Here is a 56559-nt window from a genome sequence, read left to right on the forward strand (position 1 = left end):
TGTTTCAGATATTTCTGAAGGGCTGCTCAGTCCAGCCCGCCCACGTGGAGCGCCTTCGTCTCGAGATATTCTTCGATCCCGAGCTGGGATCCCTCGCGTCCGAGGCCCGACTGCTTGACGCCGCCGAAAGGCGCAACCTCGGCCGAGATCAGGCCGGTGTTCAGCCCGACCATGCCGAACTCGAGCGCCTCGGCAACACGCCAGGAGCGCTTGAGGTTTTCAGTGTAGAAATAGGCGGCAAGGCCGAACGGCGTGCCGTTGGCGATCGCAATGGCCTCGTCCTCGGTCTCGAACCGGAACAGCGGCGCGACCGGCCCGAAGGTCTCCTCTGAAGCGAGGAGCATCTCCGTCGTCGCGCCGCCGAGCACGACAGGGCGGGCATATTGCCGCCCTTCCGGCACCGACTCACTCTCCGCGATGAGCTTTGCGCCCTTGTTCAGGGCGTCCGTAACGTGCCGCTTGATCTTCTCGATCGCCGCGCCGTTGATCATCGGCCCGATTGCGACCCCCTCTTCCGTACCGGCACCGACTTTCATTTTCGCGACCCGGCTGGCGAGCTTCTGGGCGAAGGCGTCGTAGATGCCAGCTTGCACCAGGATGCGATTGCAGCAGACGCAGGTCTGCCCGCCATTGCGGAATTTCGACGCAATCGCCCCCTCGACCGCTCGGTCGATATCGGCATCGTCGAAGACGATGAACGGCGCGTTGCCACCGAGCTCGAGGCTCAGCCGCTTGATGTTGTCAGCAGCACCCTTCATCAACAAGGCACCGACGCGGGTCGATCCGGTAAACGAGATCTTGCGGACGGTTTCGTTGGCCATCAGTTCCTGGCCGATGTCCGCCGGCATGCCCGTCACGACATTGATCACGCCAGCTGGAATTCCAGCCCGCTCGGCCAAAACAGCGATGGCGAGAGCCGAAAAAGGCGTGAACTCGGAGGGCTTGATGACCACAGTGCACCCGGCGGCAAGCGCAGGCGCCACCTTGCGCGTGATCATCGCGTTCGGAAAATTCCAGGGCGTGATGATCCCGCACACGCCGACCGGCTCTTTTAGCACCAGGATGCGGCGATCTACGGTTGGCGCCGGAATTGTCGACCCATTGATGCGGCGGGCCTCCTCTGCGAACCATTTCACGAATGAGGCGCCATAGCGGATCTCTCCGAGCGATTCAGCAAGCGGCTTGCCCTGTTCCAGCGTGAGCAGCAGCGCCAAATCCTGCTCATGGCGTCGCATGAGCTCGTACCAACGCTCCAGCAGCGCAGCACGCTCCGCATGAGCCTTTGCCTTCCATTGCTTGAACGCAGCTGCCGCCGCCTCGATTGCTGTCCTGGTCTCGTCTCGACCCATATCGGGGATGGTGCCAAGCACTCGCTGGCTCGCAGGATCGATGACATCAACAACCGCTTTCGTGCTCGCATCCCGCCAATTGCCGCCGATCAGCGCTTGCTGGCGAAACAGATCCTTGTCCTTTAATGCAATCATGGGCTTGCTCCTTGGCTTTAGGCCGGCCTCATCATCACTGCCTGATCTGCGAGTGGCGAGACGAAGCCGTCTCATGCGAGCAGTACAGGACTGCACGCCGCATTTTTCATTGAGAATGAAGTGTCTGGCCGCGTTGAATCTGCTCAGACGCGGCGCCGGAGGTCGAAAATTCTGAGGGCCGCTTGATCGTGCTGCCCTCAGCATTGTCTCAGTCGTAATGGCAGACGTAGATCTTTCGCACGGTCTCGATCGTGCGCCAGATCCCAACAAAGCCAGGCTTCATGACAAAGCTGTCGCCGGCACGGTATCTTCTGATCTCACCACCCTTTTCCTCGATTTCGATCAGGCCCGAGAGAATGTGGCAGAACTCGAAGGTGGTGCCCTTGATGGAATGGGTCTCGCCCGGCGTCGCTTCCCAGACGCCGGTCAGCACCTTCTCGCCTTTCGAGGCGTCCTGCGCCCAGGTCTTGAAGGATGGATTGCCCGAAATGAGCCGCTCCGGGGCAGGCAATGCGTTCTTCGGTGTGAAGCCCGGATTGGTGTCGATGGTGACTAGAAGTGACATGGCGCTTTTCCTGTTAATAGCCGAGTGTTCGATCGACGAGGCCGATCGGATTTCGTCCAGCGCGGTGGCGCCGGATGTTCTCTATGACCGATTGTGCCGCCGTATGCGGTTGGGTCACGGACGCGATATGCGGCGTGATGATCACCTTCGGATGGGACCAAAGTGGATGATTTTCCGGCAGCGGCTCGGGATCGGTGACGTCGAGCATCGCTGCTGCCAAATGCCCGCTGTCCAGTGCCTCGATGAGCGCGCCCTGGTCAAGCTGCGGGCCGCGGCCGACATGCAGCAGCCTCGCTCCGACTGGCAAAAGCGAGAAAAGCCTTGCATTCAGGATGCCGCTTGTTTGCTCCGTCAGGGGGAGAAGGCAGACGAGGATATCTGTTCCTCGCAGGAAGTTGCCAAGCTGGTCGTCGCCATGGAAGCAGGCGACTCCCTCGACAGTTTTTTCGCTGCGGCTCCACGCGGCGATGGGAAACTGGAACGGCTTCAGGCGGTCGATTGCAGCCTGCGCCAGCATGCCAAGCCCGAGGAAGCCAATACGCCGATCGGTCGCCTGGGACGTTGCCAGCGCTTGCCAAAGGCCCCTTCTCTGCTGCCCTTGATAAGCCAGCATCTCGCGATGCAGCGTCAGCACGCCGAGGACGACGTATTCCTGCATCATGCGTATGATGCCATCCTCGACCATGCGCACGAGCTTCACCTGCTCGGGTATGGTTTCCGGCTTGAACTGGTCAACGCCAGCCCCGATGGAAAAAAGCACCTCCAGATTACAAAAACGCGAGACATCGTCTGGCACGTTCCAGGTCAGCAGGTACCGTATCTTTTCCGGGTCGATGGATTCGCTGCAATGGTAAAATTCCAGGTCAGGCAGCTCGCACGCAAAAGCCTTGCGGAAGACTGCCCCTCTGACAGCATCAGAATTGAATAGAAATGCCATCGATGCACGCCTCCGCCTCGCTCGGCATGTCGACGACGCCAGGAAGAGCGATTAGCCTTGCAAGACTTTCTTGGGGATTCCCGGCGATCCGCTCTGCCGGCACAGTTTCTTGCCGAACACCGAGAGGGTAGCTGCACGCCGGAGCTTTCCCTGCCGAATTACGTTGCAATACAGGCCGAAGATTTCGAAAAGAAAGCCCAAACAGGGGAAACCTGCTGGCTTTTCGTGCAATAGTGCGGCGAAATACGCCCGCTACCCCATTGTGGCGGAAGAGAAAAGGCGCGATGTGCGAGCGATTGGCACCCCGCGAAGGAATGGACGAGTCGAGATGGGACGAACGGTACGCGTGAAGTCCTTTGAGCTGGCCGCGAAGGACATCAACGACGTTGATGTGACGCTGCTCCACGCACTCTCGACCGGCGTTGGCTGGCCACACCGCCCCAAGGATTGGGATTTCTTGCGCCGCGCAGGTCACGGCATCGTAGCCGTCGATGGTATTGGACGCGTCTTCGGCAGCGCGATGTGGTTCCCATGTGACCGCGAATTCGCGACCATTGGCCTGGTGATCACATCGCCTCGGACCCAGGCTCAGGGGACTGGCCGCTGGCTCATGGAGCAGGTTTTCGAGCGGTGTCGCGACCGGAATTTGACCCTCAACTCGACCCACGCCGCCTATCACCTCTATCTGTCGCTGGGGTTCACGAAGGAAGCCACCGTGTATCAGTGGCAAGGTGAGGTCGCCTCACCAACTCCGCCGGTGCCGACCCTGGAGGGCGAATTGAGCTCGCTGTCCACGGCGAACATCGGAGAGATCGCGGCACTGGACGAACGCGCGTTTGGAGCCAGCCGTCAGAAGTTGCTTGCGTTGCTTTCTGAAGGTGCGTCAATCTGCGTCCTGCGCCGTGGCGGTGCGACCGTCGGTTATTCCATGAAGCGCGAATTCGGGCGCGGTCATGTGATTGGCCCGATCGTTGCCAGCAATGATTCTGACGCGATCCATCTTACGGCCGTGCATCTCAAGGATCTCGCCGGAAGGTTCGCCCGCGTGGATACGCGGGAGCAGACCGGTTTGTTTGCGGACTTCCTTCAACAGAGCCGCCTCGGGATGAACGACACAGTCACAACCATGTCCAAGGGACGGCGATTCCTGAACCGAAAGGAAAACGAGCCGTGGGTCTACGGATTGGCCGGTCACGCCTTGAGCTGAAGCTGTGAAGCATAGAAGCGTGTCCGGCGGAGCCTCTTGGCGACGTCGGACTGGTTCAGCAAACTCGACCTACTCAAGACACACCTCTCCACTCCCGCGGCGCATCACACCCGAGTTTTGCGCTGCTCTCGACGCCCCTTCATCGGAAAGGGCGCAGGGAAGACCGGGCGCCGGCTGGCACCCGCGGTCCGCTGTGCGCAAATTGCGCGAAGACAAGATGCACAGCGGCATACAGGGCAGCCTGGACATCCCGGCCTTCCCTGCGCAGTGGTTTGACGGCTTATGGCGCGCTCTCCCCGGGGAGCGATGCACTATTGCCCCCGTCGCCTTGCGGATGACTGATGCGCGCACCCGGTCGGGCCGCTTCACCACCGCAAGCCTTGACGCACAGACCCCGGGCGTCAGGACCACACGCTTTTGCCGTACGCGGACCGCACCGGTCGTGTGCGCGCTGCTCAACCGCTCACGGGCCAAACCCGCCCTGCGATTGCTGGCGCGCCGATGCACTCCACGTCCACCGCCACCCGGCCCGCGTATCGTGACGGTCGCGAACGCCCCTTATCCCTGGGCCAGGATGCCGACGCATATACGATATTTCCGAATTTCGGTCAAGCAGAATATCTTAGGACAATGGGACAGGCGGTCAGAAGGTGCTCCTGGCGGGAATTATCTGCCGGGCCCAGGAGCGTCTTCTTGGCCCGTCTGTCTCCACATCGTCATTGCGAGCGCAGCGAAGCAATCCAGGAATGCCTCCGCGGCGACACTCTGGATTGCTTCGCTGCGCTCGCAATGACGAGGAGGATTACGCGACCGGGGCCATTCGACTTCCCCGCGCCAATCCCTATATCCTGCGGAAACGATTTGACGCAGCGGACAGCTTCGATGGCCAGAACACGCACGAGGGGCACCGACGCCGACGACCTTCCCCGCTATTTCGTCTGGGTCCGGGGGCTCGAAGGGCCCGAGCCGCAGAAATGGACGGCGATGGATTTCGGCGTCGGCGATTGGAAGCGGCCACTCGTGCTGGCCTATCTGGAGCTGCCGGAAGACGAACGGCCGCTGTCGCTGTCGGTCCTGGCGCGGCGATATCCGCCGCCGCGAGTCGATCTTTCGTAAGCCGGATTGGCGGCGGCCGTCCGTCGGCCGGCAAAATCAGGCGCGACACATGGCAGTCCCATGACTTTCCCGCCCCCATGATTATGGGTGTCACCGCCTTCGCGCTGCGGTTAGACTTGCCTGGCGCCGCGGGGGACACGCGGGTCGCGGGACCATGGACATGACCGAACAGGGCGAGATGGGTGAAGCCATCACCATCCTCCTCGTCGAGGACGACGCTCCGACCTGCTGGCGGCTGCAGGATGCGCTGGCCAAGGCTGGTTACGAGGTGCGCAGCGCCGGTACGCTCGCGGAGGCGCGGCAGGCCCTCGCCGCCGGCGCGCCGCACGTGCTGCTGACGGATCTGCGGCTGCCCGACGGCCACGGCATCGAGCTGATCCGCGAGATGCGGCAGCGCTTTCCCGACACCGAGATCATGGTGATCTCCGCGCTCGGCGACGAGGAGAGCGTGATTTCCGCGATCACGGTCGGCGCCACCGGCTACCTGCTCAAGGACGCCTTCCCCACCGACATCGCCACCACCGTGCGCGACCTGGTCGCCGGACATTCGCCGATCTCGGCCTCGATCGCGCGCTTCATCGTGCGCAGGACACAAGGTGCCGCACAGAGTTCGGCGGAGCCGCCGCCCGGCCCCGCGCTCAACACGGCGAGGCTGACCCCGCGCGAGATCGACATTCTCTGGGGCATCGCCAAAGGCTTCAGCTATGCCGAGATCGCAAGCCATCTCGGCCTGTCCAAGCAGACCGTGCCCGGCCATATCAAGAACATCTATCGCAAGCTCGAAGTGCACACGCGCAGCGAGGCGGTGTTCGAGGCGGTGCAGCAGGGCCTGATCAAGCTGTGAGCGAGATCGCGGCCAAAGCACCCACGAAGGCACCTGCGAAGGCACCGACACGCCCGCGGCGCCGGCTGATCTTGTCGCGGCTCGTGCCCTATCTGCTGCTGCAGGCGTTGATCGTCATCGTCACGATCCTCGGGCTTCGGCTGCTGCAGCCGAGCGATCCCGAGGACTACGCGGTGAGCGATTTTTCGGCGCGGGAGGACGGCCTGACGCGCCCCGTGACGCTGCCGCATTTCACCTCGTCGCGCAACTCGCTGGCCGACCCGCCATTCTACACCGGCACTTTCACGTTCCGGAGCGGCGATGCGGCCTCGGCCTGGTCGGTGTACCTGCCGCGCTTCAGCAACGCGGTGGAGGTCGCCGTCAACGGCGTCGTCGTGCTCGACTCCCGACGCGACGCCAACGCCAACCGGCCCGACCGCAACACGCCGCAGATCGCAGCCATCCCCGCCTCGCTGCTGCGCGAGGGCGGAAACGAGATCACGGTGCGGCTGTTCGTATGGGGACCGCTCAAAGGCTTCCTCGACACCGTCTATGTCGGGCCGGATATCGCCTTGCGCCCGGCCTATGAGACACGCACGCTGCTGTTCGTCACGCTGCCGGTGATGTTCTCCGCCTGGCAGGCGATCCTGGCCGTCATCCTCGCGATCATGTGGCTGATGCGGCGCCACGAACCGGTCTATGGCGTGCTCGCAGCCGCGATGGTGCTCGGTGTGGTGCAGGCATTCGTGCCGCCGCCGGCGCCGCCGGCCACGGTCTCCCGGCTCACCGCGGTGCTGCTCGCGTCCGCACCGATCGAGAGCGCGCTGATCGTCGTGTTCGGCGTGCTGTTCTTCGGCTGGCGCTGGCCGCGCTACGGCACGCTGCTGTTCGTGCCCGGCGTCCTCGTGTTCGTGGTCGGGCTGATCGGGGGCCCGCCGCTGCCGCGGATCCTGTTCCTGGTGCTCGGCATTCCCACCGTCGGGCTCTGCCTGGTCCTGATGGCCTGCATCACGGCGACCGCCGTGGTGCGGCGGCAGGACGCGGCGAGCTTCACGATCGGCTGCGCGGTGACCATCGTGCTGGTCTGCTGGGCCCAGGACATGCTCACCGTGCTCGATATCGCGAGCAACGATCGCATCTTCGTCTCGCGGCTGTCCTATTCGGCGATGCTGGTCGCGATCGGCGCCGGGCTGACCTGGCGCTTTGCCCGCGCCTTGAACCAGGTCGACAGCTTTGCCGGCCAGCTGGTGACGCGCGTGCGCGAGGCCGAGGAGCGCCTGAAGGCGAGCTTTGCCCGCGAGGAGGAGCGCGCCCGCGCGGCGGCGCTCGCCAACGAGCGCACGCGCCTGATGCGCGACCTGCATGACGGTCTCGGCGGCCAGCTCGTGAGCATCGTCGCGCTGTCCGAGCGTGGCAGCGCCGGCGCGACCATCACGGACGCCGCGCGCGCGGCGTTGAAGGATCTGCGCCTCGTCATCGATTCCATGGACGACATTGGCGGCGACCTGATGCTCGCGCTCGGCTCCTGGCGCGAGCGCGCCACGGCCCAATTGCGGCCGCACGACATCGCACTCGAGTGGCGCGTGGCGACGCCGCAGGGCCTGCCGCTGCATCCCGAGCTGAGGCCATGGCACGTCATCCAGATCGTGCGCATCCTCGACGAGGCCGTGACCAATGCGGTCAAGCACGCGCAGGCCCGCCGCATCGCAGTGACCATCGACACGTTCGACGCAGGCCAGGGGCCGTACGGCGTCATCAGCGTGACGGACGACGGAAGCGGCTTTGCGCTGACAGGCAATGGCGAGGCCGCGGGCACCGGGCAGACCGCGCGCGGCCTGCGCAACATGAAAAGCCGCGCCGCGCGCTGCGGCGCGGTGCTCGACCTGACGTCTGATTCCTCCGGCACGCGCGTGCGGCTGAAATTGCCGCAGCGTTTTCCCGACGGCGACATGGCCGCGGGCTGAAAGGCCCCCTCCCCGAACGTGTGGGGCGCACGGAGAGAGGGGACGGGCCAGGTTAAAATTTCCTGCGGAGGACGGGGGGTGTTCGTCCGCAGGCCCCGTTGGCCCGAAGCGATCCAATCAGTTCAATCGAACGGAGAATATCAGCGCACGCCGACGCGATTGACCGGGCCGCCGCGATTCATCGGCGTTCCCGCGCGCACGCCGACGCCGGGCGCGCCGACGCCGGGCGTTGCGACCGCCGCCGCCGCGACCGGCGCTCCCACCACCACGGCGCCAGTCGGCCGCACCACGCAGCCCTTCGGCACGCCGACGGTCTTGCAATAGACCACAGCCTGCGCCGGGCTCGTGCCCAGCGACACCATCGCCGCGCCCGCCAGCGCCATGACCGTCAGCGCCATGACCGTCAGCCTTGCGCCCGGCGCTCCAGCTCTCTTCGACATTCTTGCTCTCCTGCTTCCCGTTCGGCGTCCCGATGCAATCACCGGGTTTCGCAGCCGAGGTGCAGCCTGAATGACAAAAGTGGGCGCACCGATACATGCCATGAAGATGGGGGTACCGCGGGCGGGAGGACTGGCCGGTGCCATGAACATGGCATGGACCCGCGGCCGGGCTTTGCGAGATGGTCCGGCCCGATTGATCCCGGTCGGGACCAACGACGATTGCAAAGAGGTGCTTCATGAAGATTTCGGTTCTTGCCGCGCTGCTGCTCGCAGCTGCCACCCTGCCCGCTGCGGCGCAGTCCGGTCCATCCGTCCAGGAGCAAATGGCCTGCCGCGGCGACGCCAGCAAATTCTGCGCCGAGCATATCGGCAAGCCGCCGCAGATGAATGCCTGCCTGCGCGAGAACAAGTCGAAGCTCTCGGACTCCTGCCGCAAGGTGGTTGAATCGCGCGGCGGCTAGTCGTTCGCCCCTCTCTCTTGGGAGAAAACAGAGAGGGCGGCGCTCTGCCGCCCTCTCGATAAATGCCGAAGGCGCGCCGCTATTCCTGCATCATCTCGCCGCTTCCGCCGAACTCGGCCGGAAAATCCTTCAGCTTGGGCAGGCCGTCGCGCATCGGCAGCACGGTCTCGGCATAATTGACGTGAACTCCGGGCGTGAACGCGAGCGTGGGGATGGTGGCGGTGAAGACGTCGACCAGACCGAGCGGCGGATGGTTGGTCATGAGATGGCCGCCGCACTGCTTGCAAAATTTGCGCTGGCTGAGCGGCGTCTTGGCGAAGGTCTCGACATTCTGAGCGCCTTCGGTGATGCGCACGGCTTCGGGCTTCCACAGGCTGAAGGCGTTGACCGGACCGCCCGACCACGAGCGGCACGAGCGGCAATGGCAATAACCCATCGCCTCCGGCTCGCCCGTGACCTCGACCGTGACCGCGCCGCAGAAGCAGTTTCCGACATGTTTCATCTGGAACCTCTCCGTTTTTCTGAAGGATTGTTATTGCGCGTCGGCGCCCCGCGCCCCTTCCAGTGGACGCGCGTGGCTTGGCCGAGACTATACCGATCGGCGCCAGGGAATAAGCATCGAAACGCGTTGTTTGTACTGCCGGTACTCGTTGCCGAAGAGATCCATGAGGTCGCTCTCCTCCAGCGCGATGCCGACGAAGATGTAGAGCGTGGTCACGGCCGCGAACAAAAGATGACCCGCGGTCATGACCGGCGCCGCCCAGAACGCGACGATGAAGCCGAGATAGATCGGATGGCGGACGAACTTGTAGAGCAGCGGCGTCCTGAAGCGCGGCGGCTCCATCTCCTTGCCGACGAGATGATTGGTCACCTGATGCAGGCCGAACAATTCGAAATGGTTGATGATGAAGGTCGAGGTGAACACCAGCACCCAGCCGGCGAAGGACAACGTGACCAGTGTCACGGCAAGATCGGGGTTCTCCACGCTCCATATGACCGACGGCAGCGGACGCCACTGCCAGAACAGGAGGAGCAGTGACAGGCTCGCGAACAGCACGTAGGTGCTTCGCTCGACCGGCTTGGGGACGAACTGCGTCCACCAATCCTTGAATTGCCGGCGCGCCATCACGCTGTGTTGAACCGCGAACAACGACATCAGCAGCAGGTTGATGATGACCGCGCGAACGACGGGCGCTTCGGCACCGGTGTCGATGGTCTTGGGCACCATCACCCCCATGACGAAGCCGATCGCATAGAGAATGGTGACGAAAAACACGAGATACGCCGCAATTCCGTACAGAAAGGCAATGAACCTGAACATGCGAGAGCCCGTAATCGCCGGGCCGATGGAATGAACCTGGTGATCGAGTTGGGTCATAGAACGCTCCGTTGTGCCGAGGCATCGACACGGTTTGGTCTTCGCACCATGCCGGATCGGACGTCCCGCGGCTTTTGCAGACGATTGATTTTCGCCTGAGACGACTTTGATTTTTGCTTGAGACGACGAAAACGTGCGATTTCGCTTTGAAAACAACGTGCTGGACGGCGACCTTCGGGAGCTCACATGCGAGGGAATAGCCGTCCCGTTGCAGCCGCAAGTGTTCGATCTGCTGCTTTATCTGGTCGGGCAACGGGCGCGAGTGGTCAGCAAGGATGACCTGATCAGCCAGATCTGGAACAACCGGATCGTCTCGGATTCCGCCCTGAACAGCCGGATCAACGCCGCACGCAAGGCGCTGGGCGATGACGGTGCGACCCAGCGCCTGATCAAGACCATTCCACGCAAGGGCTTTCGTTTCGTCGGCGAGGTCCGGGAAGAGGTGGCGGCGTCGCCTGCGCGGACGGAAGCCAAGCCCGCTCCCCCGCGCGCGGCGGACCGTCCGGCGATCGCCGTACTCGCCTTCGAGAACATGAGCGGCGATCCCGCGCAGGACTATTTCGGCGACGGGATCAGCGAGGACATCCTCACCGCGCTGTCGAAGCAGCGCTGGTTCATGGTGATCGCCCGCAACTCTTCCTTCACCTACAAGGGGCGTGCGGTCCATATCAGGCAGATCGCCGAGGAGCTCGGTGTCCGCTACATCGTCGAAGGCAGCGTGCGCAAGGCAAACAACCGCGTGCGCATCACCGCACAGCTCAACGACGCCGTCTCGGGCAGCCATCTCTGGGCCGAGCGCTATGACCGCGAGCTCGTCGATGTCTTCGCCGTGCAGGACGAGATTACCAACGCGATCGCCGCGGCGATCGAGCCGCAGATCCACGCGGCCGAGAATTTCCGCAGCCATCGCAAGCCGCCGGCGAGCCTCGACGCCTGGGACCTCTTGATGCGCGCGCTGTCGCATTATTGGCGCGTGACGCGCCAGGATCACGAGGCCGCGAAGGCGCTGCTCGCGCGCGCGATCGCGATCGATCCGAATTACGGCCAGGCGCTGTCGCTGCTGGCCGTGAACGACATGTTCGGCGTGCATCTCGGCTGGGTCGAGCTCGCCGCGGTTGCGCCGGCCGCGGAAGCCGCCGCGCTCAAAGCGGTGCGCTGCGACCATGAGGATTCCTGGGCGCATGCCGCGCTCGGCAGCGTCTGCTTCTCGACCCGCAGGCTCACAGACGCGCTGTCCGAATTCGAGCAGGCGCTCGCGCTCAATCCGAACTTCTCGCTGGCGCAGGGCTATTACGCGCTGGCGCTGTCCTATGCCGGACGCTCGAACGACTCGTTCGAGGCCGCGCAAAAGGCGATCCGGCTGTCACCGCGCGATCCGTCACTGGCGATCTATCACGGCATCGCCGCCTATGCGCGCTTCACCGAGCGGCGCTATGGCGAGGCCATCGCGCTCGCACGCGAGGCGATCCGGCACCGCGGCGACCTCACCGGCGCCTATCGCGTGCTCGCCGTCTCCGCCGGCATGACCGGCGATGGCGCGCTTGCGGACATGGCACTCGGAGAGCTCCGCCGCACCCAACCGGGCATCTCGCTGCACTGGATCGCGACGCAGCTGCCGTGGGCCAACGAGCGAGATCGCGACCACTATCTGGAGGGATTCCGCCGCGCCGGGTTGCGGTGAGACGTCTTGCCCTGGCGGGGTAAGCGCGAGGGCGCTCTCGCCGCCGCCATGCCGCGACGCTGTGTCGCTATTCGCAGCCGTCATGTCGACGCACGACGAACGTGACGGACGCCCAGCAATACAAGCCCAACTCATCAAAACAGGACGCGCTGTACATTTTTTGTGCGAGCACTGTCGCGACTTTCATCTTGCCGCGCCGAACGGGACTGTGTGAGCCTCGATGGCGGATGGGGACTGGGATGGACCGACCGTCGCTTTGCGCGCCAGGGCGCCTGCGAAGCGTTTGCGGCTGGTCTCGCTTGAGAAAGATACGACATGCCAAAACGAGTGTTGCTTGGTCTCCTCCTGGCTTGCGGCCTTGCGGCCCCTGCGCTGGCACAAGAGCCGAAAACGGGCGGTGTGATCAATGCCGTGATCCAGCCCGAGCCGCCGGGCCTGATGCTTGCGATGGTCCAGAACGGCCCGGTCCAGATGGTCTCGGGCAACATCTTCGAAGGCCTCTTGCGCTACAGCCCCAAGCTCGACCCGCTGCCGGAGCTTGCCGAGAGCTGGAGCGTCAGCGAGGACGCCAAGACCTACGCCTTCAAGTTGAAGAAGGGCGTGACCTGGCATGACGGCAAGCCCTTCACCGCCGCCGACGTGCTGTTCTCGATCGAGATGCTGAAGCAGACCCATGCGCGCGCCCGCACCAACCTGTCGCAGGTCGACAAGATCGAGACGCCGGACGATTACACGGTGGTGTTCACGCTGAAGCAGCCGTTCGGCCCGTTCCTCGGCATCTTCGAGGTCGGCTCGATGCCGATGGTGCCGAAGCATCTCTACGACGGCACCGACTGGAAGACCAATCCCTACAACAACGCGCCCATCGGCACCGGGCCCTTCATGTTCAAGGAATGGCAGAAGGGCTCGTACATCCGCCTGGTCAAGAATCCGAACTACCACGAGAAGGGCAAGCCCTACCTCGACGAGATCTACTGGCAGATCATTCCCGACGCCGCGGCGCGCTCGGTGGCGTACGAGACCGGCAAGGTCGACGTGCTGCCCGGCGGCTCGGTCGAGAATTTCGACGTGCCGCGGCTGTCGAAGCTGAAGGACACCTGCGTCACCGGCGCCGGCTGGGAATTCTTCTCGCCGCTGGCCTGGCTGTGGCTCAACAACCGCCAGGGTCCGCTCGCCGACAAGCGGGTGCGGCAGGCGATCATGTATGCGATCGACCGCGACTTCGCCAAGGACGTGATCTGGAACGGGCTCGGCAAGGTCGCCACCGGCCCGTCGGCCTCGACCATCAAGTACTACACCGACGACGTGAAGAAGTATCCCTACGATCCGGCCAAGGCCAAGGCGCTGCTGAAGGAAGCCGGCTACAAGGGCGAGAAGATCCGCCTCTTGCCGCTGGCCTATGGCGAGACCTGGCAGCGCTGGGGTGAAGCCGTGAAGCAGAACCTCCAGGACGTCGGCATGATCATCGAGACGATCGCCACCGACGTTGCCGGCGGCAACCAGAAGATCAGCGACTGGGATTACGACATCGCCTTCACCTATCTCTACCAATACGGCGATCCCGCGCTGGGGGTGGGACGCAACTACATTTCCAGCAACATCGCCAAGGGCCAGGTCTTCAACAACGTCGAGGGCTATTCCAACCCTGAGATCGACAAGCTGTTCGCCGACGGCGCGGTGGCGACGCCCGACTCCAAGCGCAAGGAGATCTACGAGAAGGCGCAGAAGATCCTGGTCGAGGACGTGCCGGTGGCCTGGATGCTCGAGCTGCAATTCCCGACCATCATGCGCTGCAAGGTCAAGAACCTGATCACCACGGGGATCGGGGTCAACGATGGCTTCAAGGACGCATGGCTCGACAAGTGACGGCAGGCGCTCCGAACTCCCCTTACCTCTCCCGCTTGCGGGAGAGGTCGCTGCGCTCGAAGAGCGTAGCGGGTGAGGGCTCTCTCCTCTTGGCAATCCCTTTGCGGAAGCACCCCCTCCCCTGCCCTCCCCCGCAAGCGGGAGAGGGAGCGCACCGCCGCTGCGGCTGCGACCACCCCGATATCATCGCCATTTGATCATGCTCTCCTTCGTCGCCCAGCGTGTCCTCAAGGGCGTGATCGTCCTGCTCGCGATCGTCGTCCTCAATTTCTTCCTGATCCGCCTGGCGCCCGGCGATCCCGCGATCGTGATGGCGGGCGAAGCCGGGGCCAGCGACCAGGTCTTCGTCAAGCAGCTCCGGGAGAAGTTCGGCCTCGACAAGCCACTGCCCGAGCAGCTCTTCATCTACGTCAAGGGCGTCGTCGGCCTCGACCTCGGCTTTTCCTTCCGCCAGCAGGCACCGGTCGCGAAGCTGATCGGCGAGCGGCTGCCGGCGACGCTGCTCCTGACCCTGACGGCATTCGCGATCTCGCTGATGCTCGGCATCCTCTGCGGCACCTTCGCCGCGCGCTTTGCCGGAACCTTTCTCGACACCGGCATCACCGTGTTCGCGCTGATCTTCTACGCCATGCCGATCTTCTGGGTGGCGCTGATGGGCATCCTCTTGTTCTCCGTCACCTTCGACTGGCTGCCTAGCTTCGGTTACGAGACCGTCGGCGCCAACCTCACCGGCCTTGCCCATGCGGTCGATGTCGCAAAGCACCTGATCATGCCGGCAATGACGCTCGGCCTGTTCTTCATGGCGACCTACACCCGCATGACGCGCGCCTCGATGCTTGAGGTGAAGCGCCTCGACTTCGTCAAGACGGCGCGCGCCAAGGGCCTCAGCGACGCCGTGATCCAGCGCCGCCACGTGCTGCGCAATGCGCTGCTGCCGGTGGTGACGCTCGCCGGCGTGCATTCCGGCACGCTGATCGGCGGCGCCGTCATCACCGAGACCGTGTTCGCCTGGCCCGGGATCGGGCGGCTGATGTACGACGCCCTGCTGCAGCGCGACTACAATCTGCTGCTCGGTGTGTTCGTGATCTGCTCCGCCATGGTCCTGATCTTCAACCTCGTCACCGACCTCGTCTATCGCCTGGTCGATCCGCGCATCGAATACGCCTCATGAAACAGTTCTGGAAATCGATGCTGAGGAGCCCGAGCGGCGTCATCGGGCTCGTCATCCTCCTGGTCGCGGTCTCCGTCGCGGTGTTCGGACCGATGCTGTTCCCGAACTCGCCCTGGCGCATGGTGCAGCGGCCGTTCCTGCCGCCGTTCACGCTCGGGGCCGTGCCGCTCGGCACCGACGCGCTCGGCCGCGACATCTTCGCCGGCATGATCTTCGGCGCCCGCGTCTCGCTTCTGGTCGGCCTCGTCTCCACGCTGGTGGCGCTGATCGTCGGCGTGCCGATCGGCGCCATGGCCGGCTATTTCGGCGGCAAGGTCGATGACGCCCTGATGCGCTTCACCGAGTTCTTCCAGACCATTCCGAGCTTCGCGCTCGCGATCGTGCTGGTCGCGATCCTGCAGCCCTCGATCTATTCGATCGTCGCCTCGATCGCGCTGGTGAGTTGGCCGCCGGTCGCCCGCCTCGTGCGCGGCGAGGTGCTGTCGCTGCGGACGCGCGAATATGTCCAGGCCGCCGTGGTCACCGGCCAGAGCAACAGCTGGATCATCCTGCGCGAAATCCTCCCCAACGCGTTGTCGCCCGTGATCGTGCTGGCCTCGCTGATGGTGGCGACCGCGATCCTGCTGGAATCCTCGCTGTCCTTCCTCGGCCTCGGCGATCCCAATCTGATCTCCTGGGGCTACATGGTCGGCGCCGGCCGCACCGTGATCCGGCAAGCTTGGTGGATCACCGTGTTTCCGGGCGTCGCCATCCTGATCTCGGTGCTCGGGCTGAACCTGATCGGCGAAGGCCTCAACGATGCGCTCAATCCGCGCCTGTCGCGGGAGGGCCGCTGACGATGACCGCCTCGCCCGCCGTCTCCATCAAGAACTTGCGGATCGCGTTGCCCAAGGGCGCCGAGCGCCCCTTCGCGGTCGACGGCGTCTCGCTCGATCTGCAGCCCGGCAAGATCGTCTGCGTCGTCGGCGAGTCCGGCTCCGGCAAGTCGATGTGCGCGCATGCGCTGATGGGCCTGTTGCCGGATACGGTGTCGGTCGCCTCGGGCGAGATCCAGTTCGAAGGCAGCGACTTGCTCGAGCTCGATGACGACGGCTGGCGCGATCTGCGCGGCCGACGGCTCGCGATGATCTTCCAGGAGCCGATGACCGCGCTCAATCCGTTGATGCGGATCGGCGACCAGATGGCGGAGATGTTCGAGGCGCACGGCCTGCTCACGCCGAAGGAGCGGCGCGCCAAGGCGTTGTCGCTGGCACGCGAGGTCGGCCTGCCCGACCCCGAGCGCATCGTCCGCGCCTATCCGCACCAGCTCTCCGGCGGCCAGCGCCAGCGCGCCATGATCGCGATGGCGCTCGCGCTCGAGCCGGCGGTGCTGGTCGCCGACGAGCCGACCACCGCGCTCGACGTCACCACGCAGGCCCAGATCCTGAAGCTGATCCGGAATCTCCAGCAGAGCCGCAACATGGCGGTGATGTTCATCACCCATGATTTCGGCGTCGTCGCCGATATCGCCGACCAGGTCGTGGTGCTCCGCCATGGCAAGGTCGTCGAGGAAGGGCCGGCCACAGTCGTCTTCAACGCGCCGCAGCACGACTACACCAAGGCACTGCTTGCGGCCGTGCCCTCGATGGATCCGCCGCCGCGAGAGCCACTCGACGATCGGGCCAGGGCCGTCGATGTGATCGGGCTGGACAAGACCTATGTCACGTCGGGTGGTTGGTTCCGCGAGGATCGCCGCGTCGACGCCGCGCGCGCGGTCAATTTCAACATCCTCAAGGGCGAGACGCTCGGCCTGGTCGGCGAATCCGGCTCGGGCAAGTCGTCGGTGGCGCGCCTGGTCATGCGGCTGATCGAAGCCGACCGCGGCACGGTGCGGATCGGCGAGACCGACCTCACGTCCCTGTCCGGCAAGGCGCTGCGTGCCGAGCGCCATCGCATCCAGATGATCTTCCAGGATCCGTTCGCCTCGCTCAATCCAAGGCGCAAGATCGTCCACATCATCGCCGACGGCCCGATTGCAGCCGGCCTCGATCCGAAAGTTGCGTTCGACCGCGCCCGCGATCTCCTCAAGATGGTAGGCCTCGATGCGGGCGCGCTCGAACGCTATCCGCACGAATTCTCCGGCGGCCAGCGCCAGCGCATCGGCATTGCCCGTGCGCTCGCGCTCGAGCCGGAGATCATCGTCGCGGATGAGGCCGTCTCCGCACTCGACGTCTCCGTGCAGGCGCAGGTGTTGAAGCTGCTGGAAGACCTCAAGGCGCGCCTCGGCCTGTCGATGCTGTTCATCACCCACGATCTGCGGGTCGCGGCCCAGATCTGCGACCGCATCGCGGTGATGCAGCGCGGCGCCATCGTCGAGCTGAAGCCGACTGCGCAACTGTTCGCCGCGCCCGAGCATGCCTATACGCGCGAGTTGCTCGCAGCCGTGCCCGGACGGAAGGAGCACGCGCCGGCGGCCTGAGACGGCTCGTTCGTTCATCGATCTCCGTGATGGTTCCAAAGACTTGCACGCTGAGCGGGACGAAACCTATTCGATCCAGCAGCATTTGCTTTTGTGAGACCATCCTTGCTCATGTCGGCAAGGGGTGAGTTGACGCCAATACTCGCTCGTCGCGGCTGACGCCGTACAACGAACGTGACGTGGTAGGCAGCTTCACAACCCAGCAAATGAGACACACCGGGATGCTGGGAATCGCGCAGCGCAGTCACGCGCTTTTTATCCGGTCGTGACCGGACCCGCCGCTTCAAAGCCGAAGGCGGCACCATAGATGACGATTGAAATGATCGACGTCATCTCATGACGGACTCACACTGTATTCGGAGCCAACATGGGCGAAGTTATTCGATTTGTCTCAAAATCCGAGCGCGAGCGAGCACGCCTCATCGAGGAGGCACGCGCGATCTACGACAGCATCTTCCCGCCGGCCGATCCGGCCAACGAGGACCAGGGAAAGCCGGCGATCGGCCGCCCGTTCATCGGCCGCGACGGGGGTAACATATCGTGATCAAGATCATCGCCGTGCTTTGCAGCCTCGCCTCTCCCTCCAATTGTCACGAGCAGATCGTCACCACGTCGGACTTCGCGCAAGTCTCGGTGCAGTCGTGCCTGATGGGCGCGCCGCAGCTCGCCGAATGGATGAACCAGCATCCGGCCGAGCGCCTTGCGGCATGGCGCTGCGTGATCGGTCAACAAACCGGCCGCGGGATCTAGGCCCGGACCTCTCGCTTCGGCGGAGTAAGCCGTTCGCGTGCCCCGGAAGCGGCGCAGCGCTTCCCTGGCGATGCGAAGCATCGTCCAGCGAGCGCCGCGCTGCAGAGCCGGGGCCCATCGCAGCCCCGAGTCTTGCAGCCCCCTGGGTCCCGGCTCACGCTTCGCGCGTCCGGGACACGGCACCAAGCCTGCGCCTCGCTGAACGTTGGGCAGTGACGGCATTCCATCCCCGGAGTAACCTCTCGTTGCGGCCGTTCGCAGCAAGGGGGACGCCGGATGGAAGTCGCCAGTCTCGTTCTTCCGGTCTTCGCGATCATCGTCACCGGCTGGCTCGCAGGCGAGCTTGGCTATCTCTCGCGCTCGCTTGCCGATGCCCTGGTCCACTTTGCCTACAACGTGGCGATGCCGGCGCTGTTGATCGTCACGATCGCCCAGGAACCGGCGCGCAATCTCCTGGAATGGCGCTTTCTGCTCGCATTCGGCGGCGGCTCGCTGATCTGCTTCGCGCTCGTGTTCCTGCCGGTCCGCGCAGGCGGCAAACACGATCTTGCCAGCAGCACCATCCATGGGATGGCAGCGGCGATGACCAACACCGGATTCGTGGCGCTACCGATCCTGCATGCGATCTACGGCCAGCCCGCCGTGCTGCCCGCGGCTGTCGCGACGGTGTTCGTGGCCGCGGTGATGTTTCCGATCACGGTGATCCTGCTGGAAAAGCACGATGCACGCGGAGCCTCCGTACATTCCACGGGACTGGCAAGGCAAATCCTGCTCAATCCCATGGTGTTGTCGACGCTCATCGGCCTCACCTGGGCGGTGACGGGACTGCCGATTCCGGCACCGGTCGCGGCCTACCTCAACATGATCGCTGCCGCGCTCACGCCGTGCGCGCTGTTTGCCATCGGGCTCGGTCTCTCCGTGGAGGGCCTGAGGTCCAACCTGAAAGCGTCGTTTGCGCTCGCGGCGGTGAAACTCGTGGTCATGCCGCTCATCGTCTACGGACTTTCCGTCATGATCGGCCTCGCCCCTCTCTACACGGTTGCAGCCGTCATCTGCGCGGCGGTGCCGACGGCGAAAACCGTCTACGTCCTCGCGCATGAGCACAAGGTCGAGGAAAAGCTGGTTGCAGCCACGGTCTCGATCACGACGATGCTGTCGGTCGCGACATTGCTGATCGCGCTTTATCTGCTCTCGGGATCGGCGAGCGGCCTGCGTTGATCCGCCAGTGGCTTGCGCCTTACCCGGAGCCCTCTCTATCTCGTTGTATTGCTCCAGGTCGGAACCGAGTTGGTCACGCCGACCGAGGGCCAATTGTATGATCCGACCGACGGCGCGGTGACGGTGCCGACCGTCTGTCCCGACGATCCGTAGGACGCCCCCAGCTGTGCGGCCGGCGCTCCGGCTCCGCTATAGGTCGGCGCCATCACACCAGTGCTGTATTGCCGGCTCGACCGGACCTTTTTTGCTTCAGCCGCGAAAGGCGCGGCGAGAAGTCCGGTAGTGACGAGCGCGGCGATGGCAAGTCTGACTGTCTTCATGGCTGATCCTTTCGCCCGCTTCGCGCCCCCATATGCCCAAGTGGTCATGCATCGGGAAATTTCCATGGGTCTGCCTTCATAACTCCGCGAGCGGACGAAAGCGCCGGAGCGCGGCGCGCTCCACCGCCTTCGGATGGACCCGAATCAGCGCTAGTGCATTGCTTTCAGTGACTTCCCTGGACGCAAGCATGACCGGCGCCGAACTGAAGCAGCTTCGCAACGACCTCTCCGATGCCCTCGAGCGCAAGCTCAGCGCGGCCGACATGGCCAAGCTTTGCGGTTTGCCGGGAACGAGCGGCGCCGACACCATCCGGCGCTGGGAGGTCAGCGGCCCGACGCCGGAGGCGACCAGGATCTTGCGCGTGCTCGCGATGGCGAGCGAGCGCTATCCGATCCTGGAGAAGTTCGACATCTTTGATCGACACGACGTGCGTGAGGAAGACAGGCCGGCGAAGCGCACCGCCTTTCGCGCGCAGATGCGCGATGAGGCGCGGCGGCGCCTTGGTTAACACAAGACGCGCGCAAGTTACCGACACGGCGCGCCGTTAAGCCTTCCTTCACCACTTCTTAAGTCGCCATTAAGCACGAAAATCATTTGCACCCCAACAAGTTACGTTGGGTCTCGCTGTGCCACGGATGTGACAGCATTTTCGTCAAAAGCGAGCTATCTGCAAAACCAATGCGGCGCAGAGAACGCGCCTGCCGGGGACCTTACGTGTTGGAGTTCAAGACCATGAAGAAGATTCTGTTTGCGACCGTGGCGCTGCTCGTGCTGGGCGCGGCTGCGCCGGCCGTCGGCGCCGATCTCGGCAACCGCAATTATTACAAGACGCCCGCGCCGGCCTACGCCGCGCCGATCTACAATTGGACGGGCTTCTATCTCGGCGCCCATGTCGGCGGCGCGTTCTCCAGCGACAACAATTTCAACGGCCTCTCCACCGGCAACAACGGCAACGGCCGCTTCCTCGGCGGCGTGCAGGTCGGTGCGGACTGGCAGTTCAACCCCAACTTCGTGGTCGGCGTCGAAGGCCAGTATTCCTGGCTTTCCGGCAGCGTCGGCGCGGTGTTCCCGGGCGGCATCGCCTACACCAACGACCAGCGCGGCCTCGGCTCGATCACCGGCCGCGTCGGCTACACCTGGGGTCCCGGCCTGGTCTATGTGAAGGGCGGCTACGCCTATTCGGACAACAACGAGAAGGTCACCGTCGGCGGCGTGCCGACCGCCTTCGTCATCACCGGCGATCACCGCAACGGCTACACCGTCGGCGCCGGCCTCGAATACATGTTCGCCCCGAACTGGTCGGCCAAGGCCGAGTACCAGTACTACAATTTCGGCGAGGCGAGCTTCACCGGCGGTCCGCTCGCGGGCACCGGAAGCTTCACCACCGACGACCATACCCTCAAGGCGGGCGTCAACTACCGCTTCAACTGGGCAAGCCCGGCTGTGGCGCGCTACTGATCGTTAGCAAGACATTATCGCGATGAGGGGCCGGCGACGTTGCCGGCCCTCTTTTTTCGCTCTGCGGAACGCGCGCAACCGGTTGCAGCAATTGCGATTTTTTAACCGCCCCGCCCGATACTCCCCGCCACAAAACATAAGCAAGGGCGTGGGGGAATTTCGATGGGCATCCGTTTCAGTCTCGGCCGTTTCAAGCCGCGTTTCAAAATGCCGAGATGGGGCGTGCGCGGCAGCCTGTTCGCGGCCTTCGCGGTCATCGCGGGCATGGGCCTCGTGATCGCGGCCGGCGCAGGCCTTGCGCTGCAAAATCTCGGCGGACGCATTTCTGAACTGAGCGGACGAGACATTCCGCGCCTTTCCGCCAGCCTGCAATTGTCGGCGCTGAGCGCGAGCCTCGCGGCACAGGGACCGGCCCTGCTTGCGGCGCAAAGCGAAGACGCCCTGAACGAACGCACCAAGAAGCTCAGGGAATTGCAGGAGCAAACGCAGCAGAAGCTCAACGAGATCATCGAGCTCGGCGGCGACAAGAGCGTCGTGTCCGGACTCAGCGACACGATGAAGAGCATCAACGAGGCGGCTCAGAGCCTGACCAAGGCCGCCCGCGAACGGCTCGACGTCGCGGCCCTGCACGAAAAGCAATATGACGCGCTTCGCAACGCGCAGGGCGCCTTCGTCGGGGCAGCGAGCCCGGCGATGCTGGACGCGCAGACCCGCGTCAATGCCATCCTCGGTTCCGCCGACCTGTCCGCCGCCGACGCGAACGACGCCGCGCAGACCGTCGGCCAGCTCGGCAACGTCGTCGCCAGCGGCAATCTCGCGGCCGCCAACATGAGCGCGGCGCTTTCGGCGAGCACCAGCGACAGGCTCGACGACATCCAGAAGGAATTCAAGACGGCGCAGGGACGCCTGCGGTCGAACCTCGATCTGTTGCCGGACAACCAGGGCAACAAGATGCTGCGCGACACCGCGGAAAAGCTGCTCGCGCTCGGCACCGGCAAGACCGGCGTGTTCAATCTGCGCGAAAAGGAGCTCGACTCCATCGACTACGGCCAGACCATCCTGGACGAGACCCGCAAGCTCAATGTCGGCCTCGGCATCAGCGTGCAGCAGCTGGTCGACGGCGTGCAGAAGGAGACCAACACCTCGACCTTCCAGGCGCGGCAGGAGATTTCGCTCGCGACCTCAGTCATGCTGGCGCTGGGCGCGCTGATGCTGGTCGGGTCGGCGCTGTTCGTCTGGCTCTATGTCGGCCGCAACATCCTGCGCCGGATCGGCGCCCTGCAACAGTCGATGCAGCTGCTCGCCAACGGCGATCTCGAGACCGAGATCTACCGCTCGAAGAATCACAACGACGAAATTTCCGTCATGGCGAACACGCTGCAGGTGTTCCGGGAGAGCATGATCGAGACCCGCGCGCTGACGAGCGAGCAGGACAAGGACCGTATCGCCAAGGCCGAGCGTGCCGCGCGCATGGAAGCGAAGATCGCCCAGTTCGAAAGCACGGTGCGCTCCGCGCTCGACAATCTGGCGCAATCGGCCAATTCGATGCAGTCGACCGCGCAGAGCATGTCGAACACCGCCGACCAGTCCAACGCGCTGGTCAACGCGGTCGCCTCCGCCGCGGAAGAGACGTCGGTGAACGTGCAGACCGTGTCGGCCGGCACCGAGCAGCTGTCCTCCTCGATCCAGGAGATCAGCCGCCAGGTCGTGACCTCGGCCGGGATCGCCAAGAAGGCGGTCGACGAAGCGGGAGCGACCGATGCCACGGTGCAGAGTCTTGCCGACAGCGCAAGCCGCATCAGCGTCGTCGTCGACCTGATCCAGACCATCGCCTCGCAGACCAATCTGCTCGCGCTCAATGCCACCATCGAGGCGGCGCGCGCGGGCGAGGCCGGCCGCGGCTTCGCGGTGGTCGCCTCCGAGGTGAAGAGCCTGGCGAGCCAGACCGCCAAGGCGACGGACGAGATCCGCACCCAGATCGCCAGCATGCAGGAGGTCACGACCTCCGCGGTCGGCGCCATCCAGGGCATCGGCCGGATCATCGGCGAGATCAACGACGTCACCACGACGATCGCAGCCGCGGTCGAGGAGCAGGGCGCCGCCACGCGCGAAATCGCTCGCAACATCCAGCATGCTGCCGGCGGCACCAGCGAGGTCTCCAGCAACATCGTCGGCGTCTCCACCGCGTCCGCCGAAGCCGGCGCTGCGGCCACCGAAGTGCTGGGCGCCTCGGACGCGCTGCGGCGCGAGGCCGATATGCTGCGCGGGGAGATCGACGCCTTCCTCAACGACATGCGGGCGGCGTAGGCACGCGGCATTGAGGCTGCGCTCCCTCTCCCGCTTGCGGGCGAGGGTGCCTCCACAATGGGATACTCGCGGCATCCCGAGAATTATCCCCGTGGGGAGAGAGCCCCCACCCAGCGCTACGCGCCGACCTCCCCCGCAAGCGGGAGAGGTGCAGCGAGTATTGGGCACGACCGTCCCACATCACGGAAAAACACTCCCCGGTATGACCGCCATGCGGTCGCCGCCCAGCATCCTTTTTCGGCTGGCGCCCCGCGCGCGCTGGGTTTAAGCCGGTAGCATGAGCTCAAAAACCGACACCGCGCCGTCCTCGGCCGAGGCCCTGCGCTACCCCTGGGAACAGCATCCCGGCCCCGAACAGGTGGTCGAGGTCAGGCCCGGCGTGTTGTGGGCGCGGCTGAAGCTGCCGTTTCGCCTCAACCACGTGAACATCTACCTGCTCGCCGATGGCGACGGCTATGCGATGATCGATGCCGGCTTCGGCAACGAGGAGACGATCGAGGCCTGGACGAAGCTGTTCGACGGGCCCCTGAAGGGCGTCACCATCACGCGCCTGATCGTCACGCACTCACACCCCGATCATGTCGGCCTTGCGGGCTGGATCGTGGAGCGCTTCAACTGTCCCCTGGTGATGTCGCAGGTCGAATATCTGCAATCGGTCTATCACCAGAACCGCGGCACCGAGGAGCGGCGCGAGGCGCAGCGGCTGTTCTTCCGCCGCCATGGCATGGACGAGTCGCTCACGGAAAAGCTGCTCGGCCGCGGCCAGGACTATCTCAAGCGCGTCTCGGTGCTGCCGCCGTCCTACCGCCGCATCTCGCATGGCGACGACGTCGTGATCGGCACGCGCCGCTTCAAGGTCATCACCGGCGGCGGCCACGCGCTCGACCAGGTGATGCTGTATTGCGCCGACGACAAGCTGTTCCTCTCCGCCGACCAGGTGCTGAGCAAGATCTCGCCGAATGTTAGCGTCTGGGCGGTCGAGCCCGACCAGAACTCGCTCGGCGAATACCTCGCCTCGCTCGCCAGCCTCACCACGACGCTGCCCTATGACGTGCTGGTGCTGCCCGGCCACGGCGTGCCGTTCTACGGATTGAAGACCCGCATCAAGCAGCTCGCCGACCACCATGAGGAGCGCTGCCGATTGATCGCGGAAGCCTGCCGCGAGGTGCCGCAAACCTCGCGCGCCCTGGTGCCTGTCGTGTTCAACAAGCACGTGCTCGACGAGCACCAGATGGGCTTTGCCGCCGGCGAGCTCGTCGCCCACGTCAACTACATGATCGTCGAGGGCCGCCTCACGGCCGAGATGCAGGACGGCGTGCTGCAGTTTCGGACGACGTGAGTTTTGTCTTCACCTCGCCCCGCTTGCGGGGAGAGGTCGGTCGCGAAGCGACCGGGTGAGGGGGACTCTCCACGAGTCCAACTCTCACCATCATTGCCGAGACAGCCCCTCACCCCAACCCTCTCCCCGCAAGCGCGGGGCGAGGGAGGGCACCGCCGCCGCGGCGAATACCTCACTTCATATTCGCGATCGCGTGCAGCGCCGCGATGTAGCCGAACGGGCCGAGCCCGCAGATCACGCCGGTCGCGACGAACGAGATCTTGGAGTGCCGGTGATATTCGTCACGGGCGTGGATGTTGGAGATGTGGACCTCCAGCACCGGGCCCTCGAACGTCTTGATCGCATCCATGATCGAAACTGAAGTGAAGGACAGGCCGGCCGGATTGATGACGATGGCATCGGCGTCCTGCCGCGCCGACTGGATCAGATCGACCAGCACGCCTTCATGGTTGGACTGGTGGAAGGCGAGCTTGAGGCCGAGCTTGGCAGCCGCTTCCTCGCAGCTCGCGTTGACCTCCGCGAGCGTCGTGGTGCCGTAGATGTGCGGCTCGCGGATACCGAGCATGTTGAGGTTGGGACCGTTGAGGATCATCACGCGCTTCATGGAAGGGCCCTTTCGAAGACCTGGTTGAGCAAGGAAAACGCGTGCCGGGCCGCGACGGAAGACCAGAGGCCGAGGGGCCGAACCCTCGCCCGGCAGATGGTGCAGAGCAGCATTATATGTCGCGCGGAGTTGATCGGAATCAAACTGCGACGCGCCCGATAGGGCATTTTGCCCAAATGCCCTCCAGGGCCAAATGTGGGATAGCGCATAGACATTGGAGCTGGAAAAGCTCTAACTAGATGCGTCCCCTTGGTCAGGTTCCGTTGCAGGTTTTGCCGATGGATTACGCCCAATTCTTCGATTCCGCCCTCGATCGCCTCCATACCGAGCGGCGTTATCGCGTGTTCGCCGACCTCGAACGGACGGCCGGCCGGTTCCCGCACGCGGTCTGGTACTCGCCCAAGGGCAAGCGCGACGTCGTGATCTGGTGCTCCAACGACTATCTCGGCATGGGCCAGCATCCGAAGGTGGTCGGCGCCATGGTCGAGACCGCCACGCGCGTCGGCACCGGGGCCGGCGGCACCCGCAACATCGCCGGCACGCATCATCCGCTGGTGCAGCTCGAAGCCGAGCTCGCCGATCTCCACGGCAAGGAAGCCGCGCTGCTGTTCACCTCGGGCTATGTCTCGAACCAGACCGGCATCCCGACCATCGCCAAGCTCATTCCGAACTGCCTGATCCTGTCGGACGAGCTCAACCACAATTCGATGATCGAGGGCATCCGCCAGTCCGGCTGCGAGCGGATCGTGTTCCGCCACAACGACGTTGCGCATCTCGAAGAGCTGTTGAAAGCAGCTGGCCCCGATCGGCCGAAGCTGATCGTCTGCGAGAGCCTGTATTCCATGGACGGCGATGTCGCGCCGCTGGCCAGGATCTGCGATCTCGCCGAGAAATATGGCGCGATGACCTATGTCGACGAAGTCCACGCCGTCGGCATGTACGGCCCGCGCGGCGGCGGCATCGCCGAGCGCGACGGCGTGATGCATCGCATCGACATTCTCGAGGGCACGCTGGCCAAGGCGTTCGGCTGTCTCGGCGGCTACATCGCCGCCAACGGCCAGATCATCGACGCCGTGCGCTCCTATGCGCCGGGCTTCATCTTCACAACCGCGCTGCCGCCGGCGGTCTGCTCGGCCGCGACCGCCGCGATCAGGCATCTGAAGACGTCGAGCTGGGAGCGCGAGCGTCACCAGGACCGCGCCGCCCGGGTCAAGGCGATCCTCAATGCCGCCGGCCTGCCGGTGATGTCGAGCGACACCCACATCGTACCGCTGTTCGTCGGCGATCCCGAGAAGTGCAAGCAGGCCTCCGACCTGCTGCTCGAACAGCACGGGATCTACATCCAGCCGATCAACTATCCGACCGTCGCCAAGGGCACCGAGCGCCTGCGCATCACGCCCTCGCCCTATCACGACGACGGCCTGATCGATCAGCTCGCCGAAGCGCTGTTGCAAGTGTGGGACCGCCTCGGCCTGCCGCTGCGCGCCAAGTCGCTGGCAGCGGAGTAGGGCTACTTCTTACCCTCCCTTGGAGGGGTCCGGGACGAGCGAAGCTCGCCCGTGGGTCGGCTCACATGGAGCGGAGCGAAATGTGAGACGGGGTGGGGTGACAGTCTCTCCCCATCCAACAGTGCCCGTGTGGAGAGATCACCCCACCCCGCTCGCGCTGCGCGCGATCGACCCTCCCCCTCCAGGGGAGGGTAAGAGAGCGGACAGCTCGCTCCACCGCTTAACGACACCCGCAGTTCCCGCTGGCGCCCGGCATTTCGCTGTCGCTTGCGTCCGCTCAACGCGCTAGATTTACGGGGAAAATGCGCTCGGGCGCCGCCGGCGCCCAGGGAGAAAGCCCCCCGACCCATGCTGCACGATTGGGGCGTGATCGCCGCCGCCTTCGGCTATATCGGCTTCCTGTTCCTGGTGGCGAGCCATGGCGACCGCCGTTCGCCGGCGGGGCGCGGCCGCGCCTCCGGGCTGATCTATCCGCTGTCGCTGGCGATCTACTGCACGTCCTGGACCTTCTTCGGCTCGGTCGGCTTCGCCACCCGCACCTCGACCGACTTCCTCGCGATCTATGTCGGCCCGATCCTGATGATCGGGCTAGGGGCCGGCGTGCTCCGCCGCGTCATCCAGCTCGCCAAGGCCCACAACATCACCTCGATCGCCGACTTCATCGGGGCTCGCTACGGCAAGAGCCAGGCGGTGGCGGCCACCGTCGCGGCAATCGCGATCATCGGCTCGGTGCCCTACATCGCGCTCCAGCTCAAGGCGGTGGCCTCCTCGCTGGGCACGATCCTGAGCGAAGACCAGGCCTTCTCGCACATCCCGATCCTCGGCGACATGGCGCTGATGGTAACGCTGACGATGGCAGCCTTCGCGGTGCTGTTCGGCACGCGGCAGACCGACGCCACAGAGCACCAGCACGGCCTGATGCTGGCGGTCGCAACCGAATCCATCGTCAAGTTGGTCGCCTTTCTCGCCGCCGGCATTTTCGTCACCTTCTGGATGTTCTCGCCGCATGAACTGATCGAGCGCGCCATGAGGACGCCGGAAGCGGTGCGCGCCATCAACTATTCCCCGTCGATCGGCAACTTCCTGACCATGACGTTGCTGTCGTTGTGCGCGATCATGCTGCTGCCGCGCCAGTTTCACGTCAGCGTGGTGGAGAATTCCAGCGATGCCGAGGTCGGCCGCGCGCGCTGGCTGTTCCCGCTCTACCTCGTTGCCATCAATCTCTTCGTGATCCCGATCGCGCTCGCCGGCCTCGTGACCTTCCCGTTCGGCGCGGCCGACCCTGACATGTACGTGCTGGCCCTGCCGATCGAGGGCGACGCGGACCTGCTCAGCGTCGCCGTCTTCGTCGGCGGATTGTCGGCGGCGACCGCCATGGTGATCGTCGAATGCGTCGCGCTCTCCATCATGGTCTCGAACGACCTCGTGGTGCCCCTGGTGCTGAAACGTCGGCCGGAGGGGCGCGCCGGCGGAGCCGATTTCAGCAACTTCCTGCTGCGCTCGCGCCGGCTCGCGATCTTCGCCATCATGGTGATGGCCTATTTCTACTATCGCGCGCTCGGCAACACCCAGCTCGCGGCGATCGGCCTGCTCTCCTTTGCCGCCATTGCCCAGCTTGCCCCGAGCTTCTTCGGCGGGCTGCTCTGGCGGCGCGCGACCGCGCGCGGGGCGATCGGCGGAATGCTGGTCGGCTTTGCGGTGTGGCTCTACACGCTGTTCATGCCGAGCTTCATGGATTCCTCGACATCAGGCATCCTGCTGCTGCAGCACGGCCCGTTCGGGATCGAGGCGCTGCGACCGCAGGCGCTGTTCGGCGCCGACCTGCCGCCCCTGATGCACGGCGTGATCTGGTCGCTGTCGCTCAACATCCTGACCTATGTGCTGCTGTCGCTGGCGCGCCGGCCGTCCTCCATCGAGCTGCTGCAGGCCGATCTGTTCGTGCCCAATACGCTCGCACCGATCTCGCCGAGCTTCCGCCGCTGGCGCACCACGGTCACCGTGCAGGACATCCAGACCACGGTGGCGCAATATCTCGGGCCCGACCGCGCGCGGCAATCCTTCGAGGCCTTCTCGGCCCGGCGCAACGTGCGGCTGGAGCCCGGTGCGCCCGCCGATTTCGAGCTGCTGCAACACGCCGAGCACCTGATTGCCTCCTCGATCGGCGCGGCCTCCTCCCGCCTCGTGATGTCGCTGCTGCTGCGCAAGCGAACGGTCTCCGCCAAGGCCGCACTGAAGCTGCTCGACGATTCCCACGCGGCGCTGCATTTCAACCGCGAGATCCTGCAGACCGCGCTCAACCATGTGCGCCAGGGCATCGCGGTGTTCGACGCCGATCTGCAACTGATCTGCTCCAACCGGCAGTTCGGCGATCTCCTCAATGTGCCACTGCATCTGATCCAGTTCGGCACGCCCTTGCACGAGATCCTGGAGTTCATCGGCCTCGGCGATCCGAACGATCCGCTCGAGCGCGAGGCCCTGCTGAAGCGGCGCCTTGCCGCCTACACCACCGACAGCGAGCCTTATCTCGAGCGCCTGCCGGAGCGGCACATGGTGATCGAAGTGCTCACCAACCGCATGCCCGGCGGCGGCTTCGTCATCACCTTCACCGACGTCACGCCCACCTTCGAAGCCGCGGAAGCGCTGGAGCGCGCCAATGCGACGCTGGAAAAGCGCGTGCGCGACCGCACCGAGGAGCTGACGCGGCTGAACTCCGAGCTGGCCCACGCCAAGAGCGCGGCGGAGGACGCCAGCATCTCCAAGACGCGTTTCCTCGCCGCCGCCAGCCACGACATCCTCCAGCCCCTGAACGCGGCGCGGCTCTACGTCACGAGCCTCGTCGAGCGCCAGCACAATGGCGAAGAGACGCGGCTGGTCGAGAACATCGACGACTCGCTGCAGGCGATCGAGGAAATCCTCGGCGCGCTGCTCGACATCTCCAGGCTCGATGCCGGCGCGATGACGACCTCCATCTCGAGCTTCAAGATGGCCGATCTGATGCGCTCGCTGGAAATCGAGTTCGCGCCGATCGCGCGCGCCAAGGGCCTGGAACTCGCCTTCGTGCCCTGCTCGCTGCCGGTGCAATCGGACCGCCTGCTGCTGCGGCGGCTGCTGCAGAACCTGATCTCGAATGCGATCAAATACACCCCGCGCGGCCGCGTGCTGGTCGGTTGCCGCCGCCGCGGCGCCTCGCTCAAGATCTGCGTCTACGACACCGGCGTCGGCATCCCCCCGGTCAAGCGCGGTGAGATCTTCAAGGAATTCCATCGCCTGGAGCAGGGCGCGCGGATCGCGCGCGGTCTCGGCCTCGGGCTCTCGATCGTGGAACGGTTGGCACGCGTGCTCAATCACGGCATCGCCATCGAGGCCAATGCCGGTGGCGGCTCGGTCTTCTCCGTGACGGTACCGACGGCGAAGGCGATCACCCACACCGCGGCCGTGACCAGCGCGACGCCGCTGGCGCGCACGCCGATCTCTGGCGCGCTGATCGTCTGCATCGAGAACGATGCGGCGATCCTCGACGGCATGCGCACGCTGCTCAAGGCCTGGGACGCCGAGGTGATCGCGGTCGCCGATCCCGAAGGGGCGATCGCCGCCATCGAAACCGCCGGACGGCGCGTCACCGGCCTCCTGGTCGACTATCACCTCGATCGCGGCAACGGCATCGCTGCGATCCGCGAGATCCGCCGCCGCTTCGGCGACGGCATCCCGGCGATCCTGATCACCGCCGATCGCAGCCCCGCCGTGCAGGTCGCCGCGCGTGACGAGAAGATCGCAGTGCTCAACAAGCCGGTGAAGCCGGCTTCGCTCCGCGCCCTGCTCGGCCAGTGGCGCACGCAGCAGATGGTGGCGGCGGAGTGAGACGCACTGCTCTCTCGAGATCGTCATTGCGAGCGCAGCGAAGCAATCCGGAATCCCTCCGCAGAGACAGTCCGGATTGCTTCGCTGCGCTCGCAATGACGGAGCAACCGTTGTCGTCCTCAAACCAGCATCTCGACTCGCAGACATGGCATCGCCCTCTCGCGGCGCGCTTCGCCCGAGTTTTGCGCTTCTCGTCGCGCCCTCCTGGAGAAAGGGCGCAGGGAAGGCCGGGTGCTGGCTGGCACCCGCGGTCCGCTGCGCGAAATGCACACGCAGAAAGAACCGCACAGCAGCATACAGGTGAAGCCGAACACACGGCCTTCCCTGCGCGATGGTCGGACGGCTTATGCCGTGCTCTCCCGGGAGTCGAACTTTCCTTTTGGCCTCCCTCGCCTCACGGAATTCGCCGACATTGCGCCGGTTGGCGCCATGCCGCCTCCGCAAGACTTGACCGTAGCAACGACGGCCAGGACCACACGGTTTTGCCGTTACGCAATAGCGCCGTTCGTACAACGCGGCTTGCGAGATGCTCACGGGGATCGGCTCAATCCATCACCCCGCCCCACCCCCCACATCCGCGACGGCGCCAAGGCGTCCACCGCAGCCCGATCCGCGGCTCGTGACGACGTACGACCGCCCCTTTTCGTCGGATCAGGGTGGGTGAGACATACGACAAATCCGAATTTCGGTAAAGCGGAATATATTGCTGCAGGCGCATTGACCCAGCCATTGCTGTTTGCCTGCCGTACAACCCAAGCCCTTGGGGGGACGGCCTGGGTGCGGCTCTCGACGCTGAGCTTTGCAGGATGGCCTCTACGGTCGGGGCGGAATGATTGCGCGGCCAAGCTGCGCTCAGGGCGCAAGCCGCGTGAAGACGTAGTCGCGGCTCCTCGCGCGGGCTTCGTGACAGCCCCAGCACGTGCGGTGCTGGGCCTCGTCGACCGGTTTGCCGTCGATGAAGCGGCCAAAGCCCCAGCCGCCCGTTGCGGCATATTTCTTGGAATCCTTGACCATCACCTGGACCGTTGTGGCGGCCCCGGGAATCGTCGCGGACGCAAACTCCGGCGACTGTTTGCGCTTCCAGGCGCGCTTGACCAGGATGGTGCCGTCCGGGAATGGGAGCTTGCCGGCTTGATAGGCGTCGATGGCGGTCTGGTTGCCCACAACAGCGCGAAGCTCGTCGAGCGGCGCCGCCTCCTCGGCCGGCGCGATCAGCTCCCACTGCTTGTATCCGGGCGGAATCGTGACGCCGAAGATCGGCGAGGCGTCCGCGGTATTTTGCGAAGGCCCCTCGGCAAGCGCGATCGAGACCAGATACGGCACGCAAGTCAGGAGAACGACCAGGAGGAGCACGGCCAGCGTGATCGCCGTGACGTAGGAGTGCTCTTTCTTTTCAGCTTCGATAGATGGCATGAGGCTTCTTCTAGTTGAATTGCGGCACATCCCCGGTCCAGCCAAGCTGGACCGGGGCATTGCATGAACGATCAGGCGCCGTCGGCGTCGATGACGGCCTTGGCGAAGGCTTGTGGCGCTTCCTGCGGCAGATTGTGGCCAACGCCGCCGGTGATCAGGCGAAACTCGTATCGGCCCGAGAACTTCTTGGCATAGGCGCTGGGGTCGGGATGGGGCGCGCCGTTGGCATCGCCCTCCATCGTGATCGTCGGCACCTCGATCTGCGGAGCTGCGGCCAGCTTCTTTTCGAGGTGCTCGTATCTCGCCTCGCCCTGGGCGAGCCCGAGCCGCCAACGGTAATTGTGGATCGTGATCGCGACATGATCCCCGTTGTCGAGCGCCGCCGCGCTCCTGTTGAAGGTGGCGTCGTCGAACTTCCACTGGGGCGAGGCGAGCTTCCAGATCAGCTTGGCGAAATCGTGCGTGTACTTCTCGTATCCGGCGCGGCCACGCTCGGTCGCGAAGTAGAACTGGTACCACCATTGCAGCTCCGCCTGCGGCGGCAACGGCGCGCTGCCGGCAGCCTGGCTGGAGATCAGATAGCCGCTGACCGATACCAGCGCGCGGCAACGGTCCGGCCACAGCGCGGCGATAATGTCGGCGGTGCGCGCACCCCAGTCGAAGCCGGCGACCACGGCCTTCTTGATCTCGAGCTTGTCCATCAGCGCGATGATGTCCGCGGCCATGGCCACAGGTTCGCCGTTGCGCGGCGTTTCGCTGGAGAGGAAGTGCGTCGTGCCGTAGCCGCGCAAATAGGGGATGATCACGCGATAGCCGGCCTTCGCCAGGAGCGGCGCGACGTCGATGAAGGCGTGAATGTCGTAGGGCCAGCCGTGCAGCAGGATCGCGACCGGACCGTTCGAGGGACCCACCTCCGCGTAGCCGACGTTGAGAACGCCAGCATCGATCTGCTTGATCGCGCCGAAGGATGTATTCGATGCGGAGGTTCGCTGGGGTTCCGTCTCGGCACGAGCGAACGCGACCATGCCGAGACCGACGGCGGCGGCTCCCGTGGCAATGCCGAGAAACTGGCGGCGGTGCTGATCGATGATCTGCTTCATGATGGTGTGACCTCGTCGTGGTTGATGATGGTGCGTCAGATCAGCGCGACCGTGACGTCGATGTTGCCGCGGACGGCCTTGGAGTAGGGGCAGGTTTGATGCGCTTCATCGATGATGCCGCGTGCGATCTCGGGGTCGAGCCCCGGCAGGCTGACATTGAGGCGCGCCCTCAGCGAGTAGGCACCCTCGTCGAGCACGAGATCGATCTCCGCATCGATCGCGCTTTTCCTGGGAAGCATCACCTTCCGCTTGCGCGCGGCGAGTTCCATGGCGCCTTCGAAGCAGGCCGACCAGCCGGCCGCAAACAACTGCTCGGGATTGGTGCCGATGCCGGCCCCGCCCGGCGGCGAGAGCTTGACGTCGAGGCGACCGTCGGAACTGCGCGACATGCCGTCGTCGCGGCCGCCGTTGGTGTGCGTCCGAGCCGTGTAGAGCAGTTTTGCCGTTTCTGTCATGGAGAGCTCCTTGCCGTCGCGCAACTGACTAGCAGCGACGTGCTCCGGAAACCCGTTTGGACTTGTGAGAAATTGTGAGGCCGGCGCAGACGCTGTTGCGAGGCCTGCAAACGTGGTCTGATGCCGATGCAACGCAGGCCTTGCCGGATGGCTGCCCTCTGGCTATCCGGTTCGCAAATGAGCAAGATTTCGCGATGACCACGCCGGCCGGGCCAAGGCTCTCGTTCGGACCATTCACCGTAGCGCCACATGAAAGGCTCGTGACGCGCGACGGCGTCGCGGTGCCGCTGGGCGCGAAGGCCTTCGACGCGCTGATCGCGCTGATGTCGCGGCCGAACGAGGTCGTCAGCAAATGGGATCTGATGGCCCTGGTGTGGCCCGGCATCACCGTCGAAGAGGCCAATCTACGCTTTCACATCGCCGCTCTGCGCAAGGCGCTGGGGGACGGCAAGGACGGCGCGCGATACATCACCACGCTCTCCGGGCGCGGCTATTGCTTCGTGGCGCCGATCTCGCAGACGGAGCTTCCGGCCGCGCGGCGCTCGGCCCCGCCGATGGAATTGCCGCCGGTCAAGCTGCCGAACCGGCTGCAGCGGATGGTCGGACGCGACCAGGCGGTCGCCGCCATCTCCGACAAGCTTCTCACCTCCCGCTTCGTCACGATCGTCGGTCCGGGCGGCGTCGGCAAGACTGCCGTCGCGGTCGCGATCGCCCACGACCTGCTCGCGACGTTCTCCGACGCCGCGCATTTCGTCGACCTTGCCGCGCTCAGCGATCCCGATCTCGTGATCACCTCGATCCTGCTGATGCTCGGCTTGCCGGCCGAGACCGACGATCCCCTGCCCGCGCTGCTCGCGCATCTCCGGGACAAGCGGATGCTGCTGATCCTCGACAATTGCGAGCATGTCATCGCCGCCGCGGCACCGCTGGCTTCGGCGATCTTCCACGCTGCGCCTGATGTCCACATCCTCGCCACCAGCCGCGAAGCCCTGCGCGTCGAGGGCGAGCAGGTCTATCGATTGGCGCCGCTCGCCGTTCCGCCTGACAGTGCCGGGCTGACCGCGGCGGCTGCGCAGACCTATCCCGCACTTCAGCTCTTCCTCGAACGTGCCACGGCCGGCGGCGCGCAGATCACGCTCGACGATACCAACGCCGCGACTATCGCGAGGATTTGCCGCAATCTTGACGGCATGGCCCTGGCGATCGAGCTCGCCGCCGGCCGGGTCGAAGCTTACGGCCTGGAGCAGACGGCCGCGCTGCTCGACGAGCGTCTCAATCTGCTCTGGCAGGGCCAGCGCACCGCGCCGCCGCGGCAGAAGACGTTGCGGGCGACGCTGGACTGGAGCTATGGGCTGCTGTCCGACATCGAGCGCCTCGTGCTGCGGAGGCTCGCGGTCTTCGTGGGTCACTTCACCATCGACGCGGCCCTCGAGGTCGTCCCGGATGAACGTGCCGACCGCTCCCGCTTGTTCGCTGCCATAGACAGTCTCGTCGCCAAATCGATGGTCGCGCCGCGGCCGATCGGCGCCATGATGCGCTACCGTCTGCTCGATACCACGCGCGCCTATCTGCTCGAGATCGAGCCGAACGACGCCGCGCTCGCCGCCCGCCACGCGACCTACTACCGGCGATGGCTGGAGCAGGCCGGCAGCACATGGGCGGCAACACCGAACGCCGACGAACGGGCGATTCACTTCTCCGCGCTCCACAACGTGCGTGCCGCGCTGGACTGGAGTTTTGGCGCGGGCGGCGACGCCAACGCCGGCATTGCGCTCGCCGCCGCGGCAGCACCGATCTTCCTCGCGATGTCCCTCTTGATCGAATGCCGGCGCTGGTCGGAACGGGCACTGCTTGCGATGACCCCGTCCGCGCGCGGCAGCGCCGCTGAAATGCACATCCAGGCCGCCCTCGGACTGACCCTGATGTTCACGCGCGGCGGCAGCGAGGCGGCGCGCGTGGCCTTGAGCCGTAGCCTTGCGATCGCCGAGGCGCGCGGCGACGCGCCGAACCAGCTCCAACTGCTCGGCCGCATGCATATCTTCCACGAACGGATGGGGCAGTTCGACGCCGCGCTTGGCTATGCGCAGCAGAGCCTTGCGGTCGCGCAGCCGCTCGGCGATCCCGGCTCGATCGTCCTCGCCCATTCGCTGCTCGGCGTCTCGCTCCATCTTGCCGGCGAGCACCGCGACGCGCTGAAGATGCTGGAGGTCGCATGGCAAGGGCCGGGCGCGGAACGGATCAGCACCATCCATGGCTTCGACCATCGCAACCGGGCCGGCATCACGCTGGCGCGCGAACTCTGGTTGCAGGGCCGGCCCGCGGACGCGCGGCAGCTGGCGCAACAGACGGTGACTGAAGCCGCGCAGATGGAGCATCCGATCACGCTCTGCATCGCGCTGATCTGGGCGGTCTCGATCTCGCTCTGGGACGGCGATCTCGACGGCGCGGAACAGCGCATCGACCAGTTCATCGCGCATGCCGAATCTCGATCGATGGGTCCCTATCTCGTGGTGGGCCGCGGCGTGAAAGGCGAACTGGCGATCCGGCGGGGAGACGCCGCACATGGCGTCGAGACGATCAAGGCTTGCCTATGCGAGCTCCACGAGGCCGGCTACGAATTGCTCACCACCACCTTCAACATCGCGCTGGTTCATGGCTTGCTGGCGCTTGGACAGATCGAGCAGAGCGCGCGCCTGATCGAAGATGCGATCCGGCTCGTCGCTCAGAGCGGCGATCATCTCTACATGCCCGAGTTGCTGCGGATGAAGGCCAAGGTCCTGTTGCACCTGCCAGAGCCGAGAGCCGAGCAACCAGAGGTTCACTTGATGCAATCCCTGGATCTCAGTCGCCGCCAAGGCGCCACGGCCTGGGAGCTGCGCGCCACGATCGATCTCGCCGGGCTGTTTGCCGAGCGCGGGCAGCGCGACGAGGCGAAGCGATCGCTCCAAACGGCACTCGAGGGCTTTGCCGAGGGCTCCGAGACGGCGGATATCAGAGCGGCCAACCTGCTTCTGACCACGCTGTAGCGGCTTACCCCGTCGGCGTGCCCTGCTTCCACTGGCCGCCGGCGATCTTGGCGGCGGCAATCACCGCCTGCGTCCGGCTCTCGACACCGAGCTTCTGCAGGATCGCCGAGACATGGGCCTTGATGGTGGCCTCGGAGACGCCGAGCTCGTAGGCGATCTGCTTGTTGAGGAGACCTTCCGACAGCATCATCAAGACCCGAACCTGCTGCGGCGTCAGCGTCACCAGGCGGTCGCGCAGGCGGGTCATGTCGGGGTCGGCGGCGGCGGAGAGGTCGGTATCGGCGGGAACCCAGATGTCGCCTTCCATCACCTTGAGGATGGCGTCACGCAGGGTCTCGACCCCGAACCGCTTGGGGATGAAGCCGGACGCACCGAAATCGAGCGAGCGGCGGATCGTGGCGCTGTCGTCGGAAGCCGAGACGATGACGACCGGAATCGCCGGATATTGCGCGCGCAGATAGATCAGGCCGGAAAAGCCGGAGATCCCGGGCATGGAGAGGTCGAGCAGGACCAGATCGACCTCGGAAGTCTGTTCCAGGAGCTTGGTCAGATCCTCGAAGGATCCGGCCTCGTCGATCCGGGCCGAGGGGAGAACGCCCGCCACCGCCTGCCGCAGCGCATCGCGGAACAGGGGATGATCATCGGCGATGACGAGATGGCTAGAAGGAGCGTTCATCGTTCTCTTGCTGTCGTTCGCGCCGGGTCGGCGAACAGATCCCGGGCGGGTCAATTCTTCCCCGAGCGGCCGTGGCATGCAAGTGCACATTATCCCTTTGCTGCAAAGGGGTTAATCCCTGGTCTCGGCGCTTGCGCACCGGCGCCGGATACCACAGCGCCCGTGCGCAAGGCCGAAAGTCGTATTGGGGCGGGTTTCACGCCGATGTTACCTTGTGGTCAAGACCTGGGCTGATCCGGCACGTCCGGACATTCTGGGGGCGCGAGGAAACGTATTTCGGGGAGCGACTCAACATGTCGACAATGGCTGTGTCTCAAGCAGGCGCGGGAGGGATGACGAAGGACGAACGGTTCGTCATTCTCGCCTCCTCGCTCGGTACCGTGTTCGAGTGGTACGACTTCTATCTCTACGGTTCGCTCGCCTCGATCATCGGCGCGCAGTTCTTCTCGGCCTATCCGCCGGCAACCCGCGATATCTTCGCGCTGCTGGCGTTTGCCGCGGGCTTTCTGGTGCGTCCGTTCGGCGCCATCGTGTTCGGCCGCGTCGGCGACATCGTCGGCCGCAAATACACCTTCCTCGTCACCATCCTGATCATGGGCCTGTCGACCTTCATCGTCGGCCTGTTGCCCAACGCGGCCACCATCGGCATCGCGGCTCCGATCATCCTGATCGCGCTGCGCCTCGCCCAGGGCCTGGCGCTCGGCGGCGAATATGGCGGTGCGGCGACCTACGTCGCGGAGCATGCGCCGAACGGCAAGCGCGGCTTCTACACCTCCTTCATCCAGACCACGGCGACGCTCGGCCTGTTCCTGTCGCTGCTGGTGATCCTGTTCACCCGCACCGCGCTCGGCGAGGCCGACTTCGCAGCGTGGGGCTGGCGCATTCCGTTCCTGGTGTCGGTGCTGCTGCTCGGCATCTCGGTCTGGATCCGGCTTCGCCTGAACGAATCGCCTATTTTCCAGAAGATGAAGGAGGAAGGGAAGGGCTCGAAGGCGCCGCTGACGGAGGCCTTCGGCAACTGGCAGAACGGCAAGCTCGTGCTGCTCGCCCTGCTCGGCGGCGTGATGGGCCAGGGCGTGGTCTGGTACACCGGCCAGTTCTACGCGCTGTTCTTCCTGCAATCGATCCTGAAGGTCGACGGCTATACCGCCAACCTTCTGATCGCCTGGTCGCTGCTGCTCGGCACCGGCTTCTTCATTGTGTTCGGCATGCTGTCTGACAAGATCGGCCGCAAGCCGATCATCCTCGGCGGCTGTCTGATCGCGGCGCTGACCTTCTTCCCGATCTTCAAGATGATCACCACCAACGCCAATCCGGCGCTGGAAAAGGCGATCGAGTCGGTCAAGGTCGAGGTGGTGGCCGATCCCGCCGGCTGCGGCGACCTGTTCAACCCGGTCGGCACCCGCGTCTTCACCGCGCCTTGCGACACCGCGCGCGCCTACCTGTCGCAATCGTCGGTCAAGTACGCGACGACGCCGGGTCCGGCCGGCTCGGGCGTGAAGGTCGTGGTCAACGGCAAGGACGTGCCCTACGCCAACGCCAAGGACAGCAACCCGGCGGTTCTCGCCGCGGTGCAGGCGGCTGGCTATCCCAAGCCGGGTGACGCCGGCATCGTGAAGATGTCGCATCCGCTCGACATCTTCCGTCCGCAGGTGGCGGCCATCATCGGCCTGCTGTTCATCCTGGTCCTGTTCGTCACCATGGTGTACGGCCCGATCGCCGCGATGCTGGTCGAATTGTTCCCGACCCGCATCCGCTACACCTCGATGTCGCTGCCCTACCACATCGGCAACGGCTGGTTCGGCGGCCTCCTGCCCGCCACCGCCTTCGCCATCGTGGCTTCGACCGGCGACATCTATGCCGGCCTCTGGTACCCGATCATCTTCGCCTCGATTACCGTGGTGATCGGCTTCCTGTTCCTGCCGGAGACCAAGGACGTCGACATCAAGGCGACCTGATCCGAAGCAGAGATCGACGACACGAAACCGGCCGCGGTCTCCGCGGCCGGTTTTGCTTTGTCTGGTTACCGGTTGCTGCCGATGAATTGCAGCACGATCTCACGGCGATGCGGGCGGCTGCGATGCTCGATCAGATAGATCGCCTGCCAGGTGCCGAGCGCGAGCCTGCCGTCCAGGACCGGGACCTGGAGCGACGTCTGCGTCAGCATGGTCTTGACGTGGGCCGGCATGTCGTCGGGTCCCTCGGTGTCATGGATCCACCCGGCGTTCTCCGGTGCGAGCCGTGACAGGGCCGTGGTGAGATCGACGAGCACCGAAGGGTCGGCGTTCTCCTGGATCGTCAGCGAGGCCGAGGTGTGGCGGATGAACAGCGTCAACGCGCCCTCACCTGCGTGCGCCTCGGCGATGAATTTCGCGGCCTCGCTGGTCAGATCGGTGAAGCCGCGGCCAGGCGTCTGCACGGTGAGCAGCGACGATGTGACGGTGGTAGCCTGCACCGACGACGGTGCGGAGCGTGTGACGGATCTGGCTGAAGTCATGGCGGGTCTCGATTGATCGAACACTGCGGTAGGGTGGGCAAAGGCGCGCAAGCGCCGTGCCCACGTCTTCCTTCATTGTCGTAGAGGCATGGTGGGCACGGCGTAAGAACGCCTTTGCCCACCCTACGGCAGCTCGTCGCGCGTCAAATCTTCCCTGACACGTCCTTCTGCACGCGGTTGGCCATGTCGATCAGCCGCCGCCAGGCCTTTTCCAGGAACGACATCACGCGGTCGACGTCCTTGTCGCTCGGCAGCGGGATCTCGATCTTGCGCTCGCCCTCGGCGACCTTGGGCTCGGCTTTCCTGAGCTGATCGGATTTCGGCAGCGCCTCGTCGATCTTGCCCGACACCGGCGGCTCCGCCGCGAGCTGTGCCTTCAACTTCTCGACCTCGGCCTGGAGCCTGCCGATCTCGGCATCGAGTGCCGTCCGCTCGTCAGGCACTGTGTAGCAGGCCCAGCCGGCGCCGTTCTTGGTGCAGGTCGATACCGTGCCGGTGCGCGTGTCGAGCCGCAGCACGCCCTCGGGAATGGGCGTCATGCTGTAGCGGCCATTTTCGCCGTCGGGCGCGGATTGCGCGGCCACGAGGCCGCCGCTGACGACCATCACCGCGGCCGCCGCCGCGAGCCATGATGTCGTGGATGACGTCGCAGATCTCTTCATTGTCTCCGCCCCGGCGCTGATGTGCAATTCTACACCCTTCAGCCGGCAATCCGCCGCCAAAAAACCCGCCCCTGAAATCAACGAACGCGGCGGCTTCTTTGATCCCACCGGCGCGGCGAAAGCACGGCTGCATCCGAAGATCATGAGCAGACCTGCTGCGGTGCGGCGTCACGCTGTGTGCAGCGCTTCTGCGCGCGTCAATATCGTCAAGAAAATCAAGGACATAATTGAAAGCGACGCAATCGTGACTTGGCTTGACTTGATTATGGGCCATCAGTATGGTCCGCGCGGCTTTTGAGGGTGACGGGCGTAATTTCCATTCAGCGTTTCGGGTCTTCGTTGCATGACACAGGGCACGGGACACGGCGAAGATGGAGATCGCGATAGATCGTCCGAGGAAGCCGCGCTTTCCGATCGGCTCGGAAATCTTGATCAGCGGTTGTCCGAATTTCGCGACCGCAGGGCCAAGACCGAGCAACCCGCAGGTGACGATGGAGACAAAGCGGCCAGAGCCTCGGCGATGGCGCTTGGTTTTCGGTTATCCTCCGAGTTGGTCGCCGGTGTCGCTGTCGGAGCGGGGATTGGCTGGGGGTTCGACCGTTTGCTGTCGACGTCGCCTTTCGGATTCATCGTGTTCCTGCTGCTGGGCTTCGTCGCCGGCGTGGTGAATGTGGTGAGATCGGCAGGCGCGGGTCAAAACAGGCGCGGTGGTTCGTAAGCTGGTCCCACCAGGAGAGGAATGATCGTGCCGGCCTCGCCGGTACGGGCCGGCCCGGCCGGCAGACCGAGACCCGCCGGCATGCCCGGCAGACCAAGAGATGCCGCGCCGATGAAAATCGATCCGATCCACCAGTTCAACATCGAGCCTCTCTTCACCCTGGGCCATATCGGCAATCACACGATCGCCTTCACCAATTCGTCGCTCTACATGCTGGTCGCGGTTGCGATCATCTCGCTGCTGATGCTTGCCAGCGGCTCGCAGCTGGTTCCCGGGCGCCTGCAATCGGTCGCCGAGATCTCCTACGAGTTCGTCGCCTCGACCATCCGTTCGACGGCCGGCGCGGAAGGCATGAAGTTCTTCCCGCTGATCTTCTCGCTGTTCATGTTCATCTGCGTCTCGAACCTGGTCGGCATCATCCCCTACACCTTCACGGTCTCGAGCCATCTGATCGTCACCGCCGGGCTGGCGCTCTTGGTCTTCTTCACCGTGCTGATCTACGGCGTCGCCAAGAACGGCGTGAAGTTCTTCAAGATCTTCGTTCCCCACGGCGTCCCCGGCTACGTCCTGCCGCTGGTCATGTTCATCGAGGTTCTATCGTTCTTCCTGCGGCCGGTCTCGCACAGCATTCGTCTGTTCGCCAACATGCTGGCCGGCCACATCGCGCTGAAGGTGTTCGCGGGCTTCGTCGCCATGCTGGGCTTCTCGCTCGGCGCCATCGGCTGGGTCGGCGGCGTGCTGCCGCTGGCGCTCACGGTCGCGCTGTACGCTCTCGAGATTCTGGTCGCGTTCCTGCAGGCTTACGTGTTCGCGATCCTGACCTGCATCTACCTCAACGACGCCATTCATCCGGGACACTGAGCGGTCCGGGGAATTTCCACCCACAACCCAATCTTTCTTCCAAGGAGTCTAAAATGGATCCGGCAGCAGCAAAACTTATCGGCGCGGGCATCGCGTGCATCGGCATGGGCGGTGCGGGCGTCGGCGTGGGCGTGATCTTCGGCAACTACCTCGCCGCGGCCGTTCGCAACCCCTCGGCCGCTCAGGGCCAGTTCGGCAACCTGATCTTCGGCTTCGCCGTGACCGAAGCGCTCGGCATCTTCTCGCTGCTGATCGCGCTGCTTCTGCTGTTCGTTTTCTAAAGGAACGACTTCTTCCGCGCCGCTTCGTCCGAAGCGGCGCGTGACAGCAACAGGAGTACTCCATGGCCGAGAGTCATGGCGGGGCAAAAGGACCGGCGGCGGGTGCCCACACCGAAGCCGATGGCGGTCATCACAGCGGCGGCTTTCCGCCGTTCGAGAGCAGCACCTTTGCTTCACAGCTGGTGTCGCTCGCGATCTTCTTCGTCCTGCTTTACGTGATCGTGTCCAAGCTCGCTCTGCCGAAGGTCGGCGGTGCGATCGAAGCACGCCAGAACAAGATCGAGGGTGACCTCACCGAGGCGCAGAAGCTGAAGGACCAGTCCGAAGCTGCGCTGAAGGCCTATGAAGGCGAGCTCGCTTCGGCGCGTTCGCGGGCGCAGGCGATCGGCAACGAATCCCGCGACAAGGCGAATGCGCAGGCGGACGCCGAACGCAAGGCATTGGAAGAGCAGCTGACGGCCAAGCTCGCCGAGGCGGAGAAGACCATCGCCTCGACCCGCACGGCCGCCATGAGCAACGTCCGCGGCATCGCGGCGGATGCGGCAGGCCAGATCGTGCAGCAGCTCACCGGCGTCATTCCGGATGCCGCGTCGGTCAATGCCGCCGTTGACGCGTCCTTGAAGGGTTAGCCAAAGATGTTCTTCGATCCTGAAACCTGGGTCGCCGTCGCCTTCGTGATCCTGATGATCGTGTTCGGCTATCTCGGCGTCTTCAAGTCGGCGATGACCGCGCTCGATCATCGCGCCGCCCGCATCAAGGCCGAGCTCGACGACGCCGCGCGCCTCAAGCAGGAGGCGGCCAAGGTGCTCGCCGACTACAAGGCGCGCAGTGCCACGGCCGAGCGCGAGGCCGCCGACATCATCGCCAACGCCAAGGCCGAAGCCGAGCGCATCGCTGCCGACGCCAAGGCGAAGATGGAAGACTTCGTCGCCCGCCGCACCAAGACCGCCGAGAGCAAGATCGCGCTGGCCGAAGCCCAGGCGCTTGCCGACGTACGCGCCGCAGCCGCGGAAGCCGCCGTCCAGGCCGCCTCCACGATCCTGTCGCAGTCCGTCAAGGGCCAGATCGCCGACGACCTGCTCGCCAAGGGCATCAACGAAGTCAGGCAGAAGCTGAACTGAGGGATTGGCCTCACCCAATCAAAAAGCCGGCGCGACGAGCGCCGGCTTTTTTTGTTTGTCGGGTAACAGCATCCACAGTCGCGGTGTCATCACCCGCGGAGGCGGGTGATCCAGTACGCCGAGGTTTCTCGGTTCAAGCACCGCGGCCTCTGGAATACTGGATTGCCCGCCTTCGCGGGCAATGACAGCTGAGATTGCCGCAAGACCTCAGGTTACTTCTTCTTCCGCCCCTTCGGCTCCGGCGAGAGCGCCTGCGGGTCGAAGCCGACATAGAAAATGTAGTTATCGGCGACGGCGGGCGCCGGCGTCGGATAGGCCAGATCCTCGGCGACGAAGGTGAAGGGCACGCTGCCGCCTTCCGACATCGCGACCGTGGTCCGGTAGGCCTTCGAGGCGATCACCTTCTCGCCGACGCCGCCCTGCACGACGGCGATGCGCAGCGGCACCTCGACGGAGGCAGGCGCACCGGCGGGACCGGCGATGACGCGGCCCTGGATGCCGATCCGGGCCGTGATGCCGGCGCTGCTGCGGGAGCATTCGCGCGCCATCTTGGTGATCGAGGCCTGGAAGCGGATGTCATTGCCGACGGCCGGCTTGCCACTGGCGCCGACCGCGTAGGTCGAGGCCCCCGCGCGCACCGTGACCTGCGGGCAATCGAGGTCGTCTTCGGCCGGCTGCCCGGGCGCAGGCGCCGGCTTCGGCTCGGCCGGCTCGTCGGACTTGCCGCCGAACAGGCTCTTGAAGCGGTCCGTGAATGACTGCGCCGCCACCGGCGAGACAGACGCCAGCGCAATCGATAACGCGAGCGCGATCCCCGTTCCCAGTCGCAACGCGTTCCGCGATGACCGAAGCTCCTGCACCATCGACGCCCGTACTCCATGACAATTGCCGGCCGATCGCCGGCCGCGGCACGCGGTTATATCGCCAAAATCGGCGAACCCAAGGCAGCAAAAAGGGGGACTCGACCGCACCAGACGGCCGCTCAGCCGCGGAAATCCTCGTGCAGCAGGCCGAACAGCAGGTGATCCTGCCAGACCCCGTTGATGCAGAGATAACGGCGCGCCAGGCCCTCGCGCGAGAAGCCGCACTTCTCCAGCACCCGGATCGACGGCGCGTTGGTGGGGATGCAGGCGGCCTCGACCCGGTGCAGGTTGAGCTCGCCAAACAGCGTCGGCAGCAGCACCCGCAGTGCGGCCGTCATGTAGCCGCGATGGGCATAGGGCTGGCCGACCCAATAGCCGATGGTGCCGGCCTGCACGATGCCACGCCGGACATTGGCGAGCGTGATGCCGCCGACCAGGGCACCGTCGAGCTCGCGGAAGATCAGAAAGGGATAGGAGCGGTCCGCGGCGATGTCCTCGGCATAGCGGCGCAGGCGGCGGCGGAAGCCGGACCGGGTGAGATCGTCAGACGGCCAGATCGGCTCCCAAGGCGTGAGATAGTCGCGGCTGGTCTCGCGCAAATGCGCCCATTGCAGGAAGTCCGACATTTGCGGCGCGCGGAGGAGCAGCCCGTTGCCGCGCGGCGCGAGGGCGGCGGGTCCACTGGAAGGCAGGCGAAAAAGGGCCATGGTGATGCTTCCCGGGGCGAGGCAGCCCGCGCGCGGCTCCTAATGCAGCCGCGCCTTGGCGCGCGCCCGGGTCAATCCTTCCGCAAAAGACACCGCCGTGTCCAGACCCCTGCCGCTGCCCAATGCGACAACCGCAGGCCGGCTGCGCGACAGCAGCGCACGGGCCGCGTCCCGCGTCGATTCGATGCTGACGGCATCAATCCGGGCGACCAGTTCCTGCACCGTCTGCGGCCGCCCGTAGGCCAGCACATGCCGGGCGAGCTGCTCGGCGCGGGAAGAGCAGCTTTCCAACGCCATCAAGAGACCCGCCTTCATCTGCGCCTTGGCCCGGGCGATCTCGGCCTCGGCCAGCGTCTCCACCGAATCGTTCATGATGTCGACCACGACCTCCATCATCTCCGGAGCGTCGGCGGGATCGGTGCCGGTATAGAGGCCGAAGAAGCCGGTGTCGGTGTAGGGCGCGTGGAAGGTGTAGATGGAGTAGCAGAGGCCGCGCTTCTCGCGCACCTCCTGGAACAGGCGCGACGACATTCCGCCGCCGAGGATGTTGGTGAAGACCTGCAGCGAGAACAGCGACGGATCGGACTGCGGCACGCCCTCGAGCGCCAGCGTCAGATGCGCCTGCTCGAGCTCGCGATGCACCACCTTGGTGCCGCCCTGGCCGAACTGAGCGGCCTGCGGCTTCGGCCCCGGCGTCCCCTCGAAGCTCCCAAAACGCTTTTCGACCTCGGCGACGACTTGGCTGTGGTTGACCGCGCCGGCCGCAGCCACCACCATGTCGGGCCCGCGATAATGCGTCGAGAGATAGCCGCGCAGCATGTCGCGGTTGAAGGCGCGCAGCGTTTTGGCGGTGCCGAGCAGCGAGCGGCCCATCGGCTGGTCGGGATAGCAGAGCTCGTTCAGATGCTCGAACACGACGTCGTCGGGCGTGTCCTGCGCGGCACCGATCTCCTGCACGATGACGTTCTTCTCGCGCTCCAGCTCGTCGGGCTCGAAGGCGGGATTGGCGAGGATGTCGGCGAGCACGTCGAGCGCGAGCGGCACGTCGGCCTTCAGCACCCGCGCATAATAGGACGTGGTCTCTGTCGAGGTGCCGGCATTGAGGTCGCCGCCGACCGCCTCGATCTCCTCGACGATCTCGCGCGAGGAGCGCTTGGTCGTGCCCTTGAACGCCATGTGCTCCAACAGATGCGAGATGCCGTGCTCGTTCGGCTTCTCGTCGCGTCCGCCGACGCCGGCCCAGACGCCGAGCGCCGCCGTCTCGAGGTGGGGCATCTCGTCGGTGACGACGGTGAGGCCGGAGGCAAGCTTGGACATCTCGACGCTCATCCGGCAACTCCCTGCTTTGCGGCGCGGCTGGCGGACAGCACGAACCGCTCGACCTCGGCCTGATCGTTCTTCATCACCCTCATGTGTTCGGATTTGGTCATCAGGCCGTCGAGCCAGGCCGGCAGTTGCGGCCGCTGGCCGCAGGCCGCCTCGACGGCGTCGGGGAATTTGGCCGGATGCGCGGTAGAGAGCACGATGCTCGGCACCCTCGTATCGGTGGTGTCGCGGTCCGCGACGGCGAGCGCCACGGCGGTATGGGGATCGACCAGCTCGCCGGCTTCGCGCCAGGCGGCGCGAATCGCAGCCGCAGTCTCGGTCTCGTCGGCGCGCCCGGCATCGAACTCCTCGCGGATCGCGGCGAGTGTCGCATCGGGCAGCACGAAACGCCCGGACTGCTTCAGCTGTTCCATCAGGCGGCGCACGCCGGCGGCATCGCGCCGGCCGGCCTCGAACAGCAGCCGTTCGAAGTTCGAGGAGATCTGGATGTCCATCGACGGCGATGCCGTCGCGTGCACCTCGCGCACCTCGTAGATGCCGGTCTTCAGCGTGCGCGCCAGGATGTCGTTTACGTTGGCGGCGATACGCAGGGTGCGCACCGGCAGCCCCATGCGCTTGGCGACGTAGCCAGCGAAAATGTCGCCGAAATTGCCTGTCGGAACGACGAAATCGACCGCGCGCGCCGGCGCACCGACCGCGACGGCGGAGGTGAAATAGTAGACCACCTGGGCGACGATGCGCGCCCAGTTGATGGAGTTGACACCGGAGAGCGAGCTCGCATCGCGGAAGCGATGGTTGTTGAACATCCCCTTCACGAGCGCCTGGCAGTCGTCGAAGGTGCCTTCGATGGCGAGCGCATGGACGTTGGCCGCACCCGTCGTCGTCATCATCCGCCGCTGCACCTCAGAGATGCGGCCGTGCGGAAACAGCACGATGAGATCGACGTTCTCGAGGCCCGCAAAGGCTTCGACCGCGGCGCCGCCGGTATCGCCCGACGTCGCGACCACGATGGTGGTGCGCTGGCCGCGCTTTTCGAGCACATGGTCCATCAGCCGCGAGATCAGCTGCATCGCCACGTCCTTGAAGGCGAGCGTCGGACCGTGGAACAGCTCCAGCACGAACTGGTGCGGCGACATCTGGCGCAGCGGCACCACTGCAGGATGGCGGAAGGTGGCGTAGGCCTCGTTCGCCATGCGTCCGAGCTCGGCGTCCGAAATCTCGCCGCCTGCAAAGGGACGAATCACGTCGACCGCGACCTCCCAATAGGGGCGGCCGAAGAAGCCGGCGATCGTCTCGCTCGGGAGCTGTGGCCACACCGCCGGCACATACAGGCCACCGTCGCGGGCAAGCCCGGTCAGCATCACGTCGCAGAAGCCGAGTTCAGGGGCCTCGCCCCGGGTCGAGATATAACGAGTCAAACTGCCCTCCAAAGGCCGGCCGGCCGAAGCCCGACCCTTAAGCCTTTGATTTTACGTAGTTACTTGTCAACAGCCAGAGGCTTTGAGCCACCATAGAGTGTTTTGCGGCATCGGGAAACCGCTTCCGACCTTCCCCTCGTCCAATGAAAAAGGGCTGCGGCATTGCCGCAGCCCTTCTCTTGGAAGGTCTGTCGTTGTGTGCAGACCGGTTTGCTTCGTCGGGGTCGTCGCTCCTCAAAACTGGTCCGGCAAGCTTTCGTCGCCTGTCACGAAATCGTCAAGGCCAAAACCCGCACGTGTCGAAGATGTTCCTATTCTTCCCGAACCGGCTCAGGCCCGTCCGATACAGGCACAGCCAAATCTCGGCAATCAATTCCGCTTTTTCCCGTATGAGCCATGGGAACGAATACAGCCTCGGCCCATTGTGTCGGCGGATGGGTGTCAGCCCGTTGTCCATGCATTGCCCGGCCAGCGGCGGCGTCGATCCGTCGGCCGAACCGCTGCATCCTTGAGCAGCCGGTTCGGTCGCTGGCAAAGGTCAGTTCAACCCGATTTCCACTGCGATCCGGATCAGGTCGGAATGGTTCTTGGCGCCCAGCTTCTGCTTGAGCAGAGACGTGGTGTTGGCGACGGTCTTGTAGGAGATGCCGAGCGCCTCGGCGACCTCGACGATCTTGTCGCCGCGTCCGAGCAAGCGGAGAATTTCGAGCTCCCGCGGCGTCATCTGCGAAGCCGGGTTGGCCTTGATCGCCGCGCCGGAAAACGTCACGGCTTCCGCAAGCTGCGGTGAGATGAAATTGTCGCCCGCCACCACCTTGCGCACCGCTTTCAGCAGGATCCTGGGGTCGTCGCCCTTGGAGACATAGCCTTGCGCCCCAAGCTCGACGGCCCGCACCACGAAGGCCGGATCGTCGTTCATGCTGAACATGATGATCTTGGCGTCGGGATCATCCTTGCGGATGCGTCGCATTAGCTCGAAGCCGGAGACGTCGGGCAGGCTGATGTCGATCACGGTGACGTCGGGCCGCTTGCTGACATAGGCGCGATGCCCGGATTTGGCGTCGGTCGCCTCATCGATGCGGATTGAATGGTCGGATGCGAACAGGGTGCGGCAGCCGGACAACACCACGGGATGGTCGTCGACGATCAGGACCCTTGTCGCCAGCTTGGCGGTATCTTGCATCGCGCACTCTCTGTTTTCTCGACTCTTAGACCGGCGGGAATAAATGGAAAGAGCAAATTCCGCCGATGCGCGTTAGAATTGACCTAATGTGGCACCGACTTTCGTTCCGGACACAATTGTTTCTCCCGCTCGGCGCCAGTTTTCTCGCGGTGCTGGTCCTGGGCGGCGTGCTGCTGCAGGTTTTCGCGACGGGTCAATTGGCGGAGGAGAGCGAGCCGCGACGGCGTTCGACGGAGGCGGTCGCCGCCGCGCTCAACAACGCCTTGAGCGCTTCGGACAATCCGCGGCAGACCCTCGATGCCTTTGTCCATTCCTTGGACACCTCCTCCGATATCCAATTCCGCGCCCTGGGAGCAGGTCCCGCGCCACCGGCGAAGGACGACCTGCGCAAGCCGCATGGCGTGCCGCAATGGTTCATCGACCTTCTCGCTGTTCCCAACATGGACACGGCATTTCCGGTGACGATCGACGGTAAGCGCGTTGGCGACATCGTAATTCTGCAGGACATGTCGGCCGATCTGTTCGAGAAATGGATTGGCCTTCTAGCGCTCGCCAGCCTGCTCGCCGCGCTGATGGTTCTTATCGGCACGATTGCCTATGTCTTGTCGGGATCGGTGCTGCGCCCCCTGCAAGATCTCGGCGAAGGTCTCACGCGAATACGACGGGGCGACTACACCAGGCCGATACCGGTCGGGGGCCCGCCGGAAATCCGGCAAAGCTGCGCGGAGGCGAATGCGCTGGCTGCAACGCTGGCGCATTTGAGCCAGGACAATCGCGATCTGATGCACCGCCTGGTGTCGCTCCAGGATGACGAGCGGCGCGATCTCGCCCGCGAGCTGCATGACGAGCTCGGCCCCCTGCTGTTCAGCATCCGCGCCGGCACGATCGCGCTGAGCGAGGCCTCCCAGCCACAGGGACATCTCGGCAATTCGGCACAGGACCTGCTGCAATCGGTCGAGGCACTGCAGCAGACCAACCGCCGCATCCTCGACCAGCTGCGACCGCTCTATATCGAGGAACTCGGCCTTTCGAGCAGCGTACAGACGCTGCTGCGGAATTTTCGCAAGCAGGCACCTCATATCGTCCTGACGGACGCGATCGATCCCGATCTCAGCGGGATCGGCGGACCGCTGGCGCAGACCGTCTATCGGGTGATCCAGGAGGCGCTGACCAACGTGCTGCGACATGCCAACGCCGGCAACGCCCATGTGCAGGCGACGGTCGCCGACAAGACTCTCGTCGTCGAGATATCCGACGACGGCGGCGGTTTTCCTGCGGGCAATGTCTTCGGCCGCGGCCTGACCGGCATGCACGAGCGCGTGCGCGCGCTCAGCGGATCGCTATCGCTGTTGCGCGTGGATGAGCGAACCTACGTGCGCTGCCGCCTTCCGGCGGAGACGATGCAGGACGCGCCATCACCGGGCTAATTCAGCACGCGCAGCCGTGATGCGCATTCTGTCGCGCCGGCTCGCATAGCGTGCTGCGGATCTTGCCATCCGGGCTGAAGCGGAACAAGGCCTGAATGCGCAGCGCGCCGGCGACGGAATATTCAAGGTGAACACCGTGGGGCGCGGGATGGATCTCCTCCAGCCCGAACCCTGCCGACGAGAAGGCGCCGAGCCGCGGCCCCCAATAGATTTCAAGCTCGCTGCGGCCGCGATAGCGTTCCGTGCCGTTGCACGTGCATTCGAGCTCGGCATCGTCGGCATAGAGGTCGAGCAGCGTCGCAAGATCGCCTCTCCGACAGGCATCCACCCAGTCGACGACAATTCCCATCTGATCGAAATCGCTCACGCCGAAATCCTGTCTGCCGCGAGAAATCTTGAAGGCGGCTTAGGACCACACTCGTGAATGTCCGCTGAATAAGAAAGTCCGGGCGATTCCGGGTTCCACATCAGGGAATCTACGGAGTGACGGAACTCTGCCGCCGTCCTCGCAGCCAGACCGCGAATGCGATCAACACCGCGCCTGCGAGCGTGAACCAGGTGATTGCATATTGCAGATGGTCGTCCTTGAGGTTCACCACGAGCGGCCCCGGACGCGGGATGCCGTTCGCGGGCACGGGCCCCTCGAGATCGATATAGAACGGCGCAACCGCGCCCCAGCCCAGCGCGCTTGCGATTGCCAGATGATCGCGCACGAACCAGAGCCGCTTGTCGCGATTCTCCGCCGGTGTCAGCCAGCTTGGCGCCTCGGGAAAGCGCAGATAGCCGGTGAGCGACACCGGTTCGCCCGTGACGAGCTTCTTCACCGCGCGATCCTCGACGCCGCGGTCCTGCATCGTGTTCTCGACGAAGCCGGCGTCGATCACGAGCGTCTCGCCGCCGGGAAGCCGCGCCGGCAGGAACGCCCAGGTGCCCGGGCCGGAGGCGTCCTTGCGCACTGCCGAGCCGGAGGAATAGACCATCGCATCGGGCAGGGCTGCGTAAGTCGCGGTGAAGCTGACGCGGCGGAATTCGTCGCGGGCAGGATTGAGCGCGGCCCATTGCGCGGACGGCGGCAGCGGGACCGGCGCCGCCGCAAGCCGCTCGGTGAGTGCCGCAATCAGCTCGTGCTTGGCCGTGCGGCGCTGCAGCTGCCAGACACCGAGCGCAACGAACACGGCCGTCAGGAACAGCGTGAACAGCGCGAAGCCGGTCACGCGGGCCTTGCGCGCAGGCTCGGTCATTTCGCGCGATCGACCAACCGGCCCGGCGCCGCCTTGTGATGGAATTGCAGCGCGATCAGCAGCGACTTCATCGAGCGCAGCGGCAACAGCGTGGTGGCGAGGATCAGCGGCAGCCAGAGCACGGCATGCAGCCAGTATGGCGGCTGGTATTTGACTTCGACGATGAGTGCGCAGGCGACGACGATGCCGCCGGCCAGCATGATGATGAAGATCGCCGGACCGTCGCCGGAATCGATGAAGGCATAGTCGAGCCCGCAACGGTCGCAAGCGGGCGCGAGCGTCAGGAAGCCCGCGTAAAGCTTGCCCTGGCCGCAGCGTGGACATCTGCAGGCAAGCCCGCGCAGCGCGCTTTGCAGGACCGTGGCTTCGGACTGGGGTGTGCCGGCACTGTCGTTCATGAGGACGGACTCTATCACAGTTTCCGGAGAAGCTTCCGGCGGCCGGAAAACGAAAGGGCGGCCCTGCGGCCGCCCTTCCTGATCGGTTCGATACGGCTCAGTGCGCGGCGTGGGCCATGGCCTCGGCGCCGCGTCCCCAGACGTAGATGCAGAGGAACAGGAACAGCCAGACCACGTCGACGAAGTGCCAGTACCAGGCGGCGAACTCGAAGCCGAGATGCTGCTTCGGCGTGAAGTGGCCGGCATAAGCGCGGAACAGGCAGACCAGCAGGAAGACGGTGCCGACCAGCACGTGGAAGCCGTGGAAGCCGGTCGCCATGAAGAACGTCGCGCCGTAGACGTTGCCGGCGAAGGAGAACGCCGCGTGGCTGTATTCATAGGCCTGCACGCAGGTGAAGAGCGCGCCGAGCACGACGGTGAGGATCAGGCCGTATTTCAGGCCCTGCCGGTCGTTCTCGAGCAGCGCATGGTGCGCCCAGGTCACGGTGGTGCCTGACGTGAGCAGGATCAGCGTATTCAGCAGGGGCAGATGCCAGGGATCGAAGGTCTCGATGCCCTTCGGCGGCCAGGTGCCGGGGACCGCGCAAGCGCCGGGCTGCGTGCCGAGGCCGCAGCCGAACACGGCGTCACGGGTGGCGTGAACGGCATCGGCCGGAAACAGCGCCGCGTTGAAGTAAGCCCAGAACCAGGCGACGAAGAACATCACCTCGGAGGCGATGAACAGGATCATGCCGTAGCGGTGATGCAGCTGCACGACGCGGGTATGGTCGCCCTTGTACTGGGCTTCCTTGATCACGTCGGCCCACCAGCTCGCCATGGTGTAGAGCACGCCCACAGTGCCGACGCCGAACACGATCGGCGCCGCGGAGAACATGTGGTGCATCCAGGCGATGGCGCCGACCGCCATGATGAAAGCCGAGAGCGAGCCGACCGCCGGCCAGGGAGAGGGATCGACCAGATGATAGTCGTGATGCTTGGTGTGCGCCGTGGCCATTTCCGTCTCTCTCCTCAATCCCGTGCCTGTCAGGCACTTATCCCCTTGTGTCCGACCGCCTGAGCGTGAGCCCTGCGGTCAAAGATTTCCCTTGCGCCTGTCGCCCTCGCCCGATGCCAGCGGTTTCACCACCGAATCGCGCACCGGATAGAACGTGTAGGACAGCGTGATCGTGTTCAGCCCGTCGTTCTCGCGGTCGTCGGCGATCGACGGATCGACGTAGAACACGACCGGCATCTCGCGCTTCTCACCGGGCGCCATGGTCTGCTCGGTGAAGCAGAAGCAGTTGATCTTCTGGAAATAGGCGCCGACCGTCAGCGGCGCGACGTTGTAGGCGGCCTGGCCCGCAGTGGTGCGCGCCGCCTGGTTGGTCACGGTGTAGAAGACCGTCACGACCTGGCCGATATTGACCTCGATCTCGCTCTGCTCCGGCTCGAACTTCCAGGGCAGGCCGGGCGCGACGTTGGAATCGAAGCGCACCGAGATCTTCCGCGCGATCGGGCCCGTGGCCGGCGCGGAGGTCGCCACTTGCGTCGTGCCGTTGAAGCCGGTGGCGCGGCAGAACCAGTTGTAGAACGGCACCGCTGCGTAGGAGGCGCCGACCATCAGCGCGACCACGCCGCCGCAGATCGAAGCAACGACCACATCGCGACCCAGCCCGCGTGCCTTGCCCGGCTTGCGATGGCCCGGCTTGGCGCTGACGTCCTGCGATATGGTCGGTTCGTGATCCATGTTTCCTACATCGGCCGCACGAGCACTGCCGGCCCCTTGACCATGGTGACGGCGAAGAACAGCACCACGAGCACGCCGAGCGCCAAAGCGATGGCGATGGAGCGCTGACGGCGGCTCTTCTGCTGCGCCTCGGTGAGGACGATTCCTTCTGGCTCGCGTTTGTCGGCCATCGCGGTGATCATGCGCCCCCAACCATCGGAGCCAGCGCCCGATACACGACCTCGGCCAGCAGGGTCGCGAACAGCGCGAACAGATACAGGATCGAGAAGGCAAACAGCTTGCGGGTCGCGCGCAACGACTGGCTGCGCTCGCGGCGCAGATAGACGTTGATGGCGAGCACCAGCATGCCGGCGCCGAGGATCAGCGAGATCACGCCGTAGACGGCGTCGAAATAGCCGAGCGCCCAGGGCGCGGCGGCGACCGCGATCAGCACGATGGTGTAGAGCAGGATCTGCAGACGCGTCGCGTCGGGACCGGCGACGTTGGGCAGCATCGGAATGCCGGCGCGCGCATAGTCATCGGAGCGGAACAGCGCCAGCGCCCAGAAATGCGGCGGGGTCCAGAAGAAGATGATCGCGAACAGCAGCAGCGGCTCGACGTCGACCGTGCCCGTCACCGCAGCCCAGGCCACCACCGGCGGCAGCGCACCGGCGGCACCGCCGATCACGATGTTCTGCGCGGTCCAGCGCTTCAGCCACATCGTATAGATCACGACGTAGAAGAAGATGGTGAAGGCGAGCAGCGCGCCCGCGACCCAGTTGACGAGGATGCCGAGCGTCATCACCGAGAAGAAGGCGAGCGTCATGCCGAACGCCATCGCTTCGGGGCGGGTGATGCGGCCGCGCGGGATCGGCCGGTTCGCCGTCCGCGACATCTTGGAATCGATGTCGCCTTCGAGCGCCATGTTGAGCGCCCCGGAGGCGCCGGCGCCGACCGCGATGCAGAGCAGCGAGGTGATTGCCAGCACGGGATGGAAATGCCCCGGCGCCATCGCCATTCCGACCAGCGCGGTGAAAATCACCAGCGACATCACCCGCGGCTTGAGCAGCGCGATGTAGTCGCCCACCTCCGCTTCGGAGATGCGGGGATTGATGTCGGCGGCGTGGTGGTCGAGGACAGACACTTAATTCAACTCGCTTCGTTATAGCGCCGCGGCGCCCGTCAGGGGCGCCGCGGGAGATCGATCACTGCACGCGGGGCAGCACTTCGAACTGGTGGAACGGCGGCGGCGAGGACAACGTCCACTCCAGCGTGGTCGCGCCAGCACCCCACGGATTGTCGCCCGCCGGCACCTTCTTCATGTAGGCGTCGAGCACGCAGTAGAGGAAGATCAGCACGCCGAAGCCGGAGATGTAGGAGCCGACCGACGAGACCAGGTTCCAGCCCGCGAAGGCATCGGGATAGTCGACGTAGCGGCGCGGCATGCCCGACAGGCCGAGGAAGTGCTGCGGGAAGAACACGAGGTTGACGCCGATGAAGGTGACCCAGAAGTGCGCCTTCGCGAGCGCTTCATTGTACATGTAGCCCGACATCTTCGGGAACCAGTAGTACCAGCCGGCGAAGATTCCGAACACCGCGCCGAGCGACAGCACGTAATGGAAGTGCGCGACGACGTAGTAGGTCTCCTGCAGCACGCGGTCGACGCCGGCGTTCGCCAGCACGACGCCGGTCACGCCGCCGATCGTGAACAGGAAGATGAAGCCCACCGCCCAGATCATCGGTGCCCGGAACTCGATCGAGCCGCCCCACATCGTGGCGATCCAGGAGAATATCTTCACGCCGGTCGGAACCGCGATGACCATGGTCGCCGCGACGAAATAGGCCTGCGTCGCCGAGGACATGCCGACCGTGTACATGTGGTGCGCCCACACCACGAAGCCGATGCCGCCGATCGCGACCATGGCGTAGGCCATGCCGAGATAGCCGAACACGGGCTTGCGCGAGAAGGTCGAGACGATCTGGCTGATCATGCCGAAGGCGGGCAGGATCAGGATGTAGACCTCGGGGTGGCCGAAGAACCAGAACAGATGCTGGAACAGCACGGGGTCGCCGCCGCCGTCGGGCGCGAAGAAGGTCGTGCCGAAATTGCGGTCGGTGAGCAGCATGGTGATCGCACCGGCGAGCACCGGCAGCGACAACAGCAGCAGGAACACGGTCACCAGGATCGACCACACGAACAGCGGCATCTTGTGCAGGGTCATGCCCGGCGCGCGCATGTTGAAGATCGTGGTGATGAAGTTGATGGCGCCGAGGATCGACGAGGCGCCGGCGAGATGCAGCGACAGGATCGCGAAGTCGACGGCCGGCCCCGGATGGCCGGAGCTCGACAGCGGCACGTACATGGTCCAGCCGGCGCCGACGCCGTTGGCGCCCGGCTCGCCCTCCACGAAGGTCGACATCAGCAGCAGCGCGAAGGATGCCGGCAACAGCCAGAACGAAATGTTGTTCATGCGCGGGAACGCCATGTCCGGCGCGCCGATCATCAGCGGCACGAACCAATTGCCGAAGCCGCCGATCATCGCCGGCATGACCATGAAGAAGATCAT

General features: G+C 65.0%; 55 protein-coding genes (1 of these 55 running past the window's edge). 28 read left to right on the plus strand and 27 right to left on the minus strand.

Annotated elements, in window-relative coordinates:
* Positions 1 to 26: 26 nt before the first annotated feature.
* The 3 genes from XI05_RS26325 to XI05_RS26335 all read right to left on the minus strand — a co-directional run bounded on the left by XI05_RS26325 (position 27) and on the right by XI05_RS26335 (position 2986).
* Positions 27 to 1484, minus strand: coding sequence for an NAD-dependent succinate-semialdehyde dehydrogenase (locus tag XI05_RS26325; protein ID WP_271507306.1), 1458 nt, complete (start codon positions 1482 to 1484; stop codon positions 27 to 29).
* Between the two features lie 208 nt (positions 1485 to 1692).
* A complete protein-coding gene (locus XI05_RS26330; protein WP_271507213.1) occupies positions 1693 to 2049 on the minus strand; it encodes a cupin domain-containing protein in 357 nt (118 codons plus the stop codon).
* A 13-nt stretch (positions 2050 to 2062) separates the two neighbouring features.
* Positions 2063 to 2986 (minus strand): 2-hydroxyacid dehydrogenase, encoded by a 924-nt coding sequence (locus XI05_RS26335; protein ID WP_271507215.1) that lies wholly within the window; start codon positions 2984 to 2986, stop codon positions 2063 to 2065.
* 328 nt (positions 2987 to 3314) lie between these two features.
* Here XI05_RS26335 and XI05_RS26340 point away from each other — a divergent pair, with 328 nt between their 5' ends.
* The 4 genes from XI05_RS26340 (at position 3315) to XI05_RS26355 (ending at position 8096) form a co-directional block, all read left to right on the plus strand.
* Positions 3315 to 4193: a GNAT family N-acetyltransferase gene (locus tag XI05_RS26340; protein WP_172786025.1), complete on the plus strand. Its 879-nt coding sequence runs from the start codon at positions 3315 to 3317 to the stop codon at positions 4191 to 4193.
* Positions 4194 to 5075: 882 nt separating this feature from the next.
* Positions 5076 to 5309, plus strand: coding sequence for a hypothetical protein (locus XI05_RS26345; RefSeq protein ID WP_172786026.1), 234 nt, complete (start codon positions 5076 to 5078; stop codon positions 5307 to 5309).
* 160 nt (positions 5310 to 5469) lie between these two features.
* Positions 5470 to 6153, plus strand: coding sequence for a response regulator transcription factor (locus XI05_RS26350; protein WP_271507217.1), 684 nt, complete (start codon positions 5470 to 5472; stop codon positions 6151 to 6153).
* The gene (locus XI05_RS26355; RefSeq protein ID WP_271507219.1) at positions 6150 to 8096 is read left to right on the plus strand and encodes a sensor histidine kinase; all 1947 of its coding nucleotides are present in this window, start codon (positions 6150 to 6152) and stop codon (positions 8094 to 8096) included. Before XI05_RS26350 ends, XI05_RS26355 begins: the two co-directional genes overlap by 4 nt.
* Positions 8097 to 8236: 140 nt before the next feature.
* Here the strand turns inward: XI05_RS26355 and XI05_RS26360 are convergent, their stop codons facing one another.
* The gene (locus XI05_RS26360; RefSeq protein ID WP_271507221.1) at positions 8237 to 8536 is read right to left on the minus strand and encodes a hypothetical protein; all 300 of its coding nucleotides are present in this window, start codon (positions 8534 to 8536) and stop codon (positions 8237 to 8239) included.
* Between the two features lie 236 nt (positions 8537 to 8772).
* On the opposite strand from XI05_RS26360, the gene XI05_RS26365 reads away from it, so the two are divergent.
* Complete coding sequence (locus tag XI05_RS26365) at positions 8773 to 8997, plus strand: hypothetical protein (RefSeq protein WP_271507223.1); 225 nt, start codon at positions 8773 to 8775, stop codon at positions 8995 to 8997.
* 79 nt (positions 8998 to 9076) lie between these two features.
* Here the strand turns inward: XI05_RS26365 and XI05_RS26370 are convergent, their stop codons facing one another.
* Positions 9077 to 9499: a GFA family protein gene (locus XI05_RS26370; protein ID WP_212256198.1), complete on the minus strand. Its 423-nt coding sequence runs from the start codon at positions 9497 to 9499 to the stop codon at positions 9077 to 9079.
* A gap of 87 nt (positions 9500 to 9586) precedes the next feature.
* Complete coding sequence (mddA, locus tag XI05_RS26375; RefSeq protein WP_271507224.1) at positions 9587 to 10375, minus strand: methanethiol S-methyltransferase; 789 nt, start codon at positions 10373 to 10375, stop codon at positions 9587 to 9589.
* Between the two features lie 133 nt (positions 10376 to 10508).
* Between mddA and XI05_RS26380 the strand changes: the two genes are divergently transcribed.
* The 8 genes from XI05_RS26380 to XI05_RS26415 all read left to right on the plus strand — a co-directional run bounded on the left by XI05_RS26380 (position 10509) and on the right by XI05_RS26415 (position 19519).
* The gene (locus tag XI05_RS26380; protein ID WP_271507225.1) at positions 10509 to 12056 is read left to right on the plus strand and encodes a winged helix-turn-helix domain-containing tetratricopeptide repeat protein; all 1548 of its coding nucleotides are present in this window, start codon (positions 10509 to 10511) and stop codon (positions 12054 to 12056) included.
* A 315-nt stretch (positions 12057 to 12371) separates the two neighbouring features.
* Positions 12372 to 13922: an ABC transporter substrate-binding protein gene (locus XI05_RS26385; RefSeq protein WP_271507226.1), complete on the plus strand. Its 1551-nt coding sequence runs from the start codon at positions 12372 to 12374 to the stop codon at positions 13920 to 13922.
* A gap of 199 nt (positions 13923 to 14121) precedes the next feature.
* On the plus strand, positions 14122 to 15093 hold the full coding sequence (locus tag XI05_RS26390) for an ABC transporter permease (protein ID WP_212256190.1): 972 nt from the start codon (positions 14122 to 14124) through the stop codon (positions 15091 to 15093).
* Positions 15090 to 15929 (plus strand): ABC transporter permease, encoded by an 840-nt coding sequence (locus XI05_RS26395; protein ID WP_212256188.1) that lies wholly within the window; start codon positions 15090 to 15092, stop codon positions 15927 to 15929. The genes XI05_RS26390 and XI05_RS26395 overlap by 4 nt, the downstream gene beginning before the upstream one ends.
* Before the next feature lie 2 nt (positions 15930 to 15931).
* A complete protein-coding gene (locus XI05_RS26400) occupies positions 15932 to 17551 on the plus strand; it encodes an ABC transporter ATP-binding protein (RefSeq protein ID WP_271507227.1) in 1620 nt (539 codons plus the stop codon).
* A gap of 367 nt (positions 17552 to 17918) precedes the next feature.
* Positions 17919 to 18095: a hypothetical protein gene (locus XI05_RS26405; protein ID WP_271507228.1), complete on the plus strand. Its 177-nt coding sequence runs from the start codon at positions 17919 to 17921 to the stop codon at positions 18093 to 18095.
* Positions 18092 to 18301, plus strand: coding sequence for a hypothetical protein (locus tag XI05_RS26410; protein WP_080133401.1), 210 nt, complete (start codon positions 18092 to 18094; stop codon positions 18299 to 18301). Before XI05_RS26405 ends, XI05_RS26410 begins: the two co-directional genes overlap by 4 nt.
* 276 nt (positions 18302 to 18577) lie before the next feature.
* On the plus strand, positions 18578 to 19519 hold the full coding sequence (locus tag XI05_RS26415) for an AEC family transporter (protein ID WP_271507229.1): 942 nt from the start codon (positions 18578 to 18580) through the stop codon (positions 19517 to 19519).
* 35 nt (positions 19520 to 19554) lie between these two features.
* On the opposite strand, the gene XI05_RS26420 is transcribed toward XI05_RS26415, so the two are convergent.
* Entirely contained in the window at positions 19555 to 19839 is a 285-nt protein-coding gene (locus XI05_RS26420) for a hypothetical protein (protein WP_271507230.1), read from the minus strand.
* A 188-nt stretch (positions 19840 to 20027) separates the two neighbouring features.
* Here XI05_RS26420 and XI05_RS26425 point away from each other — a divergent pair, with 188 nt between their 5' ends.
* The 4 genes from XI05_RS26425 (at position 20028) to XI05_RS26440 (ending at position 24944) form a co-directional block, all read left to right on the plus strand.
* A complete protein-coding gene (locus XI05_RS26425; RefSeq protein ID WP_271507231.1) occupies positions 20028 to 20348 on the plus strand; it encodes a hypothetical protein in 321 nt (106 codons plus the stop codon).
* 224 nt (positions 20349 to 20572) lie between these two features.
* Positions 20573 to 21298 carry an outer membrane protein gene (locus tag XI05_RS26430; RefSeq protein WP_271507232.1) on the plus strand — a complete coding sequence of 242 codons (726 nt, stop codon included), beginning with the start codon at positions 20573 to 20575 and terminating at the stop codon, positions 21296 to 21298.
* Positions 21299 to 21460: 162 nt separating this feature from the next.
* On the plus strand, positions 21461 to 23605 hold the full coding sequence (locus XI05_RS26435; RefSeq protein WP_271507233.1) for a methyl-accepting chemotaxis protein: 2145 nt from the start codon (positions 21461 to 21463) through the stop codon (positions 23603 to 23605).
* A gap of 277 nt (positions 23606 to 23882) precedes the next feature.
* Positions 23883 to 24944: an MBL fold metallo-hydrolase gene (locus XI05_RS26440; RefSeq protein ID WP_172786042.1), complete on the plus strand. Its 1062-nt coding sequence runs from the start codon at positions 23883 to 23885 to the stop codon at positions 24942 to 24944.
* A 172-nt stretch (positions 24945 to 25116) separates the two neighbouring features.
* Here XI05_RS26440 and aroQ read toward each other — a convergent pair whose 3' ends face one another.
* Complete coding sequence (gene aroQ, locus XI05_RS26445; RefSeq protein ID WP_011084019.1) at positions 25117 to 25548, minus strand: type II 3-dehydroquinate dehydratase; 432 nt, start codon at positions 25546 to 25548, stop codon at positions 25117 to 25119.
* A 278-nt stretch (positions 25549 to 25826) separates the two neighbouring features.
* On the opposite strand from aroQ, the gene hemA reads away from it, so the two are divergent.
* Positions 25827 to 27056: a 5-aminolevulinate synthase gene (gene hemA / locus XI05_RS26450; protein WP_271507234.1), complete on the plus strand. Its 1230-nt coding sequence runs from the start codon at positions 25827 to 25829 to the stop codon at positions 27054 to 27056.
* Between the two features lie 348 nt (positions 27057 to 27404).
* Entirely contained in the window at positions 27405 to 30914 is a 3510-nt protein-coding gene (locus XI05_RS26455; protein ID WP_271507235.1) for a PAS domain-containing hybrid sensor histidine kinase/response regulator, read from the plus strand.
* 852 nt (positions 30915 to 31766) lie between these two features.
* Here the strand turns inward: XI05_RS26455 and XI05_RS26460 are convergent.
* From XI05_RS26460 to XI05_RS26470, 3 genes are all read right to left on the minus strand, one after another.
* Positions 31767 to 32327, minus strand: a complete 561-nt coding sequence (locus tag XI05_RS26460; protein WP_271507236.1) for a cytochrome P460 family protein — start codon at positions 32325 to 32327, stop codon at positions 31767 to 31769.
* A 71-nt stretch (positions 32328 to 32398) separates the two neighbouring features.
* On the minus strand, positions 32399 to 33427 hold the full coding sequence (locus XI05_RS26465; protein ID WP_271507237.1) for an alpha/beta fold hydrolase: 1029 nt from the start codon (positions 33425 to 33427) through the stop codon (positions 32399 to 32401).
* A 35-nt stretch (positions 33428 to 33462) separates the two neighbouring features.
* On the minus strand, positions 33463 to 33882 hold the full coding sequence (locus XI05_RS26470; RefSeq protein ID WP_271507238.1) for an organic hydroperoxide resistance protein: 420 nt from the start codon (positions 33880 to 33882) through the stop codon (positions 33463 to 33465).
* 194 nt (positions 33883 to 34076) lie between these two features.
* Here XI05_RS26470 and XI05_RS26475 point away from each other — a divergent pair, with 194 nt between their 5' ends.
* A complete protein-coding gene (locus tag XI05_RS26475) occupies positions 34077 to 36908 on the plus strand; it encodes an ATP-binding protein (protein WP_271507239.1) in 2832 nt (943 codons plus the stop codon).
* Between the two features lie 4 nt (positions 36909 to 36912).
* Here XI05_RS26475 and XI05_RS26480 read toward each other — a convergent pair whose 3' ends face one another.
* Complete coding sequence (locus XI05_RS26480) at positions 36913 to 37584, minus strand: response regulator transcription factor (RefSeq protein ID WP_271507240.1); 672 nt, start codon at positions 37582 to 37584, stop codon at positions 36913 to 36915.
* Positions 37585 to 37916: 332 nt separating this feature from the next.
* Here XI05_RS26480 and XI05_RS26485 point away from each other — a divergent pair, with 332 nt between their 5' ends.
* Positions 37917 to 39542: an MFS transporter gene (locus XI05_RS26485; protein WP_271507242.1), complete on the plus strand. Its 1626-nt coding sequence runs from the start codon at positions 37917 to 37919 to the stop codon at positions 39540 to 39542.
* Positions 39543 to 39607: 65 nt separating this feature from the next.
* Here the strand turns inward: XI05_RS26485 and XI05_RS26490 are convergent, their stop codons facing one another.
* Both XI05_RS26490 and XI05_RS26495 read right to left on the minus strand, forming a co-directional pair.
* The gene (locus XI05_RS26490; protein WP_271507244.1) at positions 39608 to 40081 is read right to left on the minus strand and encodes a secondary thiamine-phosphate synthase enzyme YjbQ; all 474 of its coding nucleotides are present in this window, start codon (positions 40079 to 40081) and stop codon (positions 39608 to 39610) included.
* Between the two features lie 143 nt (positions 40082 to 40224).
* The gene (locus XI05_RS26495; protein ID WP_442869318.1) at positions 40225 to 40743 is read right to left on the minus strand and encodes a hypothetical protein; all 519 of its coding nucleotides are present in this window, start codon (positions 40741 to 40743) and stop codon (positions 40225 to 40227) included.
* Between XI05_RS26495 and XI05_RS26500 the strand changes: the two genes are divergently transcribed.
* The 6 genes from XI05_RS26500 to gspM all read left to right on the plus strand — a co-directional run bounded on the left by XI05_RS26500 (position 40718) and on the right by gspM (position 43724).
* Positions 40718 to 41041: a hypothetical protein gene (locus XI05_RS26500; RefSeq protein ID WP_271507246.1), complete on the plus strand. Its 324-nt coding sequence runs from the start codon at positions 40718 to 40720 to the stop codon at positions 41039 to 41041. The genes XI05_RS26495 and XI05_RS26500 overlap by 26 nt on opposite strands.
* Positions 41042 to 41086: 45 nt before the next feature.
* On the plus strand, positions 41087 to 41461 hold the full coding sequence (locus XI05_RS26505; RefSeq protein ID WP_025033499.1) for an AtpZ/AtpI family protein: 375 nt from the start codon (positions 41087 to 41089) through the stop codon (positions 41459 to 41461).
* 111 nt (positions 41462 to 41572) lie between these two features.
* Positions 41573 to 42322, plus strand: coding sequence for a F0F1 ATP synthase subunit A (locus tag XI05_RS26510; RefSeq protein ID WP_271507248.1), 750 nt, complete (start codon positions 41573 to 41575; stop codon positions 42320 to 42322).
* A 53-nt stretch (positions 42323 to 42375) separates the two neighbouring features.
* The gene (locus XI05_RS26515; protein WP_018643436.1) at positions 42376 to 42603 is read left to right on the plus strand and encodes a F0F1 ATP synthase subunit C; all 228 of its coding nucleotides are present in this window, start codon (positions 42376 to 42378) and stop codon (positions 42601 to 42603) included.
* A gap of 62 nt (positions 42604 to 42665) precedes the next feature.
* Positions 42666 to 43232 carry a F0F1 ATP synthase subunit B gene (locus XI05_RS26520; protein ID WP_271507250.1) on the plus strand — a complete coding sequence of 189 codons (567 nt, stop codon included), beginning with the start codon at positions 42666 to 42668 and terminating at the stop codon, positions 43230 to 43232.
* Positions 43233 to 43238: 6 nt separating this feature from the next.
* Positions 43239 to 43724, plus strand: a complete 486-nt coding sequence (gene gspM / locus XI05_RS26525; RefSeq protein ID WP_271507252.1) for a type II secretion system protein GspM — start codon at positions 43239 to 43241, stop codon at positions 43722 to 43724.
* Between the two features lie 212 nt (positions 43725 to 43936).
* On the opposite strand, the gene XI05_RS26530 is transcribed toward gspM, so the two are convergent.
* The 5 genes from XI05_RS26530 to XI05_RS26550 all read right to left on the minus strand — a co-directional run bounded on the left by XI05_RS26530 (position 43937) and on the right by XI05_RS26550 (position 49221).
* Complete coding sequence (locus XI05_RS26530; RefSeq protein WP_271507254.1) at positions 43937 to 44587, minus strand: hypothetical protein; 651 nt, start codon at positions 44585 to 44587, stop codon at positions 43937 to 43939.
* A gap of 119 nt (positions 44588 to 44706) precedes the next feature.
* A complete protein-coding gene (locus XI05_RS26535; RefSeq protein ID WP_035996611.1) occupies positions 44707 to 45294 on the minus strand; it encodes a GNAT family N-acetyltransferase in 588 nt (195 codons plus the stop codon).
* Between the two features lie 39 nt (positions 45295 to 45333).
* A complete protein-coding gene (locus tag XI05_RS26540; protein ID WP_271507256.1) occupies positions 45334 to 46623 on the minus strand; it encodes a M16 family metallopeptidase in 1290 nt (429 codons plus the stop codon).
* On the minus strand, positions 46620 to 48038 hold the full coding sequence (gene thrC, locus XI05_RS26545) for a threonine synthase (protein WP_271507258.1): 1419 nt from the start codon (positions 48036 to 48038) through the stop codon (positions 46620 to 46622). Before thrC ends, XI05_RS26540 begins: the two co-directional genes overlap by 4 nt.
* Before the next feature lie 538 nt (positions 48039 to 48576).
* Complete coding sequence (locus tag XI05_RS26550; RefSeq protein ID WP_172786060.1) at positions 48577 to 49221, minus strand: response regulator transcription factor; 645 nt, start codon at positions 49219 to 49221, stop codon at positions 48577 to 48579.
* Between the two features lie 86 nt (positions 49222 to 49307).
* On the opposite strand from XI05_RS26550, the gene XI05_RS26555 reads away from it, so the two are divergent.
* On the plus strand, positions 49308 to 50648 hold the full coding sequence (locus tag XI05_RS26555; RefSeq protein ID WP_271507260.1) for a histidine kinase: 1341 nt from the start codon (positions 49308 to 49310) through the stop codon (positions 50646 to 50648).
* Position 50649: 1 nt separating this feature from the next.
* On the opposite strand, the gene XI05_RS26560 is transcribed toward XI05_RS26555, so the two are convergent.
* The 8 genes from XI05_RS26560 to ctaD all read right to left on the minus strand — a co-directional run.
* Positions 50650 to 51015 carry a nuclear transport factor 2 family protein gene (locus tag XI05_RS26560; RefSeq protein ID WP_271507261.1) on the minus strand — a complete coding sequence of 122 codons (366 nt, stop codon included), beginning with the start codon at positions 51013 to 51015 and terminating at the stop codon, positions 50650 to 50652.
* 109 nt (positions 51016 to 51124) lie between these two features.
* The gene (locus XI05_RS26565) at positions 51125 to 51889 is read right to left on the minus strand and encodes an SURF1 family protein (protein WP_271507263.1); all 765 of its coding nucleotides are present in this window, start codon (positions 51887 to 51889) and stop codon (positions 51125 to 51127) included.
* A complete protein-coding gene (locus tag XI05_RS26570; protein WP_260381192.1) occupies positions 51886 to 52287 on the minus strand; it encodes a DUF983 domain-containing protein in 402 nt (133 codons plus the stop codon). The genes XI05_RS26565 and XI05_RS26570 overlap by 4 nt, the downstream gene beginning before the upstream one ends.
* Positions 52288 to 52384: 97 nt before the next feature.
* Positions 52385 to 53281 carry a cytochrome c oxidase subunit 3 gene (locus tag XI05_RS26575; RefSeq protein ID WP_260381193.1) on the minus strand — a complete coding sequence of 299 codons (897 nt, stop codon included), beginning with the start codon at positions 53279 to 53281 and terminating at the stop codon, positions 52385 to 52387.
* A 78-nt stretch (positions 53282 to 53359) separates the two neighbouring features.
* The gene (locus XI05_RS26580; protein ID WP_271507265.1) at positions 53360 to 54013 is read right to left on the minus strand and encodes a cytochrome c oxidase assembly protein; all 654 of its coding nucleotides are present in this window, start codon (positions 54011 to 54013) and stop codon (positions 53360 to 53362) included.
* Between the two features lie 5 nt (positions 54014 to 54018).
* The gene (locus XI05_RS26585; protein WP_128923243.1) at positions 54019 to 54195 is read right to left on the minus strand and encodes a CoxF protein; all 177 of its coding nucleotides are present in this window, start codon (positions 54193 to 54195) and stop codon (positions 54019 to 54021) included.
* A complete protein-coding gene (locus tag XI05_RS26590; RefSeq protein ID WP_271507267.1) occupies positions 54192 to 55136 on the minus strand; it encodes a heme o synthase in 945 nt (314 codons plus the stop codon). Before XI05_RS26590 ends, XI05_RS26585 begins: the two co-directional genes overlap by 4 nt.
* A 61-nt stretch (positions 55137 to 55197) precedes the next feature.
* Positions 55198 to 56559, minus strand: partial view of a cytochrome c oxidase subunit I gene (gene ctaD, locus XI05_RS26595; protein WP_172786068.1) — the 3' portion only. The gene runs 264 nt beyond the window's last position; only the last 1362 of its 1626 coding nucleotides appear in the window; its start codon lies beyond the right edge, outside the window; the stop codon is at positions 55198 to 55200.

Origin of the sequence: Bradyrhizobium sp. CCBAU 11357, from assembly GCF_028128865.1 — a bacterium.
Classification (GTDB): domain Bacteria; phylum Pseudomonadota; class Alphaproteobacteria; order Rhizobiales; family Xanthobacteraceae; genus Bradyrhizobium.

Bases quoted from the DNA above. Each gene is read 5' to 3' on its own strand.
- XI05_RS26325 (WP_271507306.1), bottom strand. From the start codon at position 1,484: ATGATTGCATTAAAGGACAAGGATCTGTTTCGCCAGCAAGCGCTGATC.
- XI05_RS26330 (WP_271507213.1), bottom strand. From the start codon at position 2,049: ATGTCACTTCTAGTCACCATCGACACCAATCCGGGCTTCACACCGAAG.
- XI05_RS26335 (WP_271507215.1), bottom strand. From the start codon at position 2,986: ATGGCATTTCTATTCAATTCTGATGCTGTCAGAGGGGCAGTCTTCCGC.
- XI05_RS26340 (WP_172786025.1), top strand. From the start codon at position 3,315: ATGGGACGAACGGTACGCGTGAAGTCCTTTGAGCTGGCCGCGAAGGAC.
- XI05_RS26345 (WP_172786026.1), top strand. From the start codon at position 5,076: ATGGCCAGAACACGCACGAGGGGCACCGACGCCGACGACCTTCCCCGC.
- XI05_RS26350 (WP_271507217.1), top strand. From the start codon at position 5,470: ATGACCGAACAGGGCGAGATGGGTGAAGCCATCACCATCCTCCTCGTC.
- XI05_RS26360 (WP_271507221.1), bottom strand. From the start codon at position 8,536: ATGTCGAAGAGAGCTGGAGCGCCGGGCGCAAGGCTGACGGTCATGGCG.
- XI05_RS26365 (WP_271507223.1), top strand. From the start codon at position 8,773: ATGAAGATTTCGGTTCTTGCCGCGCTGCTGCTCGCAGCTGCCACCCTG.
- XI05_RS26370 (WP_212256198.1), bottom strand. From the start codon at position 9,499: ATGAAACATGTCGGAAACTGCTTCTGCGGCGCGGTCACGGTCGAGGTC.
- mddA (WP_271507224.1), bottom strand. From the start codon at position 10,375: ATGACCCAACTCGATCACCAGGTTCATTCCATCGGCCCGGCGATTACG.
- XI05_RS26385 (WP_271507226.1), top strand. From the start codon at position 12,372: ATGCCAAAACGAGTGTTGCTTGGTCTCCTCCTGGCTTGCGGCCTTGCG.
- XI05_RS26390 (WP_212256190.1), top strand. From the start codon at position 14,122: ATGCTCTCCTTCGTCGCCCAGCGTGTCCTCAAGGGCGTGATCGTCCTG.
- XI05_RS26395 (WP_212256188.1), top strand. From the start codon at position 15,090: ATGAAACAGTTCTGGAAATCGATGCTGAGGAGCCCGAGCGGCGTCATC.
- XI05_RS26400 (WP_271507227.1), top strand. From the start codon at position 15,932: ATGACCGCCTCGCCCGCCGTCTCCATCAAGAACTTGCGGATCGCGTTG.
- XI05_RS26405 (WP_271507228.1), top strand. From the start codon at position 17,919: ATGGGCGAAGTTATTCGATTTGTCTCAAAATCCGAGCGCGAGCGAGCA.
- XI05_RS26415 (WP_271507229.1), top strand. From the start codon at position 18,578: ATGGAAGTCGCCAGTCTCGTTCTTCCGGTCTTCGCGATCATCGTCACC.
- XI05_RS26420 (WP_271507230.1), bottom strand. From the start codon at position 19,839: ATGAAGACAGTCAGACTTGCCATCGCCGCGCTCGTCACTACCGGACTT.
- XI05_RS26425 (WP_271507231.1), top strand. From the start codon at position 20,028: ATGACCGGCGCCGAACTGAAGCAGCTTCGCAACGACCTCTCCGATGCC.
- XI05_RS26430 (WP_271507232.1), top strand. From the start codon at position 20,573: ATGAAGAAGATTCTGTTTGCGACCGTGGCGCTGCTCGTGCTGGGCGCG.
- XI05_RS26435 (WP_271507233.1), top strand. From the start codon at position 21,461: ATGGGCATCCGTTTCAGTCTCGGCCGTTTCAAGCCGCGTTTCAAAATG.
- XI05_RS26440 (WP_172786042.1), top strand. From the start codon at position 23,883: ATGAGCTCAAAAACCGACACCGCGCCGTCCTCGGCCGAGGCCCTGCGC.
- aroQ (WP_011084019.1), bottom strand. From the start codon at position 25,548: ATGAAGCGCGTGATGATCCTCAACGGTCCCAACCTCAACATGCTCGGT.
- hemA (WP_271507234.1), top strand. From the start codon at position 25,827: ATGGATTACGCCCAATTCTTCGATTCCGCCCTCGATCGCCTCCATACC.
- XI05_RS26455 (WP_271507235.1), top strand. From the start codon at position 27,405: ATGCTGCACGATTGGGGCGTGATCGCCGCCGCCTTCGGCTATATCGGC.
- XI05_RS26460 (WP_271507236.1), bottom strand. From the start codon at position 32,327: ATGCCATCTATCGAAGCTGAAAAGAAAGAGCACTCCTACGTCACGGCG.
- XI05_RS26465 (WP_271507237.1), bottom strand. From the start codon at position 33,427: ATGAAGCAGATCATCGATCAGCACCGCCGCCAGTTTCTCGGCATTGCC.
- XI05_RS26470 (WP_271507238.1), bottom strand. From the start codon at position 33,882: ATGACAGAAACGGCAAAACTGCTCTACACGGCTCGGACGCACACCAAC.
- XI05_RS26475 (WP_271507239.1), top strand. From the start codon at position 34,077: ATGACCACGCCGGCCGGGCCAAGGCTCTCGTTCGGACCATTCACCGTA.
- XI05_RS26480 (WP_271507240.1), bottom strand. From the start codon at position 37,584: ATGAACGCTCCTTCTAGCCATCTCGTCATCGCCGATGATCATCCCCTG.
- XI05_RS26485 (WP_271507242.1), top strand. From the start codon at position 37,917: ATGACGAAGGACGAACGGTTCGTCATTCTCGCCTCCTCGCTCGGTACC.
- XI05_RS26490 (WP_271507244.1), bottom strand. From the start codon at position 40,081: ATGACTTCAGCCAGATCCGTCACACGCTCCGCACCGTCGTCGGTGCAG.
- XI05_RS26495 (WP_442869318.1), bottom strand. From the start codon at position 40,743: ATGAAGAGATCTGCGACGTCATCCACGACATCATGGCTCGCGGCGGCG.
- XI05_RS26505 (WP_025033499.1), top strand. From the start codon at position 41,087: ATGACACAGGGCACGGGACACGGCGAAGATGGAGATCGCGATAGATCG.
- XI05_RS26510 (WP_271507248.1), top strand. From the start codon at position 41,573: ATGAAAATCGATCCGATCCACCAGTTCAACATCGAGCCTCTCTTCACC.
- XI05_RS26515 (WP_018643436.1), top strand. From the start codon at position 42,376: ATGGATCCGGCAGCAGCAAAACTTATCGGCGCGGGCATCGCGTGCATC.
- XI05_RS26520 (WP_271507250.1), top strand. From the start codon at position 42,666: ATGGCCGAGAGTCATGGCGGGGCAAAAGGACCGGCGGCGGGTGCCCAC.
- gspM (WP_271507252.1), top strand. From the start codon at position 43,239: ATGTTCTTCGATCCTGAAACCTGGGTCGCCGTCGCCTTCGTGATCCTG.
- XI05_RS26530 (WP_271507254.1), bottom strand. From the start codon at position 44,587: ATGGTGCAGGAGCTTCGGTCATCGCGGAACGCGTTGCGACTGGGAACG.
- XI05_RS26535 (WP_035996611.1), bottom strand. From the start codon at position 45,294: ATGGCCCTTTTTCGCCTGCCTTCCAGTGGACCCGCCGCCCTCGCGCCG.
- XI05_RS26540 (WP_271507256.1), bottom strand. From the start codon at position 46,623: ATGAGCGTCGAGATGTCCAAGCTTGCCTCCGGCCTCACCGTCGTCACC.
- XI05_RS26550 (WP_172786060.1), bottom strand. From the start codon at position 49,221: ATGCAAGATACCGCCAAGCTGGCGACAAGGGTCCTGATCGTCGACGAC.
- XI05_RS26555 (WP_271507260.1), top strand. From the start codon at position 49,308: ATGTGGCACCGACTTTCGTTCCGGACACAATTGTTTCTCCCGCTCGGC.
- XI05_RS26565 (WP_271507263.1), bottom strand. From the start codon at position 51,889: ATGACCGAGCCTGCGCGCAAGGCCCGCGTGACCGGCTTCGCGCTGTTC.
- XI05_RS26570 (WP_260381192.1), bottom strand. From the start codon at position 52,287: ATGAACGACAGTGCCGGCACACCCCAGTCCGAAGCCACGGTCCTGCAA.
- XI05_RS26575 (WP_260381193.1), bottom strand. From the start codon at position 53,281: ATGGCCACGGCGCACACCAAGCATCACGACTATCATCTGGTCGATCCC.
- XI05_RS26580 (WP_271507265.1), bottom strand. From the start codon at position 54,013: ATGGATCACGAACCGACCATATCGCAGGACGTCAGCGCCAAGCCGGGC.
- XI05_RS26585 (WP_128923243.1), bottom strand. From the start codon at position 54,195: ATGATCACCGCGATGGCCGACAAACGCGAGCCAGAAGGAATCGTCCTC.